The 56416-nt window shown below is 56.2% G+C and carries 58 protein-coding genes and 1 tRNA gene (2 of these 59 only partly in view); 14 read left to right on the forward strand and 45 right to left on the reverse strand.

Annotated features, from left to right (window positions below; translation table 11 throughout):
- The 3 genes from D5270_RS05760 to D5270_RS05770 form a co-directional block, all read left to right on the forward strand.
- Positions 1–948, forward strand: partial view of an L-serine ammonia-lyase, iron-sulfur-dependent, subunit alpha gene (locus tag D5270_RS05760; protein WP_166543170.1) — the 3' portion only. 282 nt of this gene lie to the left of the window's left edge; 948 of the gene's 1230 nt are visible here — the last part of the coding sequence; its start codon lies off the left edge, out of view; the stop codon is at positions 946–948.
- 182 nt (positions 949–1130) lie between these two features.
- Positions 1131–1655, forward strand: a complete 525-nt coding sequence (locus D5270_RS05765) for a sigma-70 family RNA polymerase sigma factor (RefSeq protein WP_166543171.1) — start codon at positions 1131–1133, stop codon at positions 1653–1655.
- Positions 1643–3559, forward strand: coding sequence for a hypothetical protein (locus D5270_RS05770; RefSeq protein ID WP_166543172.1), 1917 nt, complete (start codon positions 1643–1645; stop codon positions 3557–3559). Before D5270_RS05765 ends, D5270_RS05770 begins: the two co-directional genes overlap by 13 nt.
- Here D5270_RS05770 and recG read toward each other — a convergent pair.
- The 10 genes from recG to D5270_RS05820 all read right to left on the reverse strand — a co-directional run bounded on the left by recG (position 3554) and on the right by D5270_RS05820 (position 14085).
- Positions 3554–5590, reverse strand: a complete 2037-nt coding sequence (gene recG, locus D5270_RS05775) for an ATP-dependent DNA helicase RecG (RefSeq protein ID WP_166543173.1) — start codon at positions 5588–5590, stop codon at positions 3554–3556. The genes D5270_RS05770 and recG overlap by 6 nt on opposite strands.
- 72 nt (positions 5591–5662) lie before the next feature.
- The gene (locus D5270_RS05780) at positions 5663–7336 is read right to left on the reverse strand and encodes a DAK2 domain-containing protein (RefSeq protein ID WP_166543174.1); all 1674 of its coding nucleotides are present in this window, start codon (positions 7334–7336) and stop codon (positions 5663–5665) included.
- 175 nt (positions 7337–7511) lie between these two features.
- A complete protein-coding gene (locus tag D5270_RS05785; RefSeq protein WP_166543175.1) occupies positions 7512–7970 on the reverse strand; it encodes a GNAT family N-acetyltransferase in 459 nt (152 codons plus the stop codon).
- Positions 7957–8349, reverse strand: coding sequence for an SdpI family protein (locus D5270_RS05790; protein WP_166543176.1), 393 nt, complete (start codon positions 8347–8349; stop codon positions 7957–7959). Before D5270_RS05790 ends, D5270_RS05785 begins: the two co-directional genes overlap by 14 nt.
- A 21-nt stretch (positions 8350–8370) precedes the next feature.
- Complete coding sequence (locus D5270_RS05795; protein ID WP_166543335.1) at positions 8371–9141, reverse strand: TIGR00282 family metallophosphoesterase; 771 nt, start codon at positions 9139–9141, stop codon at positions 8371–8373.
- Between the two features lie 114 nt (positions 9142–9255).
- Positions 9256–10818: a ribonuclease Y gene (gene rny / locus D5270_RS05800; protein ID WP_243150165.1), complete on the reverse strand. Its 1563-nt coding sequence runs from the start codon at positions 10816–10818 to the stop codon at positions 9256–9258.
- Positions 10819–11153: 335 nt separating this feature from the next.
- Positions 11154–13007 carry a heavy metal translocating P-type ATPase gene (locus tag D5270_RS05805; protein ID WP_166543178.1) on the reverse strand — a complete coding sequence of 618 codons (1854 nt, stop codon included), beginning with the start codon at positions 13005–13007 and terminating at the stop codon, positions 11154–11156.
- Between the two features lie 12 nt (positions 13008–13019).
- On the reverse strand, positions 13020–13238 hold the full coding sequence (locus D5270_RS05810; protein ID WP_166543179.1) for a cation transporter: 219 nt from the start codon (positions 13236–13238) through the stop codon (positions 13020–13022).
- A 37-nt stretch (positions 13239–13275) separates the two neighbouring features.
- Positions 13276–13728, reverse strand: a complete 453-nt coding sequence (locus tag D5270_RS05815; RefSeq protein WP_166543180.1) for a GNAT family N-acetyltransferase — start codon at positions 13726–13728, stop codon at positions 13276–13278.
- Positions 13729–13737: 9 nt separating this feature from the next.
- Entirely contained in the window at positions 13738–14085 is a 348-nt protein-coding gene (locus tag D5270_RS05820) for an ArsR/SmtB family transcription factor (protein ID WP_243150168.1), read from the reverse strand.
- Positions 14086–15104: 1019 nt separating this feature from the next.
- Between D5270_RS05820 and D5270_RS05825 the strand changes: the two genes are divergently transcribed.
- Positions 15105–15719, forward strand: coding sequence for an S-layer homology domain-containing protein (locus D5270_RS05825; RefSeq protein ID WP_166543182.1), 615 nt, complete (start codon positions 15105–15107; stop codon positions 15717–15719).
- 43 nt (positions 15720–15762) lie between these two features.
- On the opposite strand, the gene D5270_RS05830 is transcribed toward D5270_RS05825, so the two are convergent.
- The 8 genes from D5270_RS05830 to pyk form a co-directional block, all read right to left on the reverse strand.
- Positions 15763–16281 (reverse strand): Gx transporter family protein, encoded by a 519-nt coding sequence (locus D5270_RS05830; RefSeq protein ID WP_330587412.1) that lies wholly within the window; start codon positions 16279–16281, stop codon positions 15763–15765.
- 11 nt (positions 16282–16292) lie between these two features.
- On the reverse strand, positions 16293–16682 hold the full coding sequence (locus D5270_RS05835) for a NusG domain II-containing protein (protein ID WP_166543183.1): 390 nt from the start codon (positions 16680–16682) through the stop codon (positions 16293–16295).
- Entirely contained in the window at positions 16682–17740 is a 1059-nt protein-coding gene (locus D5270_RS05840) for an FAD:protein FMN transferase (RefSeq protein ID WP_166543184.1), read from the reverse strand. Before D5270_RS05840 ends, D5270_RS05835 begins: the two co-directional genes overlap by 1 nt.
- A gap of 3 nt (positions 17741–17743) precedes the next feature.
- Positions 17744–18361 carry a cytidylate kinase-like family protein gene (locus D5270_RS05845; protein ID WP_166543185.1) on the reverse strand — a complete coding sequence of 206 codons (618 nt, stop codon included), beginning with the start codon at positions 18359–18361 and terminating at the stop codon, positions 17744–17746.
- Positions 18362–18520: 159 nt separating this feature from the next.
- Complete coding sequence (locus tag D5270_RS05850; protein ID WP_166543186.1) at positions 18521–20716, reverse strand: alpha-galactosidase; 2196 nt, start codon at positions 20714–20716, stop codon at positions 18521–18523.
- A gap of 21 nt (positions 20717–20737) precedes the next feature.
- Positions 20738–21310, reverse strand: a complete 573-nt coding sequence (locus D5270_RS05855; RefSeq protein ID WP_166543187.1) for a DUF4364 family protein — start codon at positions 21308–21310, stop codon at positions 20738–20740.
- An 18-nt stretch (positions 21311–21328) separates the two neighbouring features.
- Positions 21329–21757 carry a hypothetical protein gene (locus D5270_RS05860; RefSeq protein ID WP_166543188.1) on the reverse strand — a complete coding sequence of 143 codons (429 nt, stop codon included), beginning with the start codon at positions 21755–21757 and terminating at the stop codon, positions 21329–21331.
- A gap of 46 nt (positions 21758–21803) precedes the next feature.
- Positions 21804–23549, reverse strand: a complete 1746-nt coding sequence (gene pyk / locus D5270_RS05865) for a pyruvate kinase (protein ID WP_166543189.1) — start codon at positions 23547–23549, stop codon at positions 21804–21806.
- Between the two features lie 127 nt (positions 23550–23676).
- Here pyk and D5270_RS05870 point away from each other — a divergent pair, with 127 nt between their 5' ends.
- Together D5270_RS05870 and D5270_RS05875 are read left to right on the forward strand one after the other, a co-directional pair.
- On the forward strand, positions 23677–24324 hold the full coding sequence (locus D5270_RS05870) for a hypothetical protein (protein ID WP_166543190.1): 648 nt from the start codon (positions 23677–23679) through the stop codon (positions 24322–24324).
- Between the two features lie 32 nt (positions 24325–24356).
- Positions 24357–24602 carry a nucleotidyltransferase family protein gene (locus D5270_RS05875; protein ID WP_166543191.1) on the forward strand — a complete coding sequence of 82 codons (246 nt, stop codon included), beginning with the start codon at positions 24357–24359 and terminating at the stop codon, positions 24600–24602.
- 119 nt (positions 24603–24721) lie between these two features.
- Here D5270_RS05875 and D5270_RS05880 read toward each other — a convergent pair whose 3' ends face one another.
- The 8 genes from D5270_RS05880 to D5270_RS05915 all read right to left on the reverse strand — a co-directional run bounded on the left by D5270_RS05880 (position 24722) and on the right by D5270_RS05915 (position 31577).
- Positions 24722–25561: an Mrp/NBP35 family ATP-binding protein gene (locus D5270_RS05880; RefSeq protein ID WP_166543192.1), complete on the reverse strand. Its 840-nt coding sequence runs from the start codon at positions 25559–25561 to the stop codon at positions 24722–24724.
- A 37-nt stretch (positions 25562–25598) separates the two neighbouring features.
- A complete protein-coding gene (locus D5270_RS05885; protein WP_166543193.1) occupies positions 25599–26012 on the reverse strand; it encodes a hypothetical protein in 414 nt (137 codons plus the stop codon).
- A gap of 60 nt (positions 26013–26072) precedes the next feature.
- Positions 26073–26993, reverse strand: coding sequence for a S66 peptidase family protein (locus D5270_RS05890; protein ID WP_166543194.1), 921 nt, complete (start codon positions 26991–26993; stop codon positions 26073–26075).
- A complete protein-coding gene (locus D5270_RS05895; protein WP_166543195.1) occupies positions 26990–28390 on the reverse strand; it encodes a sensor histidine kinase in 1401 nt (466 codons plus the stop codon). Before D5270_RS05895 ends, D5270_RS05890 begins: the two co-directional genes overlap by 4 nt.
- A complete protein-coding gene (locus D5270_RS05900) occupies positions 28387–29073 on the reverse strand; it encodes a response regulator transcription factor (protein ID WP_161472207.1) in 687 nt (228 codons plus the stop codon). The genes D5270_RS05895 and D5270_RS05900 overlap by 4 nt, the downstream gene beginning before the upstream one ends.
- A gap of 7 nt (positions 29074–29080) precedes the next feature.
- Positions 29081–29938: a metallophosphoesterase family protein gene (locus D5270_RS05905; RefSeq protein ID WP_166543196.1), complete on the reverse strand. Its 858-nt coding sequence runs from the start codon at positions 29936–29938 to the stop codon at positions 29081–29083.
- Entirely contained in the window at positions 29935–30783 is an 849-nt protein-coding gene (locus tag D5270_RS05910; RefSeq protein ID WP_166543197.1) for a phosphoribosylaminoimidazolesuccinocarboxamide synthase, read from the reverse strand. The genes D5270_RS05905 and D5270_RS05910 overlap by 4 nt, the downstream gene beginning before the upstream one ends.
- Positions 30784–30860: 77 nt before the next feature.
- Positions 30861–31577: a YoaK family protein gene (locus tag D5270_RS05915; protein WP_166543198.1), complete on the reverse strand. Its 717-nt coding sequence runs from the start codon at positions 31575–31577 to the stop codon at positions 30861–30863.
- A 204-nt stretch (positions 31578–31781) separates the two neighbouring features.
- On the opposite strand from D5270_RS05915, the gene D5270_RS05920 reads away from it, so the two are divergent.
- Positions 31782–32033: a hypothetical protein gene (locus D5270_RS05920; RefSeq protein ID WP_166543199.1), complete on the forward strand. Its 252-nt coding sequence runs from the start codon at positions 31782–31784 to the stop codon at positions 32031–32033.
- Positions 32034–32295: 262 nt separating this feature from the next.
- Here D5270_RS05920 and D5270_RS05925 read toward each other — a convergent pair.
- Positions 32296–32378 (reverse strand) — tRNA-Leu (locus D5270_RS05925).
- Positions 32379–32594: 216 nt separating this feature from the next.
- Between D5270_RS05925 and D5270_RS05930 the strand changes: the two genes are divergently transcribed.
- On the forward strand, positions 32595–33137 hold the full coding sequence (locus tag D5270_RS05930) for a QueT transporter family protein (protein ID WP_243150170.1): 543 nt from the start codon (positions 32595–32597) through the stop codon (positions 33135–33137).
- A 36-nt stretch (positions 33138–33173) separates the two neighbouring features.
- Entirely contained in the window at positions 33174–34556 is a 1383-nt protein-coding gene (locus D5270_RS05935) for a TrkH family potassium uptake protein (RefSeq protein WP_166543201.1), read from the forward strand.
- 84 nt (positions 34557–34640) lie between these two features.
- On the opposite strand, the gene D5270_RS05940 is transcribed toward D5270_RS05935, so the two are convergent.
- The 3 genes from D5270_RS05940 to D5270_RS05950 all read right to left on the reverse strand — a co-directional run bounded on the left by D5270_RS05940 (position 34641) and on the right by D5270_RS05950 (position 36150).
- Positions 34641–34856 carry a helix-turn-helix domain-containing protein gene (locus D5270_RS05940; RefSeq protein WP_166543202.1) on the reverse strand — a complete coding sequence of 72 codons (216 nt, stop codon included), beginning with the start codon at positions 34854–34856 and terminating at the stop codon, positions 34641–34643.
- A 4-nt stretch (positions 34857–34860) separates the two neighbouring features.
- The gene (locus tag D5270_RS05945) at positions 34861–35421 is read right to left on the reverse strand and encodes a DUF2975 domain-containing protein (protein WP_166543203.1); all 561 of its coding nucleotides are present in this window, start codon (positions 35419–35421) and stop codon (positions 34861–34863) included.
- Between the two features lie 66 nt (positions 35422–35487).
- Positions 35488–36150: an HAD family hydrolase gene (locus D5270_RS05950; protein ID WP_166543204.1), complete on the reverse strand. Its 663-nt coding sequence runs from the start codon at positions 36148–36150 to the stop codon at positions 35488–35490.
- A gap of 129 nt (positions 36151–36279) precedes the next feature.
- Here D5270_RS05950 and D5270_RS05955 point away from each other — a divergent pair, with 129 nt between their 5' ends.
- From D5270_RS05955 to D5270_RS05965, 3 genes are all read left to right on the forward strand, one after another.
- The gene (locus tag D5270_RS05955) at positions 36280–36912 is read left to right on the forward strand and encodes an alpha/beta fold hydrolase (RefSeq protein ID WP_166543205.1); all 633 of its coding nucleotides are present in this window, start codon (positions 36280–36282) and stop codon (positions 36910–36912) included.
- A gap of 114 nt (positions 36913–37026) precedes the next feature.
- A complete protein-coding gene (locus D5270_RS05960; protein ID WP_166543206.1) occupies positions 37027–38199 on the forward strand; it encodes an NAD(P)-dependent malic enzyme in 1173 nt (390 codons plus the stop codon).
- Between the two features lie 50 nt (positions 38200–38249).
- On the forward strand, positions 38250–38834 hold the full coding sequence (locus D5270_RS05965) for an ECF transporter S component (protein ID WP_243150172.1): 585 nt from the start codon (positions 38250–38252) through the stop codon (positions 38832–38834).
- A 137-nt stretch (positions 38835–38971) separates the two neighbouring features.
- Here the strand turns inward: D5270_RS05965 and D5270_RS05970 are convergent, their stop codons facing one another.
- From D5270_RS05970 to D5270_RS05995, 6 genes are all read right to left on the reverse strand, one after another.
- Positions 38972–39583 (reverse strand): helix-turn-helix domain-containing protein, encoded by a 612-nt coding sequence (locus tag D5270_RS05970; RefSeq protein WP_166543207.1) that lies wholly within the window; start codon positions 39581–39583, stop codon positions 38972–38974.
- A 119-nt stretch (positions 39584–39702) separates the two neighbouring features.
- Entirely contained in the window at positions 39703–40044 is a 342-nt protein-coding gene (locus tag D5270_RS05975) for a hypothetical protein (protein WP_166543208.1), read from the reverse strand.
- A 75-nt stretch (positions 40045–40119) separates the two neighbouring features.
- Positions 40120–41889: an ABC transporter ATP-binding protein gene (locus D5270_RS05980; protein ID WP_166543209.1), complete on the reverse strand. Its 1770-nt coding sequence runs from the start codon at positions 41887–41889 to the stop codon at positions 40120–40122.
- The gene (locus tag D5270_RS05985) at positions 41890–43659 is read right to left on the reverse strand and encodes an ABC transporter ATP-binding protein (RefSeq protein ID WP_166543210.1); all 1770 of its coding nucleotides are present in this window, start codon (positions 43657–43659) and stop codon (positions 41890–41892) included.
- A gap of 223 nt (positions 43660–43882) precedes the next feature.
- Positions 43883–45787: a threonine--tRNA ligase gene (thrS, locus tag D5270_RS05990; protein WP_166543211.1), complete on the reverse strand. Its 1905-nt coding sequence runs from the start codon at positions 45785–45787 to the stop codon at positions 43883–43885.
- 347 nt (positions 45788–46134) lie between these two features.
- A complete protein-coding gene (locus D5270_RS05995; protein ID WP_166543212.1) occupies positions 46135–46788 on the reverse strand; it encodes a methyltransferase domain-containing protein in 654 nt (217 codons plus the stop codon).
- Positions 46789–46943: 155 nt separating this feature from the next.
- Here D5270_RS05995 and D5270_RS06000 point away from each other — a divergent pair, with 155 nt between their 5' ends.
- Positions 46944–47246 carry a helix-turn-helix domain-containing protein gene (locus D5270_RS06000; protein ID WP_207709300.1) on the forward strand — a complete coding sequence of 101 codons (303 nt, stop codon included), beginning with the start codon at positions 46944–46946 and terminating at the stop codon, positions 47244–47246.
- 42 nt (positions 47247–47288) lie between these two features.
- Here D5270_RS06000 and D5270_RS06005 read toward each other — a convergent pair whose 3' ends face one another.
- The 5 genes from D5270_RS06005 to D5270_RS06025 form a co-directional block, all read right to left on the reverse strand.
- On the reverse strand, positions 47289–49199 hold the full coding sequence (locus D5270_RS06005) for an ABC transporter ATP-binding protein (RefSeq protein ID WP_243150174.1): 1911 nt from the start codon (positions 49197–49199) through the stop codon (positions 47289–47291).
- Positions 49189–50922 carry an ABC transporter ATP-binding protein gene (locus D5270_RS06010; protein WP_166543214.1) on the reverse strand — a complete coding sequence of 578 codons (1734 nt, stop codon included), beginning with the start codon at positions 50920–50922 and terminating at the stop codon, positions 49189–49191. Before D5270_RS06010 ends, D5270_RS06005 begins: the two co-directional genes overlap by 11 nt.
- Positions 50923–51005: 83 nt before the next feature.
- Positions 51006–51473 carry a MarR family winged helix-turn-helix transcriptional regulator gene (locus D5270_RS06015; protein WP_166543215.1) on the reverse strand — a complete coding sequence of 156 codons (468 nt, stop codon included), beginning with the start codon at positions 51471–51473 and terminating at the stop codon, positions 51006–51008.
- 243 nt (positions 51474–51716) lie between these two features.
- Positions 51717–52499 carry a nucleoside phosphorylase gene (locus D5270_RS06020; RefSeq protein WP_166543216.1) on the reverse strand — a complete coding sequence of 261 codons (783 nt, stop codon included), beginning with the start codon at positions 52497–52499 and terminating at the stop codon, positions 51717–51719.
- A 15-nt stretch (positions 52500–52514) separates the two neighbouring features.
- Complete coding sequence (locus D5270_RS06025) at positions 52515–52928, reverse strand: hypothetical protein (RefSeq protein WP_166543217.1); 414 nt, start codon at positions 52926–52928, stop codon at positions 52515–52517.
- Between the two features lie 173 nt (positions 52929–53101).
- Between D5270_RS06025 and D5270_RS06030 the strand changes: the two genes are divergently transcribed.
- Positions 53102–54244 carry a DUF4317 domain-containing protein gene (locus tag D5270_RS06030; protein WP_166543218.1) on the forward strand — a complete coding sequence of 381 codons (1143 nt, stop codon included), beginning with the start codon at positions 53102–53104 and terminating at the stop codon, positions 54242–54244.
- Here D5270_RS06030 and rsmI read toward each other — a convergent pair whose 3' ends face one another.
- The 4 genes from rsmI to D5270_RS06050 all read right to left on the reverse strand — a co-directional run.
- Complete coding sequence (gene rsmI, locus D5270_RS06035; RefSeq protein WP_166543219.1) at positions 54245–55090, reverse strand: 16S rRNA (cytidine(1402)-2'-O)-methyltransferase; 846 nt, start codon at positions 55088–55090, stop codon at positions 54245–54247.
- A complete protein-coding gene (locus D5270_RS06040) occupies positions 55083–55838 on the reverse strand; it encodes a tRNA1(Val) (adenine(37)-N6)-methyltransferase (RefSeq protein ID WP_166543220.1) in 756 nt (251 codons plus the stop codon). Before D5270_RS06040 ends, rsmI begins: the two co-directional genes overlap by 8 nt.
- Positions 55839–55923: 85 nt before the next feature.
- On the reverse strand, positions 55924–56094 hold the full coding sequence (locus D5270_RS06045; protein WP_161471874.1) for a DUF362 domain-containing protein: 171 nt from the start codon (positions 56092–56094) through the stop codon (positions 55924–55926).
- A 98-nt stretch (positions 56095–56192) separates the two neighbouring features.
- Positions 56193–56416 carry the 3' portion of a PSP1 domain-containing protein gene (locus D5270_RS06050; RefSeq protein WP_166543221.1) on the reverse strand. 640 nt of this gene lie beyond the right edge of the window, so 224 of the gene's 864 nt are visible here — the last part of the coding sequence; its start codon lies beyond the right edge, outside the window — the gene reads right to left on this strand; it ends in the stop codon at positions 56193–56195.

A 56416-nucleotide genomic window follows, 5' to 3' on the forward strand; every position in this document is an offset into this window, starting at 1 on the left:
GTGAGCCTGGGCTCCTGGCGGGTCATGAGCGTTGGCGGCGGCAAGATAGCCGTCGAGGACCTTGTCCTTGGGGACTCCGCCCCCGGTGCCGGGCCCTCTGCGGACCCTCCCAGGGTATATCCCCTCAGCACCTTCACAGACATAAAAAATTACTGCCGGGATAGGGATATCTACCTCTGGCAGTATGTGGAGCAGTGCGAGGGACCGGGAATTTGGGACTACCTCTCAAACGTCTGGGAGACAATGAAGGAGGCCGTCTACCGGGGCATACGCCGGGACGGTGAGCTCTCCGGGGGCCTTGGCGTTCAGCGCAAGGCCATGTACCTCAACCGCCAGCGCCATATGGACGAGAGCAAGGAGACAAGGGAAAACCGCAAGGTCTGTGCCTATGCCTTTGCCGTCAGCGAAGAAAATGCCGGCGGCGGCACAATCGTCACCGCCCCCACCTGCGGGGCCTGCGGCGTGCTCCCTGCCGTTATGCTCTATAAGCAGGAGCAGCAGGGCTTCTCCGACAGGGACATGCTCAAGGGGCTTGCCGTGGCGGGGCTTGTGGGCAATGTTATCAAGACCAATGCCTCTATCTCAGGCGCGGAGTGCGGCTGTCAGGCCGAGATTGGCAGCGCCTGCTCCATGGCCGCGGCGGGGCTTGCGGAGATATACCATATGGATATGGACCAAATCGAGTATGCGGCAGAGGTAGCCATGGAGCACCATCTAGGGCTCACCTGCGACCCCATTGGGGGACTTGTTCAGATACCCTGTATCGAGCGCAACGCTGTGGCGGGGATGAGGGCCATAAATGCCTTGAGTCTGGCGAATTTTCTTACCTATACCAGGAAGATAAGCTTTGATATGGTAGTCAGGACCATGTATGAGACCGGGCGGGATTTATTCAGCAAGTACCGCGAGACCAGCGAGGGCGGGCTGGCTAAGGTTTATACGGAGTAGGGTGATGGATTTTTGCTGCAAAAGCGTTTTGCGCTTTTGTAGTAGGCCGGGGCTCTGCCCCGGGCCCCGCAGCCTTGAAAGGCTGGCGAACTTTTTTCCCGCTTCGCGCAATATTTTTTCACGGCAGGCTTACCTTTTGCCCGCCGCTTCAGTCTAATGGTTAAAATGGGGGTGATGGATACATGGACCGGCTGGTGCGCAAAGCCCAATCCGGCGATAAGGCCGCTTTCGTCCGTCTCATTGAGGACAACCAGCTCTCCATGTACCGCGCCGCAAAAGCCATCCTTCACCAGGAGGCCGATGTTGAGGACGCTGTGCAGGAGGCAATCTGCCGCACCTTCGACAAGCTCTACACCCTCCGGCAGCCCAAGTTCTTTAAAACCTGGCTGACGCGCATTGTCATTAACTGCTGCTATGATATCCTTCGCCAGCAGAAGGGGCTCTATCCCCTGGATGTCCTCCCCGAGGAGCCCCGGGAGGAGGATATGGACACCCCCCTTGACATACAGGCGGCCCTGAAGAGCTTGAGCGAGAACGACCGGCTGATACTTACACTTTACTATCTGAATGATTTGCCGGTGAAGGAGATTGCAAAGCTTCTGTCCATCAGTGAGGGTGCGGCAAAAATGCGGCTCTCCACCGGGCGTAAGCATTTCAGGGAGAAACTTGAGCTAAGAGAGGAGGCGGGTTCCCAATGGCAGAGATGAAGCACGCAAAGAAGCCGGAGAGAAGGGCGCCTGAACGAAGGCCGCGCGAGCCCAAAAGGCCCCGGCAGAGCGCCCCCCGGGAGCCCCGCCCCGCTATAGGCCGGAGCCGGGTCTTCAAGGCCGCCCTCGCCAGGGAGTACGGCGTAACTGAGTTGCCCGAGAGTCTGAAGCTTCGCACAGAAAAGACCCTCAGCACCCTTCCGGATGTAATGCCCAGCAAGCCGCGGCCTATACTCAGGCTGTTCAGGGGCATGGCTACGGCAGCGGCGGCGCTGGCGGTGACCTCTGTGATACTTTTGGGGCTCAACTCTACAAACCCCCAGCTCACCGAATCCATGCCCGGGCTGGGCCCCATGTTCGCCGCCATGAATGAGAGACCCACGCCCCAGCCCACCGCCGGGCCTACTCCCCAGCCGGAATTCAATCCGGTAACAGTCCTCAGCAAGGGGGACTTTGACGGCGTACTAATTATAGACGACGCCTGGAGTGACGGCAAGTCCCTGCTTTTAGACATGTCCATCTCCCCGGGGGACAGCTTCTACAACGTCTGTGATAAGTTCGGGCTTGGCGCCGCCCCGTCCCTGTCTTTAGGCACCATGCTGCAAAACGAGTATGGTGAGAACTACAAAGAGAATAACGCCTCCCTGCTGGTGGATTACGGGGACGGGTATATCGAGCTTGGCCCCGACGCCTTTGCGCCCGTCTTCAAAACCGACAGCAGCGGCAGGCTTACAGCACGCTGGCAGGCGGAGCTGGGCAAAGATATTGAAGCCGGTGACGAGCTCACAGTGACCCTCAGCGTACCGGACCTTACCACCATTGCCGAGTTCGACAGCTTCCCCATATATAGCTGGGTCTCAGGCTTCGAGACCACCTTCACCCTGCCGGTCTCCACAAACAAAAACAGGGTGTTCAGCCTCCAGGCTTCCGACGGCCCCGTAAGGCTCCACTCTGTGGACTATACCCCCACCAAAGTTACCCTGGATGTAAGCCTCCCTTACCTTGGAATGGTAGGCGACCTAATACCTGACCGCGGCGAATCCAGCGGCTGGCCCCTTGGCTTCTATGCCCAGCTCTCCTGCACCAACTCCGACGGAGAAAAATTTATCTACAGCCCCAGCGCAGACTACATGTCCAGCAGGAACAGCTCTGACCCCGGCCTCTCCGAGTTGTCCGAAATGAGCTACACCTTCACAACCATAGACGAAGCGGCGGACCCCCGGGAGCTGCGCAGCCCTCTTGTGCTCACCTTCTACGAGTTCCCCCTCGAGCCTGAATATGGGCAGCCCTTAGGCCGGGTAACCGCCGAGTTTACCATCGACCTTTATACCGGCATGGCATATCCCAGCGAAAACTATCTTGAGAATGGCTTCGAGAAGAGTGACGCCTCCAAAACCACTGTAGACCGTCTTGAAGAGGCAAGCTATAACGGCCTGCTGCTAATGCCAATGGGCAACTGGCCTGAGGCAATAAACAGCGGATATGACCCGCTCGCCACATTTACACTAAGCGCCCCGGCAGAGGCAAGCGGTCGTGAGCTTGCTGTACAATGCTACTTTAACGGTGCCGTTGTCCACAGCTTCATATTTGTCCTGGGCGAAAACAACGAGTGGGAGGACGGCACGGTTTATACCAATTACTTCACTCTCCCCGGCGCCGGCCTGGAATATCTTCAGGCCAATGTCAATATCTTCTATCCCGATGAGCTTGCGAACACCTACGGCTATGTTTTATTCGACCGCCTGGAGCTCATAGACCCATTCTCCGGCGAGGTGATTATCCCGGACCTTAAAGCCGCCTGGGAGGACATCTATATAAAGCTCCTTGGGGCAAAGCCCTACTCCAGCGGGATTGCCGCAAACGACAGCGAGAATGACGTTAGCTCCTCCTCTCCACCGCTATAGGGCAAGCCTTCCTCCCCCGGTCTTCTCAAAGAGCCTCCTTATTTCCCCTCTTAAAAGCCTATAATCGCAACCCTCTAATGCGCCCGAGCGGTATATCCGCCGGGCGCATTTCTGCGCCTCCTTCAGCAGCTCCATATCCATGGACATACTTGCTATTTTCAGCTGAGGCAGGCCGTGTTGCCGCTGTCCGAAGAAATCCCCCGGCCCCCTGAGCTTTAGGTCCGCGTCGGCTATGGCAAAGCCGTCGTTGGTGCTTTTGAACACCTTCAGCCTCTCCACGCTCTCCGAGTTCCTGGCGTCGCTTATGAGTATGCAGGCCGACTGGAATTTTCCCCGCCCGATACGCCCCCTAAGCTGGTGGAGCTGGGAGAGGCCGTATCTCTCGGCGTTTTCTATAAGCATTATAGCGGCGTTTGGCACGTCCATGCCCACTTCAACTACTGTAGTTGCCACTAAGAGCCGCGTGTTCCCCTTGGCAAACCCCGCCATGACCTGCTCCTTTTCAGCAGGCTTCATGCGCCCGTGTAGGGCGGCTACCTCAACTTCCGGGAACGCCTCCCGGACCCTTGGCAGGTACTCCTCAAGGCTCATCATCCCGCTCTCATCCCCCTCGATAAGCGGGCAGACAAGGTAGCCCTGCCGCCCCTCGTCCAGAAATTTCCGCACATAGCCAAAGGCCCTGCCGCGCTTATCCGGGCCGATAAGATAAGTTGCTATCTCCTGCCTGCCCGGGGGCAGCTCGTCCAGCACGGAAACGTCCAAATCGCCGTAGGCCATCAGTGCCAGAGTCCGCGGTATAGGCGTTGCGCTCATTACTAGCATATGGGGCGAGGCCCCCTTCTGGGCCAGCGCCATGCGCTGCTTTACGCCGAAGCGGTGCTGTTCGTCGGTTATCACAAGGCCCAGCTCGTGAAACTCCACCTTTTCGCTTATAAGGGCGTGGGTGCCGATGGCAAGCTCTATCTCCCCGGACCTTATCCCCTCCCGGACCCGCTTATGCTCTGTCCCCGCGCCCCCGGTCAAAAGCCCGCAGCGTACACCGGCGGGCTCCAGCAGTCCCGATAGGGATTTATAGTGCTGGGCGGCTAAAATCTCCGTGGGGGCCATAAGGGCCGCCTGCTGGCCCGTCTTTATCACAGGCCAGCATAGAGCCGCCGCCACAGCAGTCTTGCCCGAGCCCACATCCCCCTGCACCAGCCTGTTCATGGTAGAGGGCCCGGACATGTCCTTCACCCCCTCTGTGACCGCCCGCTGCTGGGCCCCGGTGAGCTTAAAGGGAAGGAGCCTTGTGAACTCCTCGGGGAAGCCGCTCGGTATTGGGTGCAGGTTTTCCTGCCTCGAGCCGCTTTTTATCTCCATCAGCCCAAGCTGCAAAACCAGGAACTCCTCAAAGACCAGCCTGCGCCTTGCAATCTCCAGGTCCTCCATAGTCTTCGGGAAGTGTACATTCTCCAGGGCATAGCCCAGATAGCAGAGCTTATACTGCTCCCGTATCTCCCCGGGCAGCGGGTCCTCCAGGGTATCAGGCAGCAGGTCCATGGCGCTTCTCACAGCCTGGGCGACGCTCCGGGAGGTGAGTCCCTGGGTAGCCGGATATATTGGCACAATCTCCGCGCTCCTGTCCGCCGGAGCAAACTCAGGGGAGACCATGGAAGCAGTCCTGCCGGAAGTCCCTATCCTCCCCCTAAACAGGTAGTTTTCCCCCTCTTTTAATAAGCTGGGGATATACCTGTTGTTGAAGAAGGTGAGCTTCATATCGGACTCGCCGTCGGTAACTGTACAGCGGTGCATGAGCTTTCCCCCACGTATGCGCTGCTCTGTGGGCGGGCTTGCCACCTCTCCCCTCACAACACAGACCTCGTCTATGCCCGCCTCAGAGATAGGTGTCACCTCCGACCAGTCCTGGTAATCCCTGGGGTACAGCCGCAAAAGGTCTCCCACTGTCGGCGCCCCCAGCTTTGCAAACAAGGCCGCCCGCTTTTCCCCCACGCCCTTCAGCTTTCGTATATCCGTTTCAAACAGTGACGGCAAGCATATCCCTCCATAACCGCAAAGCAGGAGAGAGCCGGGGCCCTCTCCTGCCGGAAATTTTTCTAAGTCTGTTTATTCCACTGAGATTATAAAGTAGTACACCGGCTGGCCGCCGTCCACAAGGGTTATCTCCACATCAGAGTGGACCTTCCCCTGTAGCTGCCTTTTGGCCTCCCTGGCCTGCTCCTCAGTTATACCCTCTCCGTAGATAAGGGTTATAAAAGAGGTCTGCTTGCCGGTGAGGGACCTTGCCACCCTCACGCAGGTGGAGACCGGGTCCTTCTCAATATAGTCCAGCTTGCCGTTCTTGAGGCCCAGTATGTCGCCCTTGCGGATGGCCTCGCTGCCAAACTCCGAGTCCCTGGCGGCGAAGGTCACAAGGCCGGTGTCAACATTTCCCGCGGCCTCCAGCATGGCCTCCCTGTTCTCCTCCACCCCAGCGTCCGGGTCAAAGGCCAGCATAGCGGAGAGCCCCTGGGGGATGGTCTTTGTGGGCAGGACTATAACCTCCCTGTCCTCGGCAAGGGGGATGGTCTGCTGAGCGGCAAGAAGTATATTCTTGTTGTTCGGCAGCACAAATACCTTCTTTGCCGGAGTAGCCAGTACCGCGCTTAAAATATCCTCTGTGCTGGGGTTCATGGTCTGCCCGCCGCTTACCACCACGGCGCATCCCAGCTCCAGGAACAGGCTCTTTAAGCCCTCGCCCGCAGCAACTGAGATAAAGCCCAGCTCCTCAGTGGGCTCCCGGCGCTCCAGGACGGGAGCTGCCTCGGGCTCCGCCTTCTCAGCCTCCCTGGCCTCGCTGAGCTTCCTGTGCTGCTCGCGCATGTTCTCTATCTTCACCGACAGTATCTGTCCGAAGGTGAGTGCCTGCTGAAGGGCGTTTCCCGGCTCCTCAGTGTGCACATGCACCTTTATTATCTCCTCATCATCGGCTACCAGCACACAGTCGCCTATGCCCTCCAGGTACTTTCTCAGGGCCATCGGGTCCTTCTTCACCTGGGAGTCACGGCCTATAACAAACTCCGTGCAGTAGGTGAAGGTTATCTCGCTGTCAAACTCAGCGGCGGCTGAGCGGAAAAACTCCTCAGTCTCCTGCTGCCGCTCCTCCTGGGTCAGCCCGGAGCCTATCATCTCCCCGCCCTGGAACACGCAGAGCATCCCCTCAAATATGAGGCAGAGCCCCTGGCCCCCGGCATCCACAACTCCGGCGCGCTTTAAGACCGGCAGCAGCTCCGGGGTCTCCTCCAGCGCTTCGGCGGCGCCCTCACAGACAGCCTCCCATACGTTCACAGGCTCAGCGCCCTCAGTGAAGGCCTTTCTGCCCCTTTCCGCCGCCACCCTGGCAACTGTGAGTATCGTGCCCTCTGTAGGCCGGGTCACCGCCTTATACGCCGCCTCCACGCCCAAGTCAAGGGCCCTCAGGATATCCTCGCAGCCCGCCTCCTCAACGCCCTCGAGCCCCTTGGAGATACCCCTGAAGAGCAGGGAGAGAATTACCCCCGAGTTGCCCCTGGCCCCACGGAGCATAGCAGCCGCAGCCTTCCCGGCAACCTCCCCGGCGGTAGCGGAGTCTGAGAGCTTCAAGAGCTCCGCGCAGGCCGAGCCGATTGTCATGGACATATTGGACCCTGTATCGCCGTCCGGCACAGGGAAGATGTTCAGGTCGTTCACCTGCTTGCGGTATTTTGCGATATTGTTGGAGCCAGATATCATCGCGTCCCTTAACATAGCGCCTTGAATCATTTTGGTAACACATCCTTATCAGATAGATACGCCGCCCGGCCCGGTGAGCTCTCGGGGCGCGAAAAACCATTTTAGAATATTGTAACACAGAAATCTCAAAAAAACAAGGGCGGCAGGGAAACTCTGCCCTTTATCCTCAAAGAAACCCGCAAATTTCATGTATCGTTATAACTCCCTAGCGAAGCTTCTTTGCAAAAGCTGCATTTTTCTCCAGCTGATAAAAGCCCAGCTTTTTATAGAAGCCGAAAGCGGGCACGTCGCTCTCCGTCATCAGGAATATATAAGCCAGCCCCAGCCCTATACACGCCTTTTCTATCTCCTCCACCAGTACAGTTCCCAGGCCCTGCCCCTGGCAGCCGGTGCGCACGCAGAGTTCATCCACGCAGTATTCCGTGCCCTCATACCAGTGCTTCACCCGGCCCATGGAGACTCCCACCAGCTCCTTGCCCTGATACAGCCCAAAAGTAAGGGAGTTTCCCTGTCCTGTTAAATCGTGTATATAGAGCCTGAGCTGCTCCCGGTCTGACCAGTCGTCGTTCCAGGGCTCCCGGGTAAACACGTCCGTAAACAGCTCCGCTATCTCCTCAGCACAGCTCTCATCCAGCCTCCTGAAAGTATACTCAGCCCCGTCCATCCCTTCGCCTGTTGCCCTCCTTATCGAAATTCTTCCTCAGCGCCCGCTCTGTAGGGAATATAGACCCTATCAGCACCGCCAGCTGCACTCCGCAGACTATCCCGCCCACAGTGCCAACAATCCCCTCGTCCCCGTCAATCACAAACAGCATGGGTACAACCGTCACCGGCAGCAGAATAAGCCCGCAGATTTTCCAAATGCGTCCGCTATGCCTGTGGGCAAACTCCCAGGTGTCCTGGTTTTTCATGGACATAGCCGTTCTGTAGCCTAATACAGGGTTTATCTTCTTTGGCGCCCGCCCTGAAAAATACCAGCCGAAGCCGGTCATTATAAGCGGGATGAGCAAATCCATCGCGAGCATATATATCCAAAAACCCATTTGCCTATGCCTCCCACAACCTCAGGTCAGGCTCAGCCTCTCGACCCCTGTGCAGAGCCCCGTGGCCTCGTCAGCCGTAAATATTACGCAGTCCATCCGGCATGGACCGCTTGCCAAATCAAATCGTGCGGGCATTTTAGTGATGTAGCGGCGTATGATTATCTCCGGCTTCACCCCCAGCACCGAGTCAATGGTGCCGGTCATACCCGCGTCGGTTATATATCCTGTGCCCTTTGGCAGCACGCACTCGTCCGCGGTGGGCACATGGGTATGGGTGCCAAACATGGCTGTAAGCCTTCCGTCGGCGTAAAAGCCCAGGGCCCGCTTCTCCCCGGTGGCCTCGGCGTGAAAATCCAGCACGCATATCTTCGGCAGGTCCGGCTCCCTTAAAATGCGGTCCAGCTTTTCAAAGGGTGACTCAAGGCTCTCCAGGTACATGGTGCCCATAAGGTTTATCACCCCAACCTGCACCCTCCCCAGGTCCACCACACAGAAGCCCTTCCCCGGAGCCGCCGGCGGGTAATTTGCCGGGCGCAGAAGGGTCTCCCAGGTGTCGTACATCTGGAAACTCTCCTTCCTTCTGAAGCTGTGGTTCCCGGTTGTTATCACGTCAGCACCGCTGTCCAGCAGGTGTGTGGCCGAGTTATGGGTTATGCCGTTGCCGTCGGCGGAGTTCTCCCCGTTTACTATACACAGGTCTATCCCCTTCAGCTTCTTCAGCGCCGGAAGCCGTTCTCTCAGAAACTCGCACCCGGAGCTGCCCACCACATCCCCCACGCAGAGTATATTCACCATATCTTCGTCTCCGTTTCCATCTGGTAAATTGAGCTGAAAAGCCCTTTTTATACTATATCATGCCCGGAAAATGCCAAGAAAGGCGCGCCGAATACAGCGCGCCTCCAAAGCTTATTTCGCGTAGTCCACAGCCCTACTCTCCCTTATCATGTTCACCTTTATCTGTCCGGGATAGTCCAGGTCCGCCTCTATCTTCTTGCATATCTCCCTTGCCAAAAGGGTCATTTCCTCGTCGCTCACAATGTCAGGCTTCACAAGTATCCTGACCTCGCGTCCGGCCTGTATGGCATAGCAGCTATCCACACCGTCGAAGGACGAGGCCAGCTCCTCCAGCTTCTCCAGCCGCTTGATGTAGTTCTCCAGGTTCTCCCTGCGCGCCCCGGGCCTGGCGGCTGAGATAGCGTCCGCAGCCTGTACTATGCAGGCCACTATCGTCTTTGCCTCCACGTCCCCGTGGTGTGCGGCGATGGCGTGTACAACGGCCTCGTTCTCCCTGTACTTCTTCGCCACCTCCACGCCTATCTGCACATGGGAGCCCTCCATCTCATGGTCCAGCGCCTTGCCTATGTCATGCAGGAGCCCGGCTCTCTTGGCAACAGTGGGGTTAAGCCCCAGCTCAGAGGCAATCATGCCCGAGAGGTAAGCCACCTCCAACGAGTGGTTGAGCACATTCTGCCCATAGCTCGTGCGGTAGCGCAGCCTGCCCAGGAGCTTCACCAGCTCATGGTGCACGCCGTTTACGCCCACCTCCAGAACGGCCCTCTCGCCCTCCTGCTTGATGGCGGTCTCCACCTCGCGGCGGGCCTTATCAACTGTCTCCTCAATCCTCGTGGGATGTATGCGCCCGTCGGAGATAAGCTTCTCCAGGGCGACCCTGGCAACCTCACGGCGCACAGGCTCAAAGCTTGACAGGGTTATGGCCTCGGGGGTATCGTCTATAATAAGGTCAACGCCGGTGAGGGTCTCTATAGCCCTTATGTTCCTGCCCTCACGTCCGATTATCCGGCCCTTCATCTCGTCATTGGGCAGAGGCACAACGCTTATTGCCGCCTCGGACACATGGTCCGCCGCACAGCGCTGTATAGCTGTGGCGATTATCTCCCTGGCAGCGTTGTCGCTCTCCTCTTTCATCTGCTGCTCATACTCGCGTACCTTCACAGCCTTCTCATGCACCAGCTCATTCTCCAGGTTATTCAGCAGATATTCCTTTGCCTGCTCCATGGAAAAGCTGGATATCTTCTCCAGCATGTCGAACTGGCTCTTTCTGACGGCCTCGGCCTCCTTCAGGCGCTCCTCGGCCTTCTTGTTGCGCTGGTCTATCTGGTCTTCCTTGCGCTCCAGGGTCTCCAGCTTCTTCTCCAGGCTCTCCTCCTTCTGAAGGTTCCTGCGCTCCTGGTGCTGGATTTCCCTGCGCCTGTCGGATAGCTCCTTTTCGCTCTCGTTCCTAAGCTTGTGTATCTCGTCCTTACCCTCCAGGATTATCTCCTTTTTCCTCGCCTCAGCCGTCTTTACAGCGTCACCGACGATACGCTTGGCCTCCTCCTCAGCCGAGCCGATAGCCGCCTCAGCCTTGGACTTGCGGTAGTTCACTCCCAGGAAAAACGCCGCCGCCCCAGCCAGTGCCGCCGTCAAAACGGCAATAAGGATACACAGCCATACTGGTATACTGCCCAATCGGGCACCTCCTTTTTTGATTGATATTTTGATTATTTTAGAAAAGAAATATTTGGCCGCAGACGGATACCCGCCCGGCCTGTCCGGGTCGCCCCGGAAAATGCGCATGGCTGCTCTTATCGGACTATTTAATTTTTATATACAAAGCTCCGCGAGCTCAGTAATGTATAAAAAAATATATAAATCAAGCACTCCAGTGCATTCTACGTATAATTGTATAACTATGTAGGGGACTTGTCAAGAAATATATGAATTTTTCTTGAATTAAATTTTTATCCCGGGGAAAACCACAGAGAAAAGCTCCCACAAAAAGGAGCTTTTACCCTCTCTTCACTCTATCTTGCGCTAAGCGCCCTGGTAGCGTTGAGCACCGCCAGGACCATTACGCCCACATCGGCAAACACTGCCAGCCACATGCCTGTAACCCCCAGAGCTGTCAGCAGCAGCACCAGCCCCTTTACCCCCAGGGCAAACCATATATTTTCCTTCACAATGGCAATGGTCCTGCGGGATATGCGTATGGCCAGGCTCAGCTTTGACGGCTTGTCGTCCATAAGCACCACGTCGGCGGCCTCAATAGCCGCGTCCGAGCCCAGCGCTCCCATGGCTATCCCCACATCGGCCCGGGAGAGCACCGGCGCGTCGTTTATGCCGTCCCCCACAAAGGCCAGCCTGCCACGCCCGGTCCTTTCACCCAGCAATTTCTCCACCATGCCCACCTTCCCGGCAGGCATCAGCTCCGTGTGTACCTGGTCTATACCCAGCTCCCTGGTGGCGGCCTCGCCGGCAGCTTTGCTGTCCCCGGTGAGCATTACAGTTTTTATGCCCCGCTCCCTGAGCTCCTTTACAGCGTCCTTAGAGTCGGCCTTCAGCTGGTCGGCTATGATTATATGTCCCGCATAGGCTCCGTCCACCGCCACATGCACCACCGTGCCGGCGGCGGTATTCTCAGGGCACCGGGCGCCTATCTCGTCCATAAGCCGCCTGTTTCCGGCGCAGACGGTCCTGCCGTCCACCTGCACCCGCACTCCCCTGCCGGAGAGCTCCTCAGCCTCGCCCACCCGGGAACGGTCCGGCTCACCGCCCCAGGCCTCTTTCAGGGAGCGGGATATGGGGTGGTCGGACCAGCTCTCAGCCAATGCCGCCAGCTCCAGCAGCTCCTTTTCAGACATACCCTCGGGATGTATCTCAGTTACCTTAAACACACCCTGAGTCAATGTGCCCGTCTTGTCAAATACCACCATATCCGCGGCAGCCAGGGCCTCCATATAGTTGCCGCCCTTTATAAGTATGCCCTGCCTTGAAGCTCCGCCTATGCCGCCAAAGAAGCTCAAGGGCACAGATATCACCAGGGCGCAGGGGCAGGACACAACCAGGAAGGTGAGCGCGCGCTGTACCCACTGGCCCCAGCCGCCCATAAACAGCGGCGGTATCACTGCCAGCAGCACCGCGCCTATCACCACTGCCGGGGTGTAGTACCTGGCAAAGCGGGTTATAAAATTCTCTGCCCTGGCCTTTTTGCTTGAGGCATTCTCCACCAGGTCCAGAATCTTCGCAACTGTAGACTCTCCGAACTCCTTCTCGACTCTTATCCTCAGTACCCCCGAAAGATTTACACAGCCGCTGGGCACGCTCTCCCCCGCGCCCACGCTGCGGGGCATACTCTCGCCGGTCAAAGCGGCGGTGTTCAGTGTGCTGCTGCCCTCTATCACAGTTCCGTCTAAGGGAATCTTCTCTCCCGGCTTCACAACTATGACCCCGCCCACAGGCACATCCTCCGGGTCGACCTGAGCCACTTCGCCGTCAGTCTCCAAATTTGCATAGTCCGGCCGCAAATCCATCAGTGAGGATATGGAGCGCCTGGACTTGCCCACGGCATACCCCTGGAACAGCTCCCCCACCTGATAGAAAAGCATGACAAACACCGCCTCGGGGTACTCGCCCTCCCCAAAGAAGCCTGTGCAGAATGCCCCCATCGTCGCCAGGGCCATCAGGAAATTTTCATCGAACACCTGACCGTTGGCAATATTCCTCACCGCCCGCCAGAGCACGTCCCAGCCCACCGTGAAGTAGGCCGGCAGGAACAGGGCAAACCGCCAGGGCCCTTCATATGGCACCAGCACCGCGGCTATCAGCAGCACGGCTCCTATTATAATGCGCAGGAGCATGGTCTTTTGTCTCTTAGTCATAGCTCATACTCCTCACCGCACTATCCGGCAGTCCGGCTCCACCTTCTTGCAGGCCTTCTCAATCTGGTCCATTATCTCCTCAAACCTGCCCTCGTCGGCGGTAACTGTCAGCTTCTGCATCATAAAACTCACCGCCGCGTCCTCCACGCCGTCCAGCTTTTTGATGGCAGTCTCCATTTTCGCGGCGCAGTTCGCGCAGTCCAGGTCGATGAGTTTGAAACGCTTTGTCATGTAAATTATCCTCTCATTCTAAAAATATTTATATGGTTTAATATAAGTGCTTTATATACACCGGGTCGCCGTTTTTGGCGGCAACGCCCGGGTCGTGCCTATAGCCCTGCTTAATGTAGAAACCGGGGGCGGTGTCCGTGGTCAGCGCTATAGAGGTAACTCCGTGCTCCATAAAGTACCCCTCCGCAATCCCCAGGAGCTCCGAGCCGCAGCCCCGCCCCCGGTACTCCGGGGCTATCCAGAACTCCCGGATAAAACCCAGGGTCTTTGTCATGAACCATCCGGCGCACTCCATGGGGCAGAACTGTATGAACCCCACAGCCTTACCGCCGTCTGTTCGCAGATACGCCAGGTTCCCCCGGCCGTCCGTGTCCATCTCCCGGAAAAGCCCCTCCCAGTCCCGGACCGTTATTCCCAGCTCCACGAAGTAGAGCATGAAGCTCTCCCTAAAGCTTTCATCGGTGAAACTGTCAATAAGCCTTGTCTCCATCCTATAACCTCACTCCTCTATATGCTCCATGCCCTGGTCAAGAATCGTGCGCACGTGGTCGTCCGACAGGGAGTAAAAAATCGTCTTTCCCTCCCTCCTGTACCGCACCAGCTTCGCTTTTTTCAATACCGCAAGCTGGTGGGAGATAGCCGACTGGGTCATCCCCAAGAGCTCCGCTATCCCGCACACGCACATGTCCGACTCAAAGAGCACATACAGTATCCTTATCCTCGTTGAGTCCCCGAAGACCTTGAAAAGCTCAGCCAGGTCAAAAAGCTCCTCCTCGCCGGGCATTATCTCGTTGACCCTCTGCACTGTCTCCTGGTGCACGTGGTTATAGGCCGGCTGTGGCTCCATTTTCATCATCCTTTCATATGAGCAACTGTTCATATGTATTATATGCCTCTCCTTGGGAAATGTCAATAGGTAGGAGAAAAATTTCTCTATATGCTTTACATTTTTTGGTGGGTGTGGTATGATTAATTTGCGACACAAGTTTAATATTTTTCTCAATCAGTTGTTTGCGTATTTGCTAATGGCAAATACACAGGCTTATTTTCGCATTCAACTGATTGAAGCAGTGAAAAACTTGTGTCGCAGCAAGAGCCATGTGTTTTGCAGGTGCGTGGCTCTCGGGCTGCGCACTTTTTTGTTTGCGCAGAAACAAAAATGCGAAGGGATGCGATGCCGCAAAACATTAGCCTTAGGTAAAAAGACAAACAAAAAATTTATTAGGAGGGACAGAAATGAAAAAGCGCATTTTGTCGCTTATGCTGGTGCTGTGCTTGGTTATTGGATTATGCCCTATATTTGCTTCTGCCGGGGGAAGAGAAGCTTACCTTGTGGATATGGACGGAACCGTACACCGCCTTGCACTTAGGGGGGACACTGGCGACGGAAAAACCTGGAGCTTTGATAGGCAAACTGAAACACTAACTTTAAATGGGTATCATGGAAGATGTGTATATGGAATTTTAGAAAATGTCGTTCTAGCCCATGGAAGCAAAAACAGTCTTGCCGGTATGTACTTGTCAAACCCCGCTATGGGGGATAATAAGGTTTCTATTACTGGCAGTGGTGAACTAACCTTGAAGCATGATGAATCTCTGTTAAAATTTGATGATTTCAAATGGGGAAGTATCAGTTATGACCCCGGAAGATATCCGAAATATAAATCAGCTTTCTTTCCGTGCGCGTTGGGTTATGAAGAATACGAAAACACCTCTCGCCCTGGACATTCGAGCATTTCTGTTGATGATAACCTTGCATTAACTGGTGGTACAAAAGAAGGGGATACTTTCACTCTGAATTTGGAAGGTAAAGAGCATTGTCCCGTTACTCTTTATGGAGGTGAGACCTCGTATTATTTCCTGCAAATGCCCAAAACCCCCTCAGGCGAAAATGCCAGCTATGTGCGTATAGCTCCCACAGGCTCCAAGCCTCCCAAGCCCACCGAGCCCACCGTTGGCGGCTTCTCCGACGTAAAGCAGAGCGCCTACTATGCCGACGCGGTACTCTGGGCCGTTGAAAACGGCATAACCAGCGGCATTGGCGGCGGCAAATTCGCCCCTGCCCAGACCTGCAAGCGCGAGCAGATAGTCACCTTCCTGTACCGCTCCAAGGGCAGCCCACAGGTGAGCATAACAGACCAGTTTACCGACATGCCAAAGTCCGAGGAGTTCCAGCGGGCCATAAGCTGGGCTGTTGAGAACAATATCACCATGGGCAACGGAAAGGGCCAGTTCAGCCCTGAGAAGGGGTGCACCCGCGCCGAGGCAATGACCTTTATCTGGCGCGCGGCGGGCAGGCCTGAGCCCAAGACGGAAGCCTCCTTCTCCGATATGCCGTCAAGCTCCGACTTCAGGAAAGCTATAAGCTGGGCCGTTGAGAACAATATTACCCAGGGTATTGGCAATAATAAGTTCGGGCCCAACAACCCCTGCAACCGTGGACATATCGTGACCTTCCTGTATAACGCAAAGGATTTATAAGCGCAAAAAAGAGGGCCCTGGCTGTGCAGCCGGGGCTCTTTTACTATGGCTTTTTCCCAACTAAAAAACCGCTTACCCTCTCCACCTGCGGAAGGCTGACCTTCAGCACCGCGCCGGTAAGCGCACCGGTCGCCAGCGACGCCAGTATGAGCACCGGCGCATAGCCCAGCACTGCCGGGCCCATCATCCAGAAGGCTACCAGCACCTGCCCGGCATTATGCGCCATGGCCCCGCATATCCCTGTAAGCGCGAAGCTGGCCCGGGTCTTTTTTAGCACCGCCCATGCACAGGCTGTGCTCAGAAGCCCTCCCGAAAGGCTCATGGCCCCTGCCGTCACCCCCCGGGTCAACAGGGCAAAGCCCCCCTTTATCACAGCCAGTGCCATGGCCCAGGGCAGCCCCAAACTCCCGGCGGCGTACATCATGACTACATTTGACAGCCCCAGCTTCGCCCCCGGCGGCATTCCCGGCAGGGGGGGCAGCATACCCTCCAGCATTGAGAAGGTCAGCACCAGCGCCGCCAGCAGTCCCGAAAGTGCCGCGAATCCAGCCTTTTTCCTCACTTTTTCCTCCACTAATAGGTCTCCGCGTCCAATTTCCGCCCTGTTTTCGGGCCCTCCAGCCGCAGCACTATCCTCCCCGGCAGGCACACGGCGCTCTCCCCCGCCCGGGCTATGAGCCCGGTACGCTGGCAGGTCCTGTCAGGGCAGTTCGTCTCTGAGACCCGCGCCCCCGCCTCCGAGAGCTCCACTCTCAGGGACACGCCGTTCTCCCCCTCTATCTCCACAGTCTCAGTGGCTTTCAACCCCCCCAGCTCCCGGCTCAGGACTATCTCTCCGCCCCGCTCGACTATGGCCCTGGTACCTCCTGGCCCGCTCCGGGAGAGCGCCAGCCATATGACCGCCGCCAGCGCCACTACCAGCAGGACAGGCCATTCCCTGGGGTTAAAAAGCCGCCTCTCCATCAGCCGCCCTCCCCCAGGGTAAACCGCCCCTCAAGGCCTTCGGTTATAGTGATATCGCCGCCTTCAGTAATAAATATCCCCTCCGCGCCGTAGCTCTCCAAAAGCTCCATGCCGTCCTCCAGCCCCAGCACAAAGCAGGCCGTAGCCAGTCCGTCGCTCAGCGCCCCGGGATACTTCACATCCATTCCCGGCGGGCACCAGACTGTCACGGATACAAGCCCGCTCTCGGCGGGATAGCCGGTACGGGGGTCCAGGATGTGGTGGTACTTTTTGCCGTCCTGCTCAAAATACTTCTCATAGCTCCCGGAGGTGGACACGAATCCTCCCGGCAGGCTCAGCACTCCCAGGCTCCCGGAGCCCTCCGGGTCCCGGACTCCCACCTGCCAGTCACCGCCACCGTGCTTATGCCCATATAGCCCCACGCTGCCGCCCACGGCGATGACCGCGGCCTGCACTTGGCTGCGGCTGTATTCACCCAGCGCCATGTCACACGCCGCGCCCTTGCCTATAGCCCCCAAGTCAAGGGACATACCCTCCCTGCCGAGAGACAGGCTGTCCCCGGTAAGCTCCACCTCCTGCCAGCCCACAAGGGCCATCCTTTCAGCCAGCTCCCCCGCCTCCGGCAGACGGGGCTCATTGGCAAAGTCCCATAATCCCATCACGGGCCCAAGGGTTATATCCAGCGCCCCGCTGCTCCTCTCACAGAGCTCCATCATCTCCGCAAGCAGCTCACCCACGCTGTCACTGAGGGCCACCGGCTCCCCGCCGGCTTGGCTGTTGACGTGCGCAACGCCCCCGTCCCGCCGCCAGGATATCTCCCGCTCAAGCTCCTCTATCCCCTGCACAGCCTCAGCCGCAGCCGCCTCAGGCTCCGGCTCCCGGCCCCAGACAGTCTGCTGCACGTAGGAGCCCATGGCGAAGGCCGTCAGCTCATACTCCCGCTCCCTGCCCAAAAACTGCCATATAATCAGCCCCGCCAGCACCATCGCAAATACCAAGCCCAATAATATGGCCCGCTTACCCAGGGGCAGGCGGGCCTTGCGTTCATCTGTCATCATGGTTCAGCGGTCCAGCCGCTTTGCCGCGTCCATCAAAAGCTCCACGGCCTCGTCAACCGTAAACCTTGAGGTGTCGATGGTGATATCGTAGTTCTGCAAATCGTCCCAGCGCTTGTTTGAGTAGAAGTTATAATAGTTGGCCCGCTGCTTATCCTTCTTTGTGACAAAGTCAGAGGCCTTGCGCTCCTCGCAGTCCTTTTTAGCGACAGAGCGGCGCACCCTCTCCTCCTTGGAAGCGTGGACGAACACGTTCAGGCAGTTCTCGTGCTCCCTTAGTATATAGTCCGCGCATCGCCCGATTATCACACACGGGCCCTCAGCGGCGGCCTTCTTGATAATGTCGGACTGGATGATAAAGAGCTTGTCGTTAATAGGCATTTCGTTAATGCCGGGAACTCTTGCGCCGAAGGAGTAGCTGCCCATTACCATGGAATAGAGCAGGCTGCTGGTGGCCTTCTCGTCGGCGTTGGCAAAGACCTCCTCGGAGAGGCCGCTCTGCTTTGCGGCCATGGCTATGAGGGCCTTGTCGTAAAAGGGGACATCCAGCTGGCGGGCAAGCTTCTCCCCCACCTCGTGGCCGCCGCTGCCGAACTGGCGGGAAATGGTGATAACTGGCAACATATAAATTCCTCCTTTTGCATTGATTTGTTGGTATGCTCCAGGAATCGACTATATTTCAGTTGAAATCTGGATAGTTTCTCTATAAATATAATAGCGTATTTTAAGAGAAATGTCAATAGTTTTTGGGATTATGTTTATTGCCTTCAGGAACGTCCCGGCTTATTCCGCCGTCAGGTGGACGGTAACGCTGGAGCCGTCCTCCTGCCCCGGCCAGGGCTGTGACAGGTCAAGGCCAGCCGCCATCAGCAGCGCGCCGGAGTATACCCTGCCGCTCTCCTCGTCCCTGTACATTTTCTCCGGGTCCAGCCCCCTGAGCCGCCTCATCTGATAGTAGTTTTCAGGCTTGCGCATGACCACGCGGGTAAACAGTACCTCTCCCTTATCCCGGCTCACCATCTCCCAGTCGCAGAAGAAGGGGTCTGCCGCCGGGTCCGTCAGCCTGTACAGGTCGCCGTAATGGGTCAGGTCATAATATTTATGGTAGTCCGCCACCTGTTTTTTTGCCCACTCCTTCTCCTCCTCGGTCATCTTGCAGGGGTCCAGCTCAAAGCCGTGGGTACCCATAATAGCCACATTGCCCTTGGTCTCAAAGCCTGTGCGCGGGTTTGCGGACACATGAGCCCCCATGCAGGCCGGGGGATAGCAGAGGGACGCGCCCATCTGGATTGTCAGCCGCTCGATTGGGTCTGTGTTGTCGCTGGTCCAAATCTGTGGGGAATAGTAGAGCATTCCGGGGTCGAAGCGTCCGCCGCCGCTGGAGCAGTTCTCCAAAAGTATATGGGGCCAGGTGCTGGTCACACGGTCCATCAGCTCATAGACCCCCAGCACATACCGGTGGAAGAACTCCCCCTGCCGCTCTCTTGGCAGCACGGCATTGCCGGCCTCTGATATATTGCGGTTGCAGTCCCATTTTATGTACTGTATATTGTTCTTGCCTACAACCTCTGAAATCTGGCTGAAGATATTGTCCCTGACCTCCTTGCGGGTCATGTCCAGCACGCACTGATTCCTGCTCAGGCTGCCCTCGCGCCCCTGGGCCTTTATTATCCAGTCCGGGTGGGCACGGTATAAATCGCTGTTCGGATTCACCATCTCCGGCTCATACCATATGCCAAAGCTAAGCCCCTCGGCGTTCACCCGCTCGATAAGGCTGCCTATACCGCCCTTGAGCTTGTTCTCGTTCACCTGCCAGTCGCCCAGCGCCTGGGTATCGTCGCTCCTTGTGCCAAACCAGCCGTCGTCCATTACCAGCATGTCCACGCCCAGCTTCTTTGCCTCCCTGGCAAAGTCCACCAGAAGGTCGTCGTCAAAGTCAAACACCGCCGCCTCCCAGCTGTTGATAAGCAGAGGGCGCTTCTTATGGGTCCACTGGCTGCGCATAAGGTTGTCCATAAAGAGCCTGTGGAAGCTGCGGCTCATACCGCCAAGGCCCTCGGCGCTGAACACCATAATAGCCTCGGGGGTCTGGAAAACCTCTCCCGGCTCCAGGTGCCAGCTAAAGCTGCTGGGGTCAATCCCCGCCAATACCCTCGGGCAGCCCAGGGTGTCGACCTCAGTCTCAATAGAGAAGTTGCCGCTGTAAACCAGGCTCACGCCGATGGCCTCGCCCTGGTCCTCATCCGTACCCTTTCTTGCCAACGCCATGAAGGGGTTATGGTTCGGCCCGGTCATGCCCCTCTTGGAGCGTATGCCCTGTATGCCGTGCATGAGCGGGTGCCGTGTAACCGTGTTCTCCTTGGCCCAGCGCCCGTACATATGCACCATATCATAGTCCATACCCGGCAGCTCCAGGCACATGCTGTATGCCCGCTCCAGCTCCAGGGCGCTGCTGCCGGTGTTCTCGACCCTCATACTCCGCGCCATAGCGCCGTTTTTGTTGAACACAGTGTAGCTTAGCCAGGCCTTAAGCCCGGTCAGGCTGTCGAGCATTTCTATCTCCAGGGTCTCGGCCTCGCCTTCACCGGCAAATGCAGCTGGCAGCTTCAGCCCCTCAACGGCATACAGCTCCGGCTTGCCCGGGTGGATTTTATAGCCTGCATAGCGCAAATCAGTTACAGAATCCCCCGCCGGAGCCACAGCCTCTATAGCCGAAATCCGGAAGTCCCCGGTGCTGTTCCCCGGAAGCTCCTGGGGGATGGAATCCAGTGAGAAGCGCTTATCCTGCACCTTGGGGTTGCGCGGGGACAGGGAGTCGTACCAGCCTCTGTACATCAGGTGGGATAAATCCGTGTCGGGCACCTTAGGCCCATAGTACAGGTGCACCAGATACCCCTGCTCATAGACCATGAACGCGTACGTGGACACATCCGTGTCCAGCTTGAAAATGTTTGTCTTCGGGTCAAATTTAATCGGCATAGTTACACTCCTTCTAAGTTTTTAGCTCAAATATTCCCGGGCGAAATCCTTATCGCCGGTCAGGGCCGCCAGCAGAAGCTGGTATATGCCCTCAGGGTCCTTATAGAAATTCTCCTCGATAACCCTGGCCTGGGCGCGGTCGGGCACATATATCCCCAGCTCCATCAAATCGCCGCCTCCACCGACTGAAATGCGGCACCTCACCCTGCAGCCATTCTCCAGGTCCTCTGTCTCCACCCTGTTCTCCCTCTCGGCCCTGGCCCTCGCCAGCAACGACACCGCCGCCTCCAGCGCCTTATCCCTCACCGTCAGCGGCAGGCCTGTGTCAAGGCTCCTGGCTATCTCCCGGCCCGTCGGCTCTATCACATAGCCCTCTTGGGTGCTGCGGATATGTCCAAGCCCCTCAAGCCCCGCCAAGGCGTCGCCGGTTTCAAAATAGTTCGCCAAGGCTTTTCCCTGCAGTATGCCGGATATGTCCTCCCCTGAAAGGGGCGCGTCTACGCTTGAAAGGATATAGCAAATCAAAATCCGTATGTCATTTTTCGTCCAAAGCCCGCCGGGGTCCACACCGCCGGTAAATGCGTCTTTGTCCATATTCAGCTCCTTCTGTGTTTATGCGGAAGTCTTGTCCTCCAGTACAGACACGCGGGTCTCCAGCCTGTCCAGCTGTTCCTGGGTGCGCCTGATTATCCGCCTGTTTCTGTCAATATAGTCCTGGTTTGCCTCAAAGCCCTCTGCAAGCGCCGTTATCCTGATACCCACCGAGCTCTCCATGTATACCTTTAGCTGCCGCGCCATATTTTCAAGGCGGTCGTCTATCTCAGCAGCCTTTTCGTCCAGGGTACCGTTCTGCTTATGGAACTCCTCAAGCATATCGCTCTTGAAATCTTCCATCTGCTGTTCCAAACCGTCCATCCTTCGGTCTAGGCCATCTATCCGCTGATTCACATTTTCAAGCCCATCCCCCATATCATTGCGCAGGCTATTAATAGACGCCTGCATTCCCTTCAGCTGCTCCAGAATCATCTCAGTGTCAGTCATATCAGTCCCCTCCCTACATATGTTGTATTTAAAAATTTTGGTTCTCTCAGCATACGCTCACCCTCCCGGTCTTAGCGTCCAGGGTAACTACCGCGCCGCCTGTCAGTATGCGCGTAGCGTGCTCGGCCCCGGTGATAACAGGCTTATCCATAGCAAGGCCCGCTATGGCGGCATGTGTATTCATACCCGGCTGCTCGGTAATGATACCCGAGGCCCGGCGCAGGTACTCCACAATGGTATTGTCCGTCTCAGGCACAACTAAGATATCGCCGTCCCTAAAGCGTGCGGGTATGTCTTCAAGGTGCTTGCACACACAGAGCCTTGCCGACACTGATTTCTCCGTAACGCCTGTGCCTGTCAGCAGCACATGGCCCACTACGTGTACCTTCATCATATTGGTGGTGCCGGAGACTCCCAGGGGCATACCGGCGGTTATCACCACTATATCCCCGCTGTGGACCACCCCCGCCCTCTGGGCGGCGTCTACAGCGTGGTCGAACAGCGCGTCGGTGTCGTTCTCCTCGTCTATCAGCAGCGGAGTCACGCCCCAGGACAGGTTTAGCTGGCGGCAGACATGCTCCTCTGTGGTACATCCAACTATCGGGTATAGGGGCCTGAACTTGGAGAGCTGCCTTGCCGTCACGCCTGACTTTGTAACGGTGATAATAGCCCGGGCCCCCAGGTCATGGGCTGTGGTACAGGTGGCGTGGGAGATTGCGTTCGTCACATCAAATGCAATATCGCTGTTGTCCCGGGAATTAAACCTGTGGATATAGTCAATGCTCTCCTCGGCCTTCTCTGCAATGCGCACCATGGTCTCCAAAGCCTCCACCGGGTAGTCCCCGGCGGCGGTCTCGCCGGAGAGCATTATGCAGCTGGTGCCGTCGTATATGGCGTTGGCAACGTCCGTGGCCTCGGCCCTGGTTGGGCGGGGGTTTTTCATCATGGAGTCCAGCATCTGAGTCGCCGTCACCACCTGCTTTCCCGCAAGGTAGGATTTCTGTATCAGCTGCTTTTGCAGCACAGGCACGTCCTCAAAGGGTATCTCCACGCCCATATCCCCCCTGGCCACCATTATACCGTCTGCCACCCGCAGGATATTGTCTATATTATTGACGCCCTCCATATTCTCAATCTTTGCAATAATATTTATCTTATGGCATTTATACTCTTTTAATATCTGGCGTATCTCCAGTATATCCTCTGCGGTGCGGGTAAAGGAGGCCGCGATAAAGTCAAAGCCGTTCTCGATTCCGAAGATTATATCCGCCCGGTCCCGCTCGCTGATAAACGGCATGGAGAGCTTTGTCCCGGGGACGTTTATCCCCTTGTGGTTTGAGACCTTTCCGCCGTTTATCACTGTGCAGACTATATCCGTGTCGCTGACCTGCTGGGCCTTCATCTCCACCAGGCCGTCATCTATGAGCACCCTTGCGCCGGGGGCCAGGTCCTTTGGCAGGTCCTTATAGGTAATGGAGACTATATCTGAGGTGCCCTCCACTTCCCTTGTAGTAAGCGTGAATGTGTCCCCTGCGCGGAGCTGGATTGGGCCGTCCTTAAACGTGCCCACCCTTATCTCCGGGCCTTTGGTGTCAAGCAGCGTGGCGATGGGCAGCTTCAGCTCGTCCCTAAGGCGCTCCACCATGTCCAGCTTAGCCCTGGCGTCCTTATGGTCCAGGTGGGAAAAATTAAAGCGCGCGGCGTTCATGCCCGAGAGCATTAATTTGCGCAGTACCGATTCATCCTGGGTTGCGGGTCCGAGGGTGCAGATAATCTTGGTCTTTCTGGTCATGTTGGGAGCTCCTCTCATACTTTTTTGTGTTTCCACCATTATATCACAGTCCCGCTGAATTTTAAATCCCTCTTTCACTTAATTTATGGTTTCTTTTGCCGATTATAAAGTCAAAGGGGGTTATATTATGGCAATGAAGATACCGTCCGCACCGGCCCCAAGGGGCACCGCCGTCCCGCAGGCCGCGTCAGAGTCCCAGCGCGCCGAGCCAGTAGCTAAGGCCGAGCGCCGCCAGCAGCAGAGGGAAGACCGGCTTGAGCTCTCAGAGGAGGCCCTTGCTGTTCTCCAGGGCAAGGAGCCCCCGAAAGCAGAGGAACAACAGCCCCAGGAGGAGATTACTGAACCCAAGGAGCTCTCTCCCGCCGACCAGAAGCTTAAAGACAAGCTCAGCGCCATGAAGTCAATGAAGCAGATGCTGTCGAGCCTTCGGGAGCAGAACGCTCAGATGGCCGAGCAGTCTGAGCAGCAGGCGAAGGCCATAAAGGAGGCCCTGGAGAAGATGAAGCGCTGTTCCAAAATAGCGAAGAACATCCAGAAGGGGCATAAGGTGCCTCCCAAAGACGAGAAGTACCTGCTTGAGAACGACCCAAAGCTTTACATGATGGCAATGGCTATGCGTATGCTTGAGGAGCCGGATAATAAGAAGGTTAAGTCTGAGCTCAAGGACGAGGAGCAGCAGCAAGAGAATCAGGCGGCCTCCGGTGTTGAGGGCGCTGACGGCGCTGTCCAGAGCGATATTTCTGTTGAGATGGGGATGGATGTTAGCATAGAGTAATCAGGGTGCTGTTCCTGTGAAAGGAGTTTACAGTGGAAAATACTAAGTCTTCTGAAGGCGGGTTTGAATTTCTTGTAGAGAAAGATGCTATGTGGGCACAGACGCTTATGCAGGCTTTAGAGGGAAATGGTATTCCCTGTACTGCGCTGCCTGTTCATGGGGCGGGATTGGTTATGAAAACCGGCATGAGGGAGCGGATGAAGGTTTATGTTGCTCCTGAGAAGAGGGCCCAGGCTGAAGAGATAGTGGAGGAGCTTTTTGCCGGTTCTGAGGATTGATTGATAGTGGGGAGAATATAAAAAGACAGGCTTTTCTGCCTGTCTTTCTTTTTGCCTTCGGCAAAGTATATGGGGCTCTGCCCCATGCCCCGCCACCTTTGTAAAGGTGGACGAAACTTTTACTTTTGTCCCTCGACAGCGTCTGCGGCCCCTTCCAGCCACTCACCGTCGAACAGCTCGATTATCCCTCTGTCACATGCGCTGGCAAGTGCCGGGTCAATGGGCAGCTTCCCAAGCACCGGGAGGGCGTACTTGGCCGCAACCTCGTCAATATGGCTCTCTCCAAATACCTTTATCTCCTTCCCGCAGTCCGGGCACTTGAAATAGCTCATATTCTCCACCAGCCCCAGCACCGGCACCTCCATCAGCTTCGCCATCTCCACGGCCTTGGAAACTATCATCCCCACCAACTCCTGTGGTGACGCCACGATGATTATCCCCTGAAGCGGCAGCGACTGGAACACCGTCAGCGGCACATCTCCTGTTCCGGGGGGCATGTCCACAAACATATAGTCCACATCCCCCCAGACCACGTCCGTCCAGAACTGCTTTATGGCCCCGGCAATAACCGGCCCGCGCCACACCACCGGCGCGGTCTCCTCCTCCAGAAGCAGGTTAATGCTCATTACCTTTATCCCGGTCTTGGTAGAGATTGGGTACATGCCGCTCTCGTCCGCTGTGGCCCGGCCCTTCAGCCCGAAGCACTTGGGTATGCTGGGCCCGGTAATGTCCGCGTCCAGTATGCCCACCGAGCAGTCCCTGCGCCGAAGGGTAGTTGCCAGCATAGACGTCACCAGGGACTTGCCAACGCCGCCCTTGCCGCTCACAATGCCTATGACCTTCTTTACATTGCTAAGGGCATTCTGAGGCTCGATAAGGCTCTCCGGGTTCTGCCTTGAGGGGCAGTCGGCCCCGCAGGATGAGCAGTCATGGGTGCAGTTTTCAATATTCTCGCTCATTTTGTGATTCTCCTTGATTTAAATTGTTATATGGTTCTTATAGTATTATGCCGTGGGTTTTCTTATATTCCGCTATCAGCTTATCCAGCACGCTCTGGGCGTATGACCGCGCGTTCTCCTGAATATTCTCCGTAAATACCTTTTCGCCCTTGCCCACGCCCTCAAGCTGAACAGCCATAGACTCAAAATAGGCTTTTGAGTATTTGCTGCCGTCCGGGTCCACAGTGGCGTTCCAGTTTATCTCAAGCGGGTGCTGGGCCTCCCATTTATCCATCCAGGCGGTTATCTCCTCTTTAGTAGTGCCCTGCAGCGCCCTCTCTATAGGAGACAGCCCCGCCTCAGGCTCTTTCTCCAAATCCCCGGGAGCCTCTGCGCCCTCATTCCCGGCCTTTGCCCAGGTCATAGTCTTCATGGGTGATATCCTGCTGACATTGTCCATATTTACAGCCATTTTAAATTGCCTCCCAAAAAAGTATTCTCATCTATAACCTCGGCAATATTCCAAAAAAGTTTATAGATACCTGAGCTCTCCCTTATCTCCGTCCAGCCGCGCCATCCTGCCAATGGGCAGCACCCCATGGTTCTCCCCATGTCCGAAGTCGTCGCAGTACACCACAGGGATACCCTGCCGCTCTCCCAGCACCCTGAGCCTTGCGTACAGCTCCGGACAGGAACTGTCCCGGAAGTTCCCGAAGATAAGGCCTCTGACGGACCGCATAAAATCGCTCTGCTCGATATACCCCAGCATAGCGCTCACATGGTCCGGCCCGCCGAACTTCTCGTGGTCCTCTAAAAACAATATATGCGGCTCATTATTGTCCACCGGGAAATACTTCGTCCCCAGCAGCAGCGCGAAGTTCATCGTATACCCTCCGCACAGCACACCCTCGGCGGCACTCCCAGTGCAGGTTACCCACTCCGAGTTCTTTTCGTGGACAGTCATGCTGTCACTCAGGATATGCCCCTCAAAGTGCCGCCTATTATAGTCAGTCCATCCGGTGAAAACAGTGGGGTTCTGCCCATAGTAGGTCTCAAGGCCGGTATTGGCCCATATGGCATTTAAAATGCTTGTGCCGTCGCTGTAGCTGCAAATGCGCTTGGGGTTCTCCCTGAACAGTTCAAAGTCCAGGTACGGCAGCACCTCCGGCGCGCCCTCTCCCCCGCCGAAGAGTATATACTCAACGCTCTTATTTGCAGCAAGCTGGTTAAAGTCAGCGCCCCGCTCTGTATCTGACGCAAGATAGCCCCAGGTATCCTTATACATATTATCTGCCTGCACCACGGAGAAGCCCTCGTTCTCCATCCCCGCGATTATATTCTTATACTCTCTGGACCATGGTATCTCCTGCCCGGGCGCGGCCTCATACAGCGGCACGTGGCTAGGTGAGCACATACCGATAACGCCGCCCCTGCTAAGTGGCTTTGCTCTCATTTATCATCATTCCTTTCTCCATCCATAGGCAGCTGGAACCAGAAGGTGCTGCCCTTCCCCAGCTCGCTTATGACCCCATAGCTGCCGCCGTGCAGGTCAAGCACGTTCTTCACTATTGACAGCCCCAGCCCTGTGCCCACCTGGGCCCGCCTATGCTCCCGGTCCACCTTATAGTACCTGTCCCAAATGTCCTGGAGCTTATCGGCCGGAATGCCCTCGCCGGTATCCGTCACGGATATGCGCACGTTACCGTCCAGCACCTCCTGGGTGAGCGAGACGGTCTTGTCCTCCCCGGCATAGTTCACGGCGTTATTCACCAGGTTATACACCACCTGGGATATCTTCAGCTTGTCCGCCGTAATATATGCCTCTTCCTTCGGCTCAAAGGGGAACTTAAAATCCGCAAGCTTGTCATAGCGGGTGAGTATCTCCCTAATGCTCCCGGTGAGGTTAAAGCGCTCCTTCTGCAGCTCCAGCACCCCGGCCTCAAGCCTGGACAAATCCAGAAGGTCGTTTACAAGGTCGTTGAGCCTTCCTGCCTCGTCTATAATTATCTGCACGTTCTCAGGGGTGTTCTCCCCCGGCAGGTCCCGCATGACCTCGGCATAGCCTTTTATCATGGTGAGTGGCGTGCGCAGGTCGTGGGAGACATTTGCCAGAAGCTCCCGCCTGAGGCCGTCGGTTTTTGACAGCTCGTCCGCGGCAAAGTTCAGGGTGTCCGCCAGGCCGCTCACCTCCCTGGAGCCCCTGCCCTCAAAGTGCACGGAATAGTCCCCGCCGCCCAACCGCTTCGCGGATTCGGTTATCTCCGTGATGGGCTTTGCTATACGCCGGGATATAACCACCGCAAGGGTTATGCCCAGCGGCAGCAGTATCAGCGTCAGGCACAAAAGCTGCACTGTAAGGGTCTCCACCGTAGAGGCCAGGGGGGTTATCTCCGTCTCGATAATCACAAGCCTGTGATTACCCGCCGGGGTACGGGCAGTCACGGCGTACAGCAATAGCCTCTCGCTGAATATCCGGGTGTACTCCCCTCCAAGCAGGTTGACCTCCTCAAAAAGGGCGGCCCGCTCCATGCGGCTGAGCCCATAGGCCAGGCTCTCTGTGGTAAAGCCATACTTATAGCCCACATACTCCCTGCCCAGCTCGTCGCTGACGAAAATGCTGGCCCCTGTACCGGCGCAGAGCTCATAGGCGGCGGACATCAGCTCGTCGCTGTCAAGCCTGCGCGCCACCTGCTCCGAGATTCGCTTGGCCTCTGTTGTCTTTATGGCCTGGTAAAAGGGCGTGAGCAGAAATATCTGGAACACCCACAGCAGCGCCACCGTCACCAGCGCGAATATGCCGAAGCCCACAGCCATCTGAAAACGCACCCCCGTGCGCCTTTTTGCTCTCATGGCTCCTGGGCCTCAAACCTGTACCCCACGCCCCTGATGGTGACAATAAACCTGCTGTATGGCCCAAGCCTGCGCCGCAGGAGCTTTATATGGGTGTCCAAGGTGCGGTCGTCCCCATAGAAGTCATAGCCCCAGACATTTGTGAGCAGCTGCTCCCTGGTCAGCGCCAACCCCCGGTTTTTCATTAGGTAGGTGAGCAGGTCATACTCCTTGGGCGAGAGCTCCACCCGCTCGCCGTCCACCGCCACAGTTCTGGCCCCTAAATCCACCGTAAGCCCCTCAAAGCTCTCCGTCTGCCTGGGCTGGCTCACAGCGGGGCGCACCCTGTTCATAATGGCATTCACCCTCATCATCAGCTCCTTGGGGGAGAACGGCTTCACAACATAGTCGTCCGCCCCCAGCTCAAAGCCGTGAATCTTGTCGTACTCCTCCCCCCGGGCCGAAAGCATAAGCACCGGCGCGGGGGAAATCTTCTTTATCTCGGCGGCGGCGGAAAATCCGTCCAGCTCCGGCATCATCACGTCCATAACTATTATGTCGAAGGCCCCCGGGTCCCGGCGGCAGAGCTCCACCGCCTGCATACCGTTTTCGGCCTCTGTGACCTTATGGCCCTCAAACTCCGCGTACTTGCGGATAAGTGTGCGTATTTTCTCCTCGTCGTCCACTACTAATATACGGTAGATAGCGGTGTCACTCCTTTCCTGCCGTCTGCCTTTTTATTGTATATGAGCTTGTCCTGGGTGCAATCCCAACGCCGTTCCATATGCGTTCGCCCAGCTTCCCGTCCTCGGGCGTTTCCGTAATATACCCGCTCTCCATGCCTGAAATCCGCAGCTCCTGCCTGTCCATCTCCACACAGACGCTCAGGGCGTTTTTATAGCGGACTATGCTTTCGCACCACATATAGCTGGCTGAATTCACAAGATAATAGGGCACGCCCTCCGCTACCCGGAAGTCATCGCCATGGTCGTTGCCGTTCATACAGAGCAGCACGTCCCTGCCCCGGAACCTCTCCCGGACTCCGGCCTGCCCGCACACCCCGCGCCCCGGGAAATCATTTATCAGGCTGTGGTGTGAAAATATCACACAGCTTTTGCCGCAGTCCAGCTCCCCGCTCAGCCAGTCCAGTTCCTCCGGCGGGAGCACAGGGTAACGGACGGTGCTATCCCCGCGCTCCTTGTAGTTCCTGCCATAAAGCGGTATAAAATCCCCCTCCCTGTATATATAACAGGTGTTGAGTACAATAAACTTCACGCCGCCAAACTCAAATGAGTAATATGGCCTTTTGAGCCCCAGAAAATCCATCACCTCAGCTAACGTATGCCTGTCAGTATCGTGGTTTCCAACCGTATGGTGCACCGGCACACCCACGCTCTCCAACTCCCTAAGTATCCAGCGGTTTTCCTCTACCGGCGGGCACAAATCCCCCAGGGAGATTATGAAATCCGGCTTCTGCTCCCTGGCCCGGGCCGTCAGCTCTACTACGCGCCTGCCGTCGCTCTCCACCTCTCCGTGGTGCAGGTCGCTGAAGACGAAAAAGCGTATCACTGTTTGCCTACCAGCCGCTCCCTGCACTCCAGATACTTCTCCCGGGTCCTTCTGACTACCTCCTCGGGCAGCTCCGGGGGCGGGGTCTTGCCGTCGAGCCCGTTCTCAGTCAGCCAGTCCCTGACGTACTGCTTGTCAAAGCTCTCGGGTGAAGTACCGGTTTTATAGGCATCCCTGCTCCAGAACCGGCTGCTGTCCGGGGTCAGGACCTCGTCGCCAACTACCAGCTCGCCGTTCTCGTCCAGGCCAAACTCGAACTTGGTGTCGGCAATTATTATACCCCGCTCATAGGCGTAGTCATATGCCCGCTTATAGAGGGCCATTGCCGTGTCACAGACCTTTTTTGCCATGTCATGGCCCAGCTTCTCCTCCATATACTCGAAGGACACGTTCACGTCATGGCCCTCCTCAGCCTTAATGGAGGGGGTGAGGATGGGCTCGGGAAGCTTCTCCGCCTGCTGCATACCCTCCGGGAACTTCGTGCCGCAGAAGCCGCCGGTCTTCTGGTACTCCTTCCACATGGAGCCGAAGAGATATCCCCTGACAATAAACTCAAATGGGAGCATTTTAAGCTTCTTTACAAGTATCGTGCGCCCCTCAAACTCCGGGCCCTGCAGCTCCTCAGGCATATCCTTAAGGTCCTCAGAGACCATATGATTTTTCACGATATCCTTTGTGTAACCAAACCAGAACGAAGACAGGGAATTGAGCACCCTGCCCTTATCTGTGATAGGCGTGGGGAGTATCACGTCGAAGGCAGAAATACGGTCCGTGGTGACAATGGCAAGCCTGTCCTCTGAAACCTCATAGACCTCGCGTACCTTGCCGCTGATGATTTTTTTCATTTTGCAACCGTCCTTTCAGTTTTTTACCAGTATAGCGCAAATCCGCAAGATTTTCAAGTACCTCCGGCCAACGGCGGCTAGTGCCCGGAGGGCTTGCGGTCCAGCATATCACGCTCGGCCCCCAGGTCCGCCCGGATGAGCTTTACCAGTACAAAGCCCATTGGCAAAAGTATGGCCCATACCGCCCTCTCCTCCAAAAGCGGGCATAAGAAGGTCAGCACAGCTGCGCCGAAAAAGAAAGCAGATACCATCCCGGCGTGGATAAGCCCCCGGCGCATAGCCACGCCGTCCTTTTTGCCCACCGCCTTTGCCAAACCTACTCCAATCTGCCGGATATGGTTCGTGCAGAAGGTTGTCGCCATGGGAATACCCTCCGCCTGGCGGAAGGTGTTGTACTGCATTGACGCAATAAAATTGACAATGACCTGCACTACCTGATGGGGCACTGACAAGGGGATAAAGCCTATAATAAGCAGGACCACAGTTTCAAAAATAATCAGGCAGGTATCAAAGCGCAGAAAGCCCAGCTTCCTCACCGGCGACGGCAGTATCTCCGACACAAAGGCGCCCAGAAGGTACGCCGATATAGGTATCAAAAAATAGAGTCCGCCCAGCCAGTCGCCCTTCCCGAAGCTTATTGCCATAACCACCACATTGGCTGTCTGGGCGTTACAGAACACGCCCCCGCGCAGGACATATGTATAGGTGCCCATCATACCGGCGCTTGCCATAAGCAGGGCGTAAATCGTTTTCTGCTCACAAACAAGATAGTCCTTTTTTAAATCAGCTTTCATAATAAGTAAACACTCCCTACGGTCTAGTTTTTACAGGATTTACAGGATAAGTATAAAATGTTTACGCCAAAATTGCAAGACAGGGCTGCAAAGCCGTAAATTTTCACTTTTTTACATTTATTTTGCTTTATTTCTCTTTCCCTATTGAAAAACGGCAAAAGATAATGTAAAATAAATTTACCGACATCTAGGGAGTGAAGCCTTATGCCTATCAAAGCCATACCTGTTTATTTCAAAGAAAGCCAAAGCGAGCCCGTAAATTTCTGCCGCAAAATCCACCTGGATAACGGCGTCACCCTGCTTTTCGACAACCTCCGGGGCATAGCTGAGGGCAGCGACGGAAAGACCTACCACCCGGTCTGCCGCGAGCTGCCTGGACCTGAGGGGGATATCGAGGTCCTGGGCTGGAGCACCGAAGCTGATGGCGAGACCTTTTTGCGTGCAGAAACCACCTGAGCCCGCCCCGATTCACCAGTCCGGCATAATGGGAAACTGCTGTCCACAGCCGTACTACCTGCAATTCTTTCGGGAAAACCGCCGCCAGAGTAAACTCTGGCGGCGGTTTGGCTTATTTGTTGATTGGCGAGGGTTGGGTATAGGGTGGTACTGAAAATTTTTGCTTGTAAATTATTGGCATGTATAAAATTTGCGCACCCACTTTGTTGGGTGCGCAAATTTGTTGTCCACAAGAGTTGGCGGGGCCAACTCTCACGCTGGATGGTGCGGGCGACAGGACTCGAACCTGCACAGTCTCCCACCAGAACCTAAATCTGGCGCGTCTGCCAATTCCGCCACGCCCGCACGACTATTTTATTATACCTCCTTTTCTCAAAAAGCGCAAGGGGAAATTTCAGTCTAGCCCTTGCTTTTTTTTTCAAAATATCGTATCCTTATCCTTGCGGCCGGGCTTTGGCCGCGGTCAGTCGTGAAATCCTGACCTTAAACAAAACTAAGGGGCCGGGGCCCACAGAGCCTTTTATGAAGGGGCGCCGGAACCGAAAATTTGGAGGAATGTTAATGTCAAGCTCAAGGAAAGTTCGTTATATCGCTGTAAGCGCGGTCATCGCGGCTATGTACGCCGGGCTTACATATCTTGCGGCAGCCATGAATCTGGCCTACGGGCCGGTACAGTTCAGGTTCTCCGAGGCGCTTACAGTGCTGCCGGTGTTTACCCCTGCCGCTGTACCGGGCCTCATGCTGGGATGCCTTATCGCCAACCTCACAAGCCCCTTTGGGATAGTGGACTGGGTGTTCGGCACGCTCGCCTCCTTTGTGGCGGCAGTGGGTACCCTATCCCTCTCCAGGGTGCGCTATAAAGGGATTGCCTGGCTGGCTCCCCTGCCGCCGGTTATCGCAAACGCCGTGATAGTCGGATTTGAGCTCTGCTGCTTCTCTGAGGCCGGGGTGTTCAGCTGGGGCAACGCTTCACTGGCAGGCTTCCTGGCCGGGGCGGTCTCGGTTGGCATTGGCGAGCTGGTGGTCTGCTATGCTCTCGGGGTGCCTTTGATGATAGCCATTGAAAAGACAGGCCTTAACAGGCTTATGGCCAGCGCCGGATAAATTATTTGATTTTGCTTTGAAAGGCGGGCGGGTGAATTGACATATTTTACAAGGCGGACGCTTAATACGGTAAAAAAGAGCGCGGCCCCTGTGAGGGTGATAGTGGTGAGCTTTGTGCTGCTGATAACCGCCGGGACCCTGCTCCTGACACTGCCGGTGTCCTCGGCCGGCGGCACCTTTACCAGCCCTCTGGACGCCCTGTTCACCGCGACTTCAGCCACCTGCGTGACCGGCCTCTCGGTTGTGGACACCACCGGATACTGGTCCCCCTTCGGGCAGGCGGTGGTCCTGCTGCTTATACAGCTGGGGGGCCTTGGCCTCTCGACCTTTGCCACGGCCTTTTCGCTTCTTGTGCACAGGCGGCTGGGCCTTCGTGAAATGCTTCTCACCGGCGAGGCCTCTGGCAGCGACATGCCGGACGCCGCCTCGCTTTTAAAGCTCATGCTGTTTTTCACCTTCGCCTGTGAGCTCTTAGGTGCAGGCCTTCTGATGCTGCGCTTCGTGCCAGAGTACGGCATAGGCGGGATATGGCCCTCTGTATTTGTGTCGGTCTCCGCATACTGTAACGCCGGTTTTGACATACTGGGCTTTGTGCCCGGAAACTCCAGCCTCACGGCCTTTACCGGCGACCCTTTAGTTTGCCTGACAATAGACGCGCTCATAGTTACCGGCGGGCTTGGGTTTGTGGTGGTGCGGGACATATACCAATGTAAGCTTGTCTCTCCCCTAAAGCACCAGGGCCGCAAGCGGCTGAATTTCCACTCCCAAGTATGCCTGCGGGCAACCTGTGCCCTTTTAATAGCTGGCACGCTGGGCTTCCTGCTGATGGAGTCCGGCGGGACCATGGCTGGCCTGAGCTTCCCGGCAAAGGTAAATACGGCGCTGTTTCAGTCTGTAAACACCAGGACGGCAGGCTTTGCCTCTGTGGACATCGGCGCCCAGGGCAGCTTCACAAAGGTGCTCTCCATAGCGCTGATGTTCATAGGCGGCTGTCCTGGCTCCACGGCAGGCGGCATGAAGACCACCACCCTTGTGGTGCTGCTGGTGACGGTAATCTCTACCCTTCGTGGCAGGAGCGAGGCCGTTGTCCTCAGGCACAGATTTGCCCCCGGGGTTGTATACAAGTCCTTAACCGTGATTCTCCTGGGGCTTGGCGTGGTGTTTGCGGACGCCTGCGCCTTTACGCTTTTGAACCCGCAGATACGGTTCATTGACCTTTTGTATGAGGCGGCCTCTGCCTTTGGTACGGCGGGCCTTAGCGCGGGGGTGACAGGTAAGCTTGAGCCCCTGTCCCGAATCATCCTATGCCTTACCATGTTCATCGGAAGGGTGGGCCCGGTGTCCTTCGGCCTGTCTATAATGATGAAGTCCAAAAGCGCACCGAGCATTTTGCCCGAGGGCCGGATGCTTATCGGATAAAGCTGTGAAAGATAATAAGCCCAGTTTAAGTCAATAGAAAAAACACCGTGCGAAAGCCCCGCACGGTGCTTTTTTTATTATACTTTATTCCCCGCCCTCAACATATTCCAGTATGTCCCCCGGCTGGCAGTGAAGGGCCTCGCAGATAGCCGCCAGGGTGGAGAAGCGTATGGCGCTGACGTGGTTGTTCTTGAGCTTTGAGAGGTTCACGTAGGTAATGCCCACTTGAGCGGCAAGGTCATTAAGGGATATCTTTTTCTCCACCATCAGGCGGTCCAGGCGCAGTATTATCTGTCCCATAGGCTTACACCAGGCCGTCCTGTTCCTCCTGCATCTGTACACCCTGGGCGAATATCTGGGCGACGCAGAGGACTATCACGCCGATTATTGCGTTGTCCAGCTTAATATTCACAGCGAATGTTATTACATCCCGGACGAATATCATGCCAAGCAGCGCAAGGAGAAACTGCAGAAGGACAGTTGAGAGAAAGAGAAAGCCAGCCCTGCGAAGCTTCTCCACATTCTCCCAGCGGAAAGGGGGCCGGGTCTTGGAGTATTCCAGCACGGCGTATATCCTGTTAAATGCCGCCGCGCTTATTATGGCCTGGGCACAGCCATAGAGCAGATACAGCACCACGCCTGAGATACTCACCTTGCCCCCGACAGTGTATGCGGCAACATCGTTTACAGAGAAGCTGACGCCATAGAAATATATACTAATTGGCTTGCCGGAGACCGTGTCCGGGTTTATTATTACATGGAATATAAGGACAAAGAAGACAAAGGCTGCAATGATAAATGAGGCCTGGAGAATCAGGGCTATAACTGTTGCGGCCTTTGTCCACGAAGCATTGCGGGCAGCCATAAAAGACACCTCCACTGAGTTTATGGCTTCATTATAGCCCATACTATATTGCTTGTCAATATATATTTATCGTTTATCGATAATATCTTCTAAGGCGGCAGCGTCACCAGCCAGGTACTTCGCCCCGTGCTCCAAAAGCTCCTCTTCTGTGCGGAAGCCCCAGAGCACCCCGCAGGAATCCATGCCGGCGTTTTTTGCCGTGTCCATGTCCACTCCGCTGTCACCGATATACAGCACGTCCCCGGGGGACACCCCCAGCTCCCGCGCCATAGCCAGGGCCGCGGTGGGGTCTGGCTTAGCCGGGACGCCCGGAAGCTGGCCGCGGACGGCTCCGGGAGTGTCCCCGTAGAGCTTTGAGACTATGGCCCGGGTCATATTGTCCGGCTTATTGGAGAGGACCCCCAGCCTAACGCCATTTGATTTAAGCCTTGAGAGCAGGCCCTGAAGGCCCGGATAGGCCGTCACAAGGTGCATGGGCCGGCTCTCATACCGGCGGTCGTACTCGGCGCGGAAATTTTTTATTTCAGCCTCGCTTAAACCGGCGCCAACCCGGGCCAGCATCCGGCGTATCAGCATGTCCGCGCCGTTGCCCACCAGAAGTTTGTATTCCTCCGGGTCGATGGAGGGATACCCAAAGGCGTTAAGCGTACCGTTGCCGAAACAGGCTATGGATTGGAGGGTGTCGGCAAGGGTGCCGTCCAAATCAAAAATGCAGGCTTTATATGGCATTTATATTACCTCGGTTCCTATTGTATTGACAATATTATAGCCCAGCCGGAGCCGAAAAGCAATGGGGCGGCTTGAATCCGCTTGGAGCCCGTGGTATAATCATGAGAAAAAGCGCAAGGAGATGTCCTCATGACAAGAATATTCATACACGGCACCGGGCATAAGGCGGCAAGCTGGAAGGAGACGCTCTCATATATGCAGGACTCCGTAGATACTCTCTGCCCGGACCTGGGCTCTATTCTAAACGGCAGGGATGTGGTCTATGAAAACCTCTACTCCGCCTTTGCCGAATACTGCGCCGGGGCCGGGGAGCAGGTCCAGCTTTGCGGGCTGTCCCTGGGCGGAGTGCTGGCGCTGAACTACACCCTGGATTTCCCGGAGAGGGTGGAGTCCCTGGTGCTTATCGGCACTCCCCACAAGGTGCCGAAGGCGGCGTTGGCCTTTCAAAGCGCTATCTTCCGCCTCATTCCCGGGCGGGCCTTTAAGGACATGGCCTTTGACAAGCGCGGCACCTTTTCCCTGACAAGCTCCCTGAAGGATATGGACTTCAGCTCCAGAACGGGGGAGGTACGGTGCCCCACGCTGATAATCTGCGGGGAGAAGGACAGGGCCAATATTGAGTCGGCGCGGTTCCTAGCCCGTGGCATTAAGGGTGCGGAGCTGAGGATTATCGAAGGTGCCGGGCACGTGGTGAGCGAGGAGAGGCCCGAGGCGCTGGCGGGGGTGCTGACGGACTTTTTCAGGAACGTCGAGAGGCATTAAACATACCAAAACAAAATGTAATGTCAAACCATGTTTGTATAATCGACCTGGTTGATTTTAGCGGGGCAAAGTGATACAATATTTTTATTAGCCTAAAGAAAACGAGGGATATCCATGGATTATAGCAAAAAAGCTTTGGAAATGCACGAAAAATGGCGTGGAAAGATACGCATTGAAACCCCCTGCCCCCTAGACGGCCGGGACGACCTGTCGGTGGCATATACCCCCGGGGTAGCCGCGCCGTGCCTTGAGATACAGAAGGACCCGGAGAAATCCTTCACCTATACCCGCCGGGGAAACCTGGTGGCAGTTGTCACCGACGGCACGGCAGTGCTGGGCCTCGGGGATATCGGGCCCGAGGCGGGAATGCCCGTTATGGAGGGAAAATGCGCGCTGTTTAAGGCCTTTGCAGGGGTTGACGCCTTCCCTATCTGCATACGCTCCAAGGACGTGGACGAGCTGGTGCGCACTGTGGAGCTTATCGCCGGGTCCTTCGGCGGGATAAACCTGGAGGATATCGCCGCTCCCAGGTGCTTTGAGGTGGAGCGCCGTCTCAAGGAGCGGCTTGACATACCTGTCTTTCATGACGACCAGCACGGCACCGCCGTAGTAACGGTGGCGGCGGTGATAAACGCCTTAAAGGTCGTGGGCAAGGAGACAGGCGGGGTCTCGGCGGTGGTAAACGGCGCGGGCGCGGCGGGGACGGCCTGCACAAGGCTGCTAATGGCCCTGGGCCTTAAAAACGTGGTGGTCTGCGACAGGCAGGGGGCTTTATGCCCGGGCGAGTCTTGGATGACCCCCGCCCAGGCTGAGCTGGCGGAGGACACCAACCCTCAGAGAAAGCGCGGTACCCTATCAGAGGTGATAAAGGGGGCCGATGTGTTTATGGGCTTCTCCGCGCCGGGGTGTGTCAGTAAGGAGATGGTGCAGTCCATGGCGAAGGACGCTATCGTGTTCGGGTGCGCCAACCCCACGCCGGAGATATTCCCCGACGAGGCGAAAGCGGCTGGGGCCAGGGTCGTGGGCTCCGGGCGGTCGGACTGTGTGAACCAGATAAATAATGTGCTCTGCTTCCCCGGCATTTTCAGGGGCGCTTTGGATGTGCGGGCCAAAGAGATAAACGAGGAAATGAAGGTGGCGGCGGCAAGGGCGCTGGCGGGGATAATCCCGGACAGTGAGCTCAGCGAAGATAATATTATCCCCAGCGCCTTCAATAAGGAGGTCGCGCCCGCTATTGCGGGGGCCGTGGCTCAGGCCGCGAGAGAGACCGGTGCGGCGCGCACATAATCTTAGTGAATATTCCCGACGGACAAGAGCCGGAAATATATATTTAAGTTATGAGAGGAATGGTTCGTATGGAGAAGCAAACAAAAATCTATAAGATAGCCGCTGTAAGCGTGTTCGCGGCGCTGGTGTTCGTGTCGAACTACTTGAGCGTGCCCGTACCGGTGGCAATCGGGAGCGTGAGCCGCATACACCTGGGCAATATCTTCTGCCTGCTGTCCGGCTTTGTGCTGGGGCCGGTGGGAGGAGGGCTTGCCGCGGGCATTGGCTCGGGACTATATGACCTGACGAACCCGGCGTATATTACAAGCGCGCCATTCACCTTTGCATTCAAGTTCCTGCTGGCGGCGGCATGCGGGCTGGTGGCTTATGCCAGGGGGGCCAGGGCAGAGAACCATGTGCAGAATATCGTTGCGGCTGTGGCGGGCAGTGCCACTTATATGGTGCTGTACTTGGGCAAGGCGTTTGTTGAAGGGATGATGCTTGGCAGCGAGATTGGCGCGGTGCTGACCGCTGTGGCGACGAAGGCGGTGACGTCCAGCATCAATGCGGCTATTGCAGTGGTGGTGTCGGTGCCGCTGTGCGCGGCAGTAAGGCTGGCGCTGAAGAAAAGCAGGCTGTTGGAGAAGATGGGGTAAAAGTTTCGTCAGCCTTTTCAAAGGTTGCAGGGTTTGGGGCCGTTGACATTCCCTGCGCGAAGCCGCCCCAAGGTCTTGGCTTTGAGCGAAGCGAAAAAATCTGCTCCCTTATCCAAACGGATAAGGGAGCAATATTTTTATCTTTTACGCTTTAGCAAAATCACTGCCGCCACTGCTATAGCCAGATACATCACCCCAAAAGCCACAAACTGCCGGATTTCCACCGGATAAGGCGACATCGGCCACTCAAGGAGCGAAGCCCCGCGGGTAAAAATCCCGGCCAGCATGGAACAGGGCATAAACGCAACTCCCATAATCATAAGCAGCTTTGTCCAGAAGCTGGGCCGCTGGTCCGACAGGACACGGCCGAAAAAGTACCCGGCGATACCCACCGCCTGGATAATCATAGAGCTGAAGGCGTCGGCAAGATTCTGAGAGCTATACCAGCTTGAGCACCCGGCTATCACTCCGATAGCTACCATGACCGGCGCTCCGACATAGAGCACCCGGCTGCCCAGGCGGGCATCGTCCTGGTCTTTTGCGGGAGCCGGCTCAATCCCCTTTAAGAGGAAGTCGGTAGTCACCTCAAATATCTCGCTCAAGGCTATCACCTTGTCAATGTCGGGCATAGACTGCTCGCTCTCCCACTTGCTGACTGCCTGGCGGGTGACGCCCACCCTGTCCGCCAGTTCCTCCTGGGACATGCCCCTAATCTTTCTCAGGGACTGGATACGGTCTGACAAGTTCATGCTGCAACACTCCTTTGGATTTAGTATGGCTTAATATTACAGCATGAGCCGGTTGCGGGGCAAGAAAGCAGGGCGGGAAATGTGTCAACCGGGGGTTGCGGGGGGTCATTCCTCCGGAATTAAAGGAGGAACAGTGATATTCCAACGGACACACCCATCAGCACAGCGCCGGGCGGAGGCGCATTTGTCGGCAGCTGAGCGTTTATGGGTATTGCAGAGACAATAGACGTAGTTCCGTCGGCGTAGGTGAGGAGAGCGGAACCGGACTGATTGGGTTCTATAGACACGATAGGATTATCCGGCTCGGAGAAGCGCTTGTAGTACAGCTGCTTCAGATACGCCGAATCTTCCGCAGGAGCGCCCCCTTTTGAGTCTGCCTGCGCGGGTACCGCCAGGGATGAAAATACCAATATAAGGGCTGATAATAATGTAAACAGCTTCCGGACTGTCTGGGCTTCCATTGACTGTCACCTCAATTCTTTAATATAAATTATACAGTGACTTTTAGGTTTTGCCAAGACATAATTTTAATTTTTTCAATCCTCCAGCTGAGCCGTATAAAGATGGTAATACTTCCCCTTCTTCTCAATGAGCTCCTTATGGCTGCCCATCTCCGCAATACCCTTGTCGGAGATATAGAGTATGCGGTCGCAGTTTTTGATGGTGGAAAGGCGGTGGGCGATGATGAAGGAGGTGCGGCCCTTTAAGAGGGCGTTCAGTCCCTGCTGGACCAGTCTCTCGGTTTTGGCGTCAATAGAGGAGGTCGCCTCGTCCAGTACCAGAATCTTCGGGTCGCTGAGTAGGGTTCTCGCAAAGGCCACCAGCTGACGCTGGCCCTGGCTGAGCCTGGAGCCCCGCTCGTTCACCTGGGTGTAATAGCCGCCCTCCATTTGGCTTATGAACTCATGGGCACAGACGGTCTTCGCGGCCTCTATGACCTCCTCGTCGGTGGCGTCCAGCCTGCCATAGCGGATATTGTCCATAATGGTGCCGGAGAATATAAAGCTGTCCTGAAGCATTATACCCATCTGGGAGCGCAGGGAGTGCAGGGTCACATTCGCAATATCATGGCCGTCCAGAAGCACCTGCCCGCCGGTGAGGTTATAGAAGCGGGACAGCAGGTTTACAACCGTAGTCTTACCCGCGCCCGTGGGGCCCACCAATGCTACGGACTCGCCGGGGTTCACGTTCAGATTAAAGTTTTCAAGGACATTCACTGTGCCGTCGTAGGAGAATATAACGTCCTTAAAGGTGACCTGCCCCTTAATTGGCGGCAGCTCAGCGGCATTCGGTGCGTCGTCCACAGTTATGGGCTCATCCATCATCTCGAAGATACGCTCAAGATAGGCCACGGCGTTTATGAAGGTGTTATAGAGGTTTGACAGGTTTAAAAGGGGCTGCCAGAAGCGCCAGGCGTATGAGGACAGGGCGATTATGGTGCCTATCTGCATGGTGGGGCCGAGTACCGTAAGGCCCACGATATACATTGCCCCCACGACCCAAACGGAGATATTGTCCACAGACACCCAGATAAGGTTAGAGGTGTACTGCGCCTTCATCCAGGTGCGGTAACAGTTCTTATTGAGCCGGTCATAAATTTCGGCGTTCTCCTCCTCCCTGGTAAAAGCCTGGGTTATTTTCATGCCGTCCAGGCTCTCGTGAAGGTAGGCGTTAAGGTTGGAGCTCTTGTTGGATACATCCTGCCAGGCCCTGCGCTGGGCGGGCTTTATTATCATAACCACTACCAGCAGCAGCGGCACGCCTGCCATAACCACCAGGGACAGACGCACATCACAGATGAGCATAAAGACGGCGATAAGCACCAGGTTAAATATCTCTAAAACAAAGTTTATAATGCCGTTTGAGAGCGCGTCGGAGACGCTGTTGATATAGTTTATAACCCTTGTAAGTATCTTTCCATGGGGCCTGTCGTCATAGAACTGGAATGGAAGCTTCTGCAAATGTGCAAAGAGGTCCTTGCGGATATCGTAGACAATGTCCTGGCCCACGGATATCATGTACTTGCTTCTTGCCCTGCCGAACATGATGGAGGTGATAATAGCCGCCAGCATACAGACGCTGAGCAGTACAAGCTCCTTCCAGTCCTTATTGGGCACGGACACATTTATGCCCCTCTGTACCAATAATGGGCCTACCAGGGCCGCCGCGGCCGAGACCGCGGAATAGAACAGGGACAGCACCATCTTTTTCTTGTGCCTGCCGATATATGTACCGGCCCTCAAAAGGTGTTTTATATTAAACGGGGTTTCCAGGTTCTCGTCAACGTCAAATCGGTTGCGCGCCATTCAGCCCACCTCCTTCTCAGCTTCATCCTGTCCGTTCTGTAAGAGGAATACCTCCCTATAGTACCCGGGCTTCTGGGACAGCTCCTGGTGGGTGCCAATGTCCGTGATACGCCCGTTCTCAATAACAACTACCTTGTCTGCCCGCTTGGTGGTGGATATACGCTGGGCGACGATTATCTTTGTGCAGGGGAAGTCCAGGCCTGCAAGCTGTCCCTGTATGTACTTCTCGGTCTCCAGGTCAACGGCGCTGGTGGTGTCGTCCAGTATCAGTATGCTCGGCCGCACAGCCAGGGCTCTTGCCAGGGCTATTCTCTGCTTCTGCCCCCCTGAAAGGCCGGTGCCGCGCTCCCCTATCACCGTATCGAAGCCCTCGGTCAGCTTTTCGGCAAAGTCCACATCCGCCATCTTTGCATAGCGCTTCACCTCGTCCTCAGGCATGGAGCTGTCGCCGTAGGCTATATTTCCGTCCACCGAGTCTGAGAACAGGAACACATCCTGGGTGGCAATGCCTATAGCCGAGCGCAGGGACTGTAAATCATACCGTCTTACCGGCACTCCGTCTATGGACACCTCCCCGTTCGTCACGTCCGCAAAGCGGGGTATAAGGCTTATAAGGGACGTCTTGCCGGCGCCTGTGGGGCCCATGATGGCCACGGTCTCCCCGGGGTTCACCGTGAGGTCGATGTCCCTGAGCACCTCGTTTCCGTGTAGCCTAAGGCCCGCGGACTTAAACTTTATCTCCCCCTTAATGCGCCCCTCAGGCTTTACTGCATCAGGCCTTGACACCACGGTGGACTTGGCGTAGTACAGCTCGATTATCTTGCTGCAGCTGGCGAAGAAGCGCTGAAGGTCGTTAAGGTGCATGCCCAGCATACGCATGGGGTCAGAGAGTGTCCAGGTCAGGCCGTTGAACATTGTAAAGGTGCCTATGGTTATCCTACCGTTAATAAGGAAAATGCCCCCCACTAACAGCACAGCTATAGACAGCGACTGGCTCAGGGTCTCTATATATGGGCTGAACTTCAGCCAGAGCAGGGAGGAGGTCTTGTTGGCCTCCCTATAGGCCTGGTTTTTTTCATCGAAGCGGGCTATCTCGTAGTCCTCCCTTGCGAAGGCCTTTACTACCCTGTTGCCCGATATGTTCTCCTGGGCGGCGGTGTTGAGCTCCGAGAGCTTCTCCCTCACGTCTACATACAGAGGGCGCACGCGCTTTGAGAACATATAGGTGAGGAAGAAGATAAACGGGGTCACAGCCAGCATAGTGAGGGCAAACTGCCAGTCGGTGACCAAAAAGGTGATGCCTGTGGTGAGGAACAGCACAATGCCGCTTATAAGCTGGCGTATCACCCAGCAGACCGCGTGGCGTATCATGTCCATGTCGCCTGTGAGCCGGGTCATCAGGTCGCCGGTGCGGTAGGTCCCGTAGAAGGCCTGGTCCTGCTCCTGCATGTTCTTGTACAGGTCCCGGCGCAGCTCGTAAATAAGCTTCTGGGAGCAGGTCTCATACATCATTATCTGCAGATACCCGTACCCCGTGCGGAACAGCACAAAGCCCACCAGTATAGCTACAAGCACGGCAAGCTCGTGCATAACCTCTGGGGTCACTACGCCCGATTCCTGTAAGGGGTTGAACACTGTGTCCATTATCCTGGCGGTTATCACGGAGTTGCCCAGGGCCAGGACAGCCAGGGCGGCGGTGGAAAACAGGGCGAACACATACCGGCGGTGGCTGCCCGCCATGCGTGCCCATACCCATCTCAGCTGGAACATTCTAAAATCCCTCCTCTGCTTTTAGCAGGGCCCCTTCCGAGGCGTTTATAAAACTTCAACCATTTTAGCTAAAGTAGAAAAAAATGCAAGAGGTTTTGCAAAAAAATTCATTTTTCAGCAGGTTGGCAAGTTTTTGCCCACTAAAGCATTTTCTTATGGGCATAATTGAATCCCCGCCCTCCATCTATAGGAAAGCGGGGATTTTCACTTAATCAAGCAGAGATTACTTTAACTCTCTCGTCTCTATCTCCTTCCGGGCCATGTCAATAAACGCCTGTGCGTCCATAAGCCCCAGGTCGCCCTCCCTGCGGTGGCGCACGGAAATCCCTGCGGACTCAATCTCCTTGTCGCCAGCCACCAGCATGTATGGGGTCTGCTGCACCTGGGCCTCCCGAATCTTGTAGCCTATCTTCTCGCTCCTAAGGTCGCACTCTACTCTCAGCCCGGCCTCCTCAAGCTTCGAGGTCAGGGCCCTGGCATAGCCATGGTGCTTCTCTGAAATGGGCAGCACCACCGCCTGCACGGGGCTGAGCCAGAGGGGGAACCTTCCGGCTAAATGCTCGGTGATAACGCCGATAAAGCGCTCGATGGAGCCAAGCACCACCCGGTGTATCATCACGGGCCTGTGCTTCTGTCCGTCCTCCCCGGTGTACTCCAGCTGGAAGCGCTCGGGGAGCTGGCTGTCAAGCTGGATGGTGCCGCATTGCCAGGTGCGTCCCAGGAAGTCAGCCAGGTGGAAGTCAAGCTTCGGCCCGTAGAAGGCGCCGTCCCCCTCGTTAATCACGAAGTCCTTGCCCATCTGGGTGATGGCCTGCTTTAAGATGTCCTGGTTTTTCTCCCACTCCTCCACGGTGCCGATATGGTCCTCGGGCATGGTGGAGAGCTCGATGGTGTACTTGAGCCCGAAGGTGGAGTACACCTCGTCAAATAGCCGCACGGTCTCCTGGATAACGTCCAGCATCTGGTCCGGGGTCATGAAGATATGGGCGTCGTCCTGGGTAAAGCAGCGCACACGGAACAGGCCGTGGAGGGTCCCGGAGAGCTCGTGGCGGTGCACAAGGCCCAGTTCCCCCACCCGCATGGGCAGCTCCCTGTAGGAATGGGGCTCGTTAGCGTAGACAAGCATACCGCCGGGGCAGTTCATGGGCTTTATGCCGAAATTTGTCTCGTCGATAACTGTGGTGTACATATTGTCCTTATAGTGGTCCCAGTGGCCGCTGCGCTCCCAAAGCTGGCGGTTCAGCATGATGGGGGTGCTTATCTCCATATAGCCGTACTTCTTATGGACCTCCCGCCAGTATTCTATCAGCTGGTTCTTCAGCACCATGCCCTTCGGCAGGAAGAAGGGGAAGCCCGGGCCCTCGTCTCGGAGCATAAAGAGGCCCTGCTCCCGGCCTATTCTGCGGTGGTCCCGCTTCTTGGCCTCCTCCAGCATCTGTAAATGCTCCTCAAGCTGGCTGGCCTTAGGGAAGGAGATGCCGTAAATTCTGGTGAGCATTTTCTTTGTGGAGTCCCCCCGCCAGTAGGCCCCGGTGATGGAGGTGAGCTTCACGGCCTTCACCCCGCCTGTGCTCATAAGGTGGGGCCCGGCGCACAGGTCACAGAAGTCCCCCTGCTCATAGAAGCTTATATTCTCGCCGTTCCCGCTGTGCTCCTCAATGAGCTCCTGCTTGTACTCCTGCCCGGACATCCTCTCAAGGGCGGCGGCAGGCTCCAGCTCAAAGCGGGTGAGTTCAGTATTCTCCTTGATTATCTTTTTAATCTCGTCCTCAATCCTGGGCAGGTCGTCCGGGGAGATGGACGCGGGCAGGTCAAAATCATAGTAGAAGCCGTTGTCAATAGCCGGGCCGATGGCAAACTTCGTGCCTGGATACAGGCGGCCCACTGCCTGGGCCAAAATATGGGAGGTGGTGTGCCAGTAGGCCTTTTTGCCGTCCTTATCGTCGAAGGTGAGTATCTCCAGCCTGCAGTCCTCGGTAATGGGCGTGCGCAGGTCGCATACTACGTCGTCAACTCTCGCGGCGCAGGCAGACTTATACAGCCCCATGCCGATGGACTTTGCCACCTCAGCGGGAGTCACCCCCCTCTCAAACTCCTTTGGCTGGCCCTTTAGGTCAATGGTAATCATAGCTTTTCTCCTTTCTGCCGGGACAGTAAAAAGCCGCCCCAGCGTAAGAGCCCGCATAAAGCAGGGCCCTCCCCTGGGGCGACGCAAGCCTTCACTGTGAAAAATTTAAGGCGCACCGCGGTTCCACCCGGATTCAAGACTTTACCGGCGCAAAGTCTCCTCTAAGGCCTGTAACGGGGCCGTCCGTCTGTCCTTTCGGCAGCTGCTCCAAGGCGGTACCGTGACCCTCCCCGCTGCCCGCGCTCCCAGCCCTTGGCGCGTGCTCTCTGGCGCGGTGAGAAATAGTTCCGGCGTCCTCTTCACTGCATTTTTATTACCTAAGATTATAGCGTTGCCGGCGGAAAATGTCAAGAGTTTTTGCGCTTTGGCAGAAGATAGTATCTGACGGAGAATCCCCGGCTGTCGTCAAAGGTCTCAAGCTTTACCTTGAATCCCGCCTCCTCAAAAAGATACCCGGACACCGGGTGGTTATACACCGCCCAGATATCCCTGTTCCTCCTCTCCTGGCTCTCCAGCATAAATTCTATTACCTTCTCAAATACCGGCGGGCCGAAGGGGTTAAAAAAGTAAAACAGGTCATAGTCGTCGTAGTCGCTGTACTCCATGGCGTTGCCATAGATGACCTGGGCGTTGAGCTTCAGCTTTTCCATGTTCCTGCGGCCTATTTTCAGCAGGTCCTGGTCCAATTCCAGGCCCGCTACTTTTTTATATCCCATCTGGGCGGCACATTTCAGGCACATGCCCTTGCCGCAGCCCAGGTCGATAAAGCCGGTCTTCGCCGGTTCCAGGGGAACAGTGCCCAAAATCCGGCGCATTTCCTTCTCGTCGGTCATGCTGTAGCCGTGATAGTGCTCTACATTGCGCTGCAACTCCCCTACATATACCATGCTGAAGTCCAGGCCGCGAAGCTTCTCTCCTATGTAGTTGACGAAAAACTTCGCCCAGCGCCTTGTACGCACGGTGAACTTATAATTGCCTGTCGGTATACTTTGATTACCCATTGCTTGTCAGCCTCCTCGTTTTCTTTGTGCCTAATCATTTCCCATTAAGTATACACCAGGCAATGGAAAAAGTCAACTATTTCAGTATAAAATCCTGTAATAGTGGAACAGAATCCTGTAGAGTGTCCACTATTACAGGACAAAGGAGCGGTAAAATGTATATGCCTGAAATTGGGGAGAGAATAAAGCAGCTTCGCATGCAGAGAGGTATCTCCCAGGTACAGCTGGCCCAGCACCTGGGAATATCGAAATCTGTAGTGAGCTCCTATGAAAACGCCGTGCACTTCCCTCCGTATGATATACTTTTAAAGATGGCCTGGCTTTTCGGGGTGAGCACGGACTATATATTGGGGGCAGCGGGCAACCGTGCGCTTAATGTGGAGGGACTCACCGAGGTGCAGATTGAGGCGGTAATGAGGATAGTTGATGAGCTCAGGAGGGTAAACCGGGAGAAATGAAAAGGGAGCCTTCCGGCTCCCTTTTTCCGTGCCATTTTTGATTTACTCCAACTCAAACGCCCCGGTATAAAGCTGATAATACTTGCCCTTCTGGGCAATGAGCTCCTCATGTGTCCCCCGCTCAATTATCCGCCCCAGCTCCAGCACCATAATGCTGTCGGAGTTCTGGACCGTACTGAGCCTGTGGGCGATAACAAACACCGTGCGCCCCTGCATAAGCCCATCCATGCCCCTCTGCACCAGCCGCTCCGTGCGGGTGTCGATGGATGATGTAGCCTCGTCCAGCACCATGACCGGCGGGTCGGCAACTGCTGCCCGGGCGATACTCAGCAGCTGCCGCTGGCCCTGGGAGAGGCTGCCGCCGTCGCCGGTGAGCTCCGTGTCGTAGCCCTCGGGCAGGCGCCGGATAAAGCCGTCGGCGTTGGCCAGCTTTGCCGCGGCCTCTACTTCCTCATCTGTGGCGTTCAGCTTGCCGTAGCGGATATTCTCCCTCACAGTGCCGGTAAAGAGGTTGGTTTCCTGGAGCACCACTCCCAGGGAGCGGCGCAGGTCCGGCTTTCTTATCTTGTTGATATTTATTCCGTCATAGCGTATCTTTCCGTCAGCTATGTCGTAAAAGCGGTTGATAAGGTTTGTAATTGTGGTCTTTCCGGCCCCCGTAGCGCCGACAAATGCAATCTTCCTGCCGGGCTGGGCGTCGATGTCTATGTTGTGCAGGACCAGCTTCTCCTCGCTGTAGCCGAAGTCCACGTCCAGCAGCTCTACCTCGCCGGTGAGCCTTGTATAGGTAACGGTGCCGTCCTCCTTATGGGGGTGCTTCCAGGCCCAGGTGCCGGTGCGCTCGGGGGTCTCAGTGAGCACGCCGTCCACCTCTTTGGCGTTTACCAAAGTGACATAGCCCTCGTCCTGCTCGGGTGCCTCGTCCATCATCTCGAAGATTCGCTCTGCGCCCGCCAGGGCCATCACCATCACATTGAACTGCTGGGCTATCTGTCCTATGGGCATTGTGAAGCTGCGGCTAAGCTGCAGGAACGCCGCTATACCTCCAAGGGTCAGGCCGCCCACGCCGCCTATAGCCAGGGCCCCGCCCGCTATTGCAATGAGCGCGTACTGCAAATGCCCCAGGTTGTTCATCACAGGGCCCATGATATTGGCAAAGCTGTTGGCCCGGGCCGAGTCGCTTCTGAGCTGGTCGTTCAGCCTGTCGAAATCGGCCTTGGCATGCTCCTCGTGGCAGAAGACCTTTATCACCTTCTGGCCGGTCACCATCTCCTCAATGAAGCCGTTGATTGCGCCCAGGGACTTCTGCTGGCGCACAAAATACTTGCCGGACATGCCGCCTATCTTCCCGGTAAGCACCAGCATAAGGGCAACTATCACCAGCACCAGCACCGTCAGCGGTATGCTCGTGCTCACCATGGCGATGAATACCGACACCAGGGTTATCACCGTGTTAAACAGCTGGGGTATGCTCTGGGAAATAAGCATACGCAGGGTGTCCGTGTCGTTGGTGTACCGGCTCATAATATCGCCGTGGGTGTGGGTGTCGAAGTATTTTATAGGCAGGTGCTGCATATGGGAGAAGAGGTCGTCCCTTATGTCCTTCAGTATACCCTGGGAGACGTTCACCATCAGCCAGTTATATGTAAAAGTGGTGGCAACGCCTATCAGGTATATCAGCGCCATAGTACCAATGGCCTTTAAAAGGCCGGTGAATACCGGGGTGTCCATAGCGAGCAGGGGCTCGATATGGTCGTCTATCAAAACTTCTAAAAACAGGGAGCCCATGACCCCCGCAAGGGCACTGATAAGTATACAGACCAGCACCACTGCCATGCGTATCCTGTTGGGGGCGTCCATATAGCTGAGAAGTCGCTTGATGACCTTCCCCTGATTCTTCGGCTTTGGCCTGTTCTTGGCGTAGGCTGCGCCCATTGGTCCTCTAGGAGGCATTCGCGGTCTCTCCTTTCTGCTGGGATTCATAGACCTCCCTATAGATGGGGCTGGTCTCTAAAAGCTCCTCATGGGTGCCGGCGTCGGCAATCCTGCCGCCGTCCAGCACGATTATCTGGTCGGCGTCCTGGACAGAGCTGACGCGCTGGGCGATAATGAGCTTGGTGGTGTCGGGTATCTCCTTTTTGAAGGCCTCCCGTATCAGCGCGTCGGTATGGGTGTCAACAGCGCTTGTGGAGTCGTCAAGTATAAGTATCTTCGGCTTCTTTAACAGCGCCCGGGCAATACACAGCCTCTGCTTCTGCCCGCCGGACACATTGGTGCCCCCCTGCTCGATGTAGGTGTCGTAGCCGTCGGGGAACTCCATTATAAAGCCGTCGGCCTGGGCCAGCCTGCACACCCTCTGGATATCCTCGTCAGTAGCGTTTTCATCGCCCCATCTCAGGTTATCCTTTATGGTGCCTGAGAACAGCTCGTTCTTTTGCAGGACCATGGCGACTTCCTCACGAAGGGCCTCCACGTTATAGTCCCGCACATCCTCTCCGCCGACCAAGACCTGGCCGCTTATAACGTCGTAGAGCCTGGGTATCATCTGCACAAGGCTGGACTTGCCGCTGCCCGTGCCGCCCAGGATACCCACTGTCTGCCCGGACTTTATATCAAGGTTTATCCCCGACAAACAGGCGCGCCCTGAGCGCTTATAGTTGAAGTCCACATCCTTAAACTGTATTGAGCCGTCCTTAACGGTGGTAAGGTTTTTCTCTCCGCTCAGTATATCGCTCTTCTCGTCCAAAATTTCCACCACGCGCGTGGCAGAGGCCCTGGACATGGTGCCCATTACCAGTATCATCGTGAGCATCATCAGGGCCATGAGCACCTGCATGGCGTAGCTCATCATGCTCATGAGCTGGCCGGTAGTCATACTTGAGCCGACTATCAGCTTCGCGCCAAACCACGATATCAGCAGGATTATTCCGTACATGCAGAACTGCATTAAGGGGGAGTTGAAGGCGAGAATCTTCTCCGCGAGGGCTGAATCATGGCGGAGCTTTTCGGAGGCATCCACAAACTTTTGGGTTTCGTGGTCCTCACGCACGAAGGCCTTTACCACCCTTATGCCCCTGAGGTTCTCCTGCACCACAGTGTTCATGCGGTCATAATGCTTGAACATGCGGGTAAATGCTGGGTGGGCCTTCATGGAGATAAAGGCGAGGCCCGCGCCCAGAACCGGTATTGCCGCCAGGAACAGCAGAGCCAGCCGGGCGTTCACCCAAAAGGCCATTATCATGGAGAAGATAAGGGTGGAGGGGGCACGCACGGCAATGCGTATTAGCATCTGAAAGGTGTTCTGGATATTAGTCACGTCGGTGGTAAGCCTGGTGACGATACTGCCGGTTGAAAACTTGTCGATATTGCTGAAGGAGTACTTCTGCACAGCATAGTACATATCCTGCCTTAGGTTCCTTGCAAAGCCGGTTGAGGCCCTGGCCCCGAAGAAGCCCGACAGCACCCCGAAGGCCAGGGACACTATGGCGCACAGCACCAAAAGCAGCCCTGTCTTCCAGATAACGCCCATATCCCCGGCGTTAATGCCGTTGTCTATAAGCCCCGCCATGAGCACAGGGATTATGACCTCCATCACTACCTCCATTGCGGCGGTTAAAGGGGTCAGCACCGTGTCCCGTCTGTATTCCCGGATTGCCCGGGAAAGCTTGCGTATCATTTTCGTTATCAGTCCTTTCCCATTGTATAAGTGCAGATACAGTAAATCCACTTTAAAGCCCTGGGTTTACTATACTATAGCGCTCAGCCCTCAAGGGACTTGCGTATCTTTTCACACAGGCCTATAAAGGTCTCCTTCTCCTCCGGCGTCAGCCCTGAGGAGAGCTTTGCCTCTATTGCGGCTATGGTCTGCTGAAATTTCTCCTGGCGGGCGACGGCCTTTTCCGTAAGCTCTATCTTCTTGAGCCTGGCGTCCCAGGGCACCGGGCTGCGGGTTATCATGCCGTCCTTCTCCATGGCCTGTAAAATGCCGGTCATGGTGGAGCGCCGCACGGAGAACTGCTGCTGCAGGTCCCGCTGAAAAATATCCTGGTCCCTATTGTCGTAAAGAAATCCTATGAGCCAGCCGTACACCCCCGCGCCGGAGCGCTCGCCGTCTTCGCCCACATACTGGTGGGTGAGCCAGCGTATCATATGGGACAGGCCGTTTATCTGAAACCCTACCTCGTCCCTATGCTCCATCCGGTGCAGCTTGCCGCAGTCTTTTCCCATTTCCTCCCTCCTCTCTCTTAGGTAGTTAATGAACAGTTAGTTTTTGTACTGTTAGCAACCGAACTGTTAGCGTACTAACATTATACCCCTTGATTTTTAAAATGTCAAGGGGTTATCCGGAATTTTTCGATGACAAAAGGGAGCCGGCTCAGTTAGCCCAGCTCCCTTCAAAAGACCGCCATTCTGTCAGTCCTGACTCTGTTATAATTATATTCAGTGCAGTTTTCACTTAATGCCCGGCAGTCACCTAATCGCCATCTCCACACAGGCCTCTATAAAATCGGCCTGCCTGCTCCTAAAATCCAGGTTCCCCCAGGCCCAGGGCGGGCTCTCCTGAGAGAGGGGGTGCTTATCCGAGGCCATTAAAGCCACAGCGCACCTCATACCAAAATAATTACAGACGCTGACAATAGCCGACGACTCCATATCCACCCCGGAGAAGCCCTTTTCACGCCAGAGGGCTTCCTTATAGTAGGTCTGCCGGTAAGGGGCGTCGGTGGTGACTGCATCCCGGTGCTTTACAGTAAAGCCCCTCTCTGTAAGGAAGTCAGCCGTGTAGTCGCCGGGCCAGGGGCTTTGGGGCACGGCGCACTCCTGCCCGAAGGAGTAATGGTGAGAGGTGCCCTCCTCAATAAGCAGCCGCTCCGGCAGCAGCACATCACAGACGTTCACATCCTCCCCAAAGGCCCCGCAGAGCCCCACCACCAGCAGCTCCTCCACCCCCAGGGCATGGACAGTCTCCACATAGCACCCGGCCTGGGGCGCGCCTCTGCCTCCGTCAAAGAAGCAGACGTCCTCATGGCCCTCAACTGTATAGGCAGGGCCGTGGGCAATGAATCCCGGCAGCGCCTCCATTATCAGTCTGGTCTTAAACCGCTCCTGCAAAACCGGCAGCCCTCTGCCCAGGCAGAAGGCCACCCCGCGCTTTGGCAGAGGGGATACGCCGGTGGTAACATGTTTGCTTTCTGCGTGCTGCCTGGCAGTGAATACCGGCGGGGTTTTGTCCTCTTTAAAAAACCATTGCATTGTCCTTACACTCCTTTACAAGTCATAGTGCTCCCGGACCTCCGGCGTGCAGGAGACCTTGCCCCTGATACGTATGCCGCTTATAGCCGCGAAAAGCTTTTCCGGGGGTATGCCGGGGTCAATGCTCAGCACGCCGTAGCCGCTGATATTCCTGGGCTTCCCGGAGTCCAGGATATCGTCCACCTCCGGCTCCGTCAGCCTGGAGACGCCCATAAACCAGTAGCCGCACTGAAGCTTTTTGCCGCTCTCCTCTGCGGCCCGCTGTATGTTCGGCTCGTTGCGCCCTATGGCCTCCCGGAGGGCCTGGTTTATAAAATCGCTTCGGTTGAAGTAATGGCCGTTATCCACTAAAAGGTCGATGGCGGCGAGAGTTGAAGTGTTGATATTCACGGAAACTTTTTCTGTAAGATTGCCGCTGCCTGTAGTCATAATTACTGTCTCCCTTCCTGCAACATGCTCTTATTATGCTCCATCGGGAGCATAATAATGATATCATAGCCGTGTCCCGCTGTCAAGAGGTTTTTCTTGCTTTTCCTGTGACTTTGCGTTACAATGTACACGTCACTCTCTCAAAAAACATAAAATAAAGCGAGGATAAATACATGAACGAAAAAGAAATCGCGGAAATCCGCCGCAGGTTTAACCCCGAGCGCAGCAATATCACCGCCATACACGGCTGCTATGTCAGCGGGCAGGGGGAGATAGTCTCCCGCTTCGGGCAGTCCCTGGCAAGCGCCGCCCAGGAGGAGACAGAGAGCATTCTTTCCGTCTTAAAGCGCAGCCTATCCGGCACCCTTGGCAGGCAGCTGAACGACATAGTCTTCGACACCCGGCAGGTGGTGGACAGCGAGGAGCACCGCCTCCTTATGGCCCTCAGAGACAGCGGCCTTAAAGACGAGGGCCTGACGGAGGCCTTCTATCAGCGGGTGATAGAGAGCCTTACCATGGAAGGACCCTATCTCATTCTCCTGGCCCATGACAAATACGACGTGCCCTATAAAGCCAGGGATGGCGCGCCAAATCCGGACGGCTCCTGCGATGTGTTCACCTATGTGCTTTGCAGCATATGCCCGGTGAAGGAGACAAAGCCCGCCCTTCGCTATGACGTGCCGGAGAGCGTAATCTGCAGCCGGGACGTGGACTGGCTCATATCTCCGCCGGAGCTGGGCTTTATGTTCCCCGCCTTTGACGACAGGGCCGCCAATATCTATAACGCCCTGTACTACACCCGCAAGACCGACGACAACCATCCCGAGTTTATAGAGGGCTTCTTTAAGGTGGAGCCCTCCATGCCCGCCGATATGCAGCACGAGACCTTCAAGGAAGTGCTTGCGGAGTCACTTGAGGAGGAGTGCAGCTATAACGTGGTGCAGGAGCTCCAGGGGCGGCTCACGGAGCTGGTGGAGGAGCATAAGGCCAGCAAGAACCCCGAACCCCTCACTGTCTCAAAAAATACGCTGGGCCGTATGCTCGAGGCCTGCGGCGTGGCACCGGAGAAGACCGAGGCCTTCAGGGAGAAATTCGACGAGGCCTTCGACGGCGGGGCGCTGAGCCCGGGAAACCTTATAAGTACCAAGGAAATGGTGATAGAGGCCCCAAACGTGACTATAAAGGTAGACCCGGAGTACGGCGACCTGATAGAGACCAGGACAATAGACGGCCGCAGGTACATAATGGTCCGCGTTGAGGGGGACATCGAGTTCAACGGCTTAAATGTACAGTTCGAGAGCCCGGAGCAGGAGTGATTACTCCCGGGTCAGGGCCTTGTATATCTCCGCCTTGCGCAGGCCCGTATCCTTTGCGGCAAGCCTCGCGGCCTCCGAGGGGGGCGTGCCCTCCTCCATGAGCCCGCGGGCCATGCTTACCGCTTCCCCGATGGTATAGGCGGGCTCCTCCAATAGCGGTGGCTCTGCCCCGGCTATCACCAGCACATACTCCCCCCTGGGCTCGTGCTCCCTATAGTGGGCGGCGGCCTCCCTTAAAGTGGTGCGCCAGACCTCCTCGTGTACCTTTGTCAGCTCCCTTACAACGGCAATTTCCCTCTCCCCACCAAAGAGCTTCTCAAAATCAGAGAGCGTCCGCCGGAGCTTATGGGGGGCCTCATAAAATATCATGGTGCGCAGCTCGCCTTTTACCTGCTCCATATGCAGGCGGCGGCTGCGCTTGTTCATGGAGAGAAAGCCTTCAAAGGTAAACCGTCCCGTCGGCAGGCCGCTTACCGCCAGGGCCGATACAGCCGCCGTAGGGCCGGGGACCACATAGACCGGGATACCCGCCTCCCTACAGGCGGCAATAAGGGTCTCGCCCGGGTCTGAGACAGCGGGCATTCCCGCGTCGGACACCAGGGCGCAGGTCTCGCCCTCCCGCAGGCGGGCTATTATGGTCTCCCCCCGGCTGAGCTTATTGTGCTCGAAATAGCTTATAAGGGGCTTATGCTGTATGTCAAAACGGTTGAGAAGCCCCAGGGTGACCCTGGTGTCCTCGGCGGCAATGAAGTCCGCCTCCAAAAGGGTCTCCCTGGCCCTGGGAGAAAAATCCCCCAAGTTTCCTATAGGTGTACCCACCACGTAAAGCGCGCCTTTTTCAAGCATCTTCCTGCTCCTTTCCGCTGTTTTCATCTGTAAGATAATCTCCGTAAATTCGCCTCATCTCCTGGCTGTACCCGCCGCTGCTGTCCGTTATAAACAGGTTTTCCTGGACGCTGAGCCCGGGCCCGCCGCCCTTCCGGCATTCCAGCAGCAGGAGATACGGCTCCCTGCCAGGCCTCTGCTGCACCAGCCGCATACGCTTTGGCTCAAGGTCCCGCTCACGGAAGACAGCCATCGCCTCAGCCAGGCGCGACGCCGGCAGGCACAGGCAGAGCCTCCCGCCGTGCCTAAGGGAATAGCCTGCGGCGGCTGCCAGGTCAGCCAGCTGGAACGAGGCGCTGTGCCGCGCCCACTCCCTCTGTGGGTCCCTGCTGACGGCCCCGCTGCCCGGCGGGAAGTAGGGAGGGTTGCTTGCGGCAAGGTCCAGGGCCTGGTGGGGCAGCACCCTCCTATAGTCCCTGATATCCCCCTGCACAGGGGTGATTAGCCCCTCCATGCCGTTTTCCTTCACAGAGGCCCTCATAAGCTCCAGGGCCTCCCCCTGAACGTCCAGCGCCAGTATGGACTTTGGCTTCGCCCGGTACCCCCACAGCAGGGGTATTACCCCGCAGCCGCTGCCAAAATCCGCGCAGGCGCTGTTCCTTTTTGGCATGGAAAAATCAGCCAGCAGCAGGGTGTCTGTGCTGAAGCCGCACCCTTCTGCCGCAAGCACCTTTAGCCGCCGGCCCAGCGGCTCCCAGTGAGCGTCCATGTACACAGCTCCTTTCCGCAGTAATATCACAAAAAAGCGAAGCCCAAGGTTTTCAGGCTTCGCTTCTTGTGGGTATGTTTTGGCCTTAGCCCTCCTGGGGAGCGCCTACAGGGCAGACACCGGCGCAGGCGCCGCAGTCAACGCACTTGTCGGGGTCGATAACGTACTTGCCGTCACCCTCGGAAATGGCCTCGGAAGGGCACTCGCCGGCGCAGGCGCCGCAAGCGATGCACTCGTCATTGATAGTATAAGGCATAGGGAACACCTCCATGTAGATTTGCGGCATGATACCTGCCGCGTATACTCATATTGTAACATATATCCGCAAAAATGCAAGAACTTTTTTATGCCAGCTTATTCTAAGTCTTTAAGCTGCTCCAGTTCCTTCCTGTCTATCTTTACGCGGCCGTCGCGCAGCAGCTTCACCTGGTCCACGGTGTATACCTTTGGCGCGGCGTCCGGGTCCTTGTCAAGGCGCACGGTGAGCTTTCTGGTGAGCAGGTTCTGGTCTATCACAACGCCCTTGCCGTCCGGCGTGGACACAATGGCGTTCACCTTCGGCGTGTTTTTCAGCAGGT

The organism is Acutalibacter sp. 1XD8-36 (assembly GCF_009917525.1).
GTDB lineage: Bacteria > Bacillota > Clostridia > Oscillospirales > Acutalibacteraceae > Acutalibacter.

Coding starts and splice junctions, on each gene's coding strand:
- D5270_RS05965 (WP_243150172.1), top strand. CDS start 38,250: ATGAGAGGAATGGTTCGTATGGAGAAGCAAACAAAAATCTATAAGATA.
- D5270_RS05785 (WP_166543175.1), bottom strand. CDS start 7,970: ATGGACGGGGCTGAGTATACTTTCAGGAGGCTGGATGAGAGCTGTGCT.
- D5270_RS06025 (WP_166543217.1), bottom strand. CDS start 52,928: ATGACTACAGGCAGCGGCAATCTTACAGAAAAAGTTTCCGTGAATATC.
- D5270_RS05940 (WP_166543202.1), bottom strand. CDS start 34,856: ATGGGACAGATAATACTGCGCCTGGACCGCCTGATGGTGGAGAAAAAG.
- D5270_RS05860 (WP_166543188.1), bottom strand. CDS start 21,757: ATGACTGACACTGAGATGATTCTGGAGCAGCTGAAGGGAATGCAGGCG.
- D5270_RS05855 (WP_166543187.1), bottom strand. CDS start 21,310: ATGGACAAAGACGCATTTACCGGCGGTGTGGACCCCGGCGGGCTTTGG.
- D5270_RS05945 (WP_166543203.1), bottom strand. CDS start 35,421: ATGGCTGCCCGCAATGCTTCGTGGACAAAGGCCGCAACAGTTATAGCC.
- D5270_RS06040 (WP_166543220.1), bottom strand. CDS start 55,838: ATGGACGCTCACTGGGAGCCGCTGGGCCGGCGGCTAAAGGTGCTTGCG.
- D5270_RS05790 (WP_166543176.1), bottom strand. CDS start 8,349: ATGGGTTTTTGGATATATATGCTCGCGATGGATTTGCTCATCCCGCTT.
- D5270_RS05980 (WP_166543209.1), bottom strand. CDS start 41,889: ATGGCGCGCAACCGATTTGACGTTGACGAGAACCTGGAAACCCCGTTT.
- D5270_RS05995 (WP_166543212.1), bottom strand. CDS start 46,788: ATGGGTAATCAAAGTATACCGACAGGCAATTATAAGTTCACCGTGCGT.
- D5270_RS05890 (WP_166543194.1), bottom strand. CDS start 26,993: ATGAGAGCAAAGCCACTTAGCAGGGGCGGCGTTATCGGTATGTGCTCA.
- D5270_RS06000 (WP_207709300.1), top strand. CDS start 46,944: ATGTATATGCCTGAAATTGGGGAGAGAATAAAGCAGCTTCGCATGCAG.
- D5270_RS05960 (WP_166543206.1), top strand. CDS start 37,027: ATGGATTATAGCAAAAAAGCTTTGGAAATGCACGAAAAATGGCGTGGA.
- D5270_RS05850 (WP_166543186.1), bottom strand. CDS start 20,716: ATGCCGATTAAATTTGACCCGAAGACAAACATTTTCAAGCTGGACACG.
- D5270_RS06005 (WP_243150174.1), bottom strand. CDS start 49,199: ATGCCTCCTAGAGGACCAATGGGCGCAGCCTACGCCAAGAACAGGCCA.
- D5270_RS05915 (WP_166543198.1), bottom strand. CDS start 31,577: ATGAAAGCTGATTTAAAAAAGGACTATCTTGTTTGTGAGCAGAAAACG.
- D5270_RS05895 (WP_166543195.1), bottom strand. CDS start 28,390: ATGAGAGCAAAAAGGCGCACGGGGGTGCGTTTTCAGATGGCTGTGGGC.
- D5270_RS06020 (WP_166543216.1), bottom strand. CDS start 52,499: ATGCAATGGTTTTTTAAAGAGGACAAAACCCCGCCGGTATTCACTGCC.
- D5270_RS06015 (WP_166543215.1), bottom strand. CDS start 51,473: ATGGGAAAAGACTGCGGCAAGCTGCACCGGATGGAGCATAGGGACGAG.
- thrS (WP_166543211.1), bottom strand. CDS start 45,787: ATGATTACCATTGACCTAAAGGGCCAGCCAAAGGAGTTTGAGAGGGGG.
- D5270_RS05820 (WP_243150168.1), bottom strand. CDS start 14,085: ATGGAGCCACAGCCGGCCTATAACCACGTGCACCAGGAGACAGTGCAG.
- D5270_RS05815 (WP_166543180.1), bottom strand. CDS start 13,728: ATGGAGACAAGGCTTATTGACAGTTTCACCGATGAAAGCTTTAGGGAG.
- D5270_RS05975 (WP_166543208.1), bottom strand. CDS start 40,044: ATGGAAGCCCAGACAGTCCGGAAGCTGTTTACATTATTATCAGCCCTT.
- D5270_RS05950 (WP_166543204.1), bottom strand. CDS start 36,150: ATGCCATATAAAGCCTGCATTTTTGATTTGGACGGCACCCTTGCCGAC.
- D5270_RS05885 (WP_166543193.1), bottom strand. CDS start 26,012: ATGGCTGTAAATATGGACAATGTCAGCAGGATATCACCCATGAAGACT.
- D5270_RS05870 (WP_166543190.1), top strand. CDS start 23,677: ATGGCAATGAAGATACCGTCCGCACCGGCCCCAAGGGGCACCGCCGTC.
- pyk (WP_166543189.1), bottom strand. CDS start 23,549: ATGACCAGAAAGACCAAGATTATCTGCACCCTCGGACCCGCAACCCAG.
- D5270_RS06030 (WP_166543218.1), top strand. CDS start 53,102: ATGAACGAAAAAGAAATCGCGGAAATCCGCCGCAGGTTTAACCCCGAG.
- D5270_RS05930 (WP_243150170.1), top strand. CDS start 32,595: ATGTCAAGCTCAAGGAAAGTTCGTTATATCGCTGTAAGCGCGGTCATC.
- D5270_RS05810 (WP_166543179.1), bottom strand. CDS start 13,238: ATGACAAAGCGTTTCAAACTCATCGACCTGGACTGCGCGAACTGCGCC.
- D5270_RS05765 (WP_166543171.1), top strand. CDS start 1,131: ATGGACCGGCTGGTGCGCAAAGCCCAATCCGGCGATAAGGCCGCTTTC.
- D5270_RS05845 (WP_166543185.1), bottom strand. CDS start 18,361: ATGTTGCCAGTTATCACCATTTCCCGCCAGTTCGGCAGCGGCGGCCAC.
- D5270_RS05780 (WP_166543174.1), bottom strand. CDS start 7,336: ATGATTCAAGGCGCTATGTTAAGGGACGCGATGATATCTGGCTCCAAC.
- D5270_RS05920 (WP_166543199.1), top strand. CDS start 31,782: ATGCCTATCAAAGCCATACCTGTTTATTTCAAAGAAAGCCAAAGCGAG.
- D5270_RS05955 (WP_166543205.1), top strand. CDS start 36,280: ATGACAAGAATATTCATACACGGCACCGGGCATAAGGCGGCAAGCTGG.
- D5270_RS06010 (WP_166543214.1), bottom strand. CDS start 50,922: ATGATACGCAAGCTTTCCCGGGCAATCCGGGAATACAGACGGGACACG.
- D5270_RS05970 (WP_166543207.1), bottom strand. CDS start 39,583: ATGAACTTGTCAGACCGTATCCAGTCCCTGAGAAAGATTAGGGGCATG.
- D5270_RS05835 (WP_166543183.1), bottom strand. CDS start 16,682: ATGGAGAGGCGGCTTTTTAACCCCAGGGAATGGCCTGTCCTGCTGGTA.
- D5270_RS06045 (WP_161471874.1), bottom strand. CDS start 56,094: ATGCCTTATACTATCAATGACGAGTGCATCGCTTGCGGCGCCTGCGCC.
- D5270_RS05910 (WP_166543197.1), bottom strand. CDS start 30,783: ATGAAAAAAATCATCAGCGGCAAGGTACGCGAGGTCTATGAGGTTTCA.
- D5270_RS05880 (WP_166543192.1), bottom strand. CDS start 25,561: ATGAGCGAGAATATTGAAAACTGCACCCATGACTGCTCATCCTGCGGG.
- D5270_RS05985 (WP_166543210.1), bottom strand. CDS start 43,659: ATGTTCCAGCTGAGATGGGTATGGGCACGCATGGCGGGCAGCCACCGC.
- D5270_RS05805 (WP_166543178.1), bottom strand. CDS start 13,007: ATGACTAAGAGACAAAAGACCATGCTCCTGCGCATTATAATAGGAGCC.
- D5270_RS05840 (WP_166543184.1), bottom strand. CDS start 17,740: ATGATGACAGATGAACGCAAGGCCCGCCTGCCCCTGGGTAAGCGGGCC.
- D5270_RS05825 (WP_166543182.1), top strand. CDS start 15,105: ATGCCCAAAACCCCCTCAGGCGAAAATGCCAGCTATGTGCGTATAGCT.
- D5270_RS05770 (WP_166543172.1), top strand. CDS start 1,643: ATGGCAGAGATGAAGCACGCAAAGAAGCCGGAGAGAAGGGCGCCTGAA.
- rsmI (WP_166543219.1), bottom strand. CDS start 55,090: ATGCTTGAAAAAGGCGCGCTTTACGTGGTGGGTACACCTATAGGAAAC.